Here is a 53,176-nt window from a genome sequence, read left to right as displayed (position 1 = left end):
GTGACGTCGTGCAGCACGGGTGCGCCGCCGTACCCGGTCGTCAGGCCGCGGACGGTGAGCGCGGGGGTCATCGGGCGCCTCCGCCGGCCGGGCGCCCGACGCCGCCCGTCCCACCGGGTGCACGCCGCCCCCGCCGCCGCGCGCGGGCGTCACCGCCGGGTCACCCCTGTCCGGATCCGAAAGCGAGGCCTGACATGCCGCTCCGCACGCGCACGCGCCCCCTCGCCGTCGTGAGCGCCGGTGCGCTCGCGGTGGTGCTCGCGGGGTGCAGCACCCCCGAGCCCAGCCCCGGCGTCACCGACGACACCGTGACCGTCGGCACGCACACGCCGCTGACCGGCCCGGCCGCCGCCGGGTACTCGTCGATCTCGAAGGCCGTCTCGGCCTACTTCGACCACGTCAACGCCCAGGGCGGCATCCACGGGCGGACGATCGAGTACGTCGTCAAGGACGACGGCTACAACCCCGCGACCACGCAGACCGTCGTGCGCGAGCTCGTCCAGGAGGACGAGGTGTTCGCGATCCTCAACGGCCTCGGCACCCCGACGCACGCGTCCGTGCTGGACTACCTCAACGAGAACGAGGTGCCCGACCTGTTCGTCGCGTCGGGCGCGCTGCTGTGGGACGACCCCGAGCAGCACCCGTGGACGTTCGCGTTCAACGTCGACTACACGACCGAGGCGAAGGCGCTCGCGCAGTACGCGCTCGACGAGGGCGGCGACGGCGCCGTGTTCTGCGTGCTCGGCCAGGACGACGACTACGGCACCGACTTCGTCGCCGGGCTCGAGACGGTGCTCGGCGCCGACGCGCTCGCCGTGAACGAGACGTACGCCGTGTCCGACCAGGACGTCACGGCGCAGATCGGGGCCATGCAGGCCGCGGGGTGCACGCACAACTTCCTCGCGACCGTGAACGGCTTCACCGCCCGGGCGGTCGGGACCGCCGCGAAGATGCGCTACCCGGCGCAGTGGCTCGCGTCGTCGTCGGGCGGCGACTACCCGACGCTCGCCGGGTACCTCGGCGAGGACGTCGCCCCCGCGGTGCTCCAGGGCTTCGTCAGCGCCAACTACCTGCCGTTCAGCCCCGACAGCGACTGGGTCGCGCTCTTCCGGGAGATCAACGACGAGTACAACGACGGCGAGCCGTTCACCGGCAACACCGTCTACGGCATGTCGGTCGCCTACACGTTCGCGCAGGCCCTCGCCGCAGCGGGCGAGGACCCGACGCGCGAGAGCCTCGTCGAGGCGCTCGAGAGCGGCGACGTCACCGGCAACGGGATCCTGCCGCTCGCGTTCTCGGCCGACAGCCACCGGTCGTTCGGCGGCGTCGGCATCACCGTCGTGGACGACGGGGTGCAGGACTACGTCGGGACCGCGTTCACCACCGACGCCGGCGACGGGCCGGTCGAGCCGTACGACGGCGAGGCCCCGGCGCCGGAGAACCAGGGCGTCCCGACCACCTGACGCGACGCGCGCACGACGGAGGGCGGGCGACCCCGACCGGGTCGCCCGCCCTCCGTCGTCGGTCCTCAGGACAGGTCGGCCGGTGCCGGCGCGTACTCCGCCACGAGCTCGCGCTTGAGGATCTTGCCGCTGCCGCCCATCGGCAGGACCTCACGGACGTGCACCACGCGCGGGTACTTGAACGCCGCGATGCGGTCCCGCACGAACGCGACGAGCTCGTCGGGCGTCGCGCTCGCACCCGGCTCGAGGACGACGGCCGCGTGCACCTCCTGCCCGCGCACCTCGTCGGGCACGCCGAACACGGCGGCGAGCGCGACGGCGGGGTGCCGCACCAGCACGGACTCGACCTCGCTCGGGTACACGTTGTAGCCCGAGCGCACGATCATGTCCTTCGTCCGGTCGACGATCGTGAGGACGCCGTCCTCGTCGAGCGTGCCGAGGTCGCCGGTCCGGAACCAGCCGTCGACGACGGCCTCCGCCGACGCGTCGGGGTTGCCGAGGTAGCCCTTGAACAGGTTGTGGCCGCGCACGACGACCTCGCCGAGCTGCCCCGTCCCGAGCAGCTCGATCCGGTCGGCCACCCACGGGTCCGCGATCTCCACGTCGACGCCCCACAGCGGACGCCCGACGGTGCCGGGCCGCGGTCGCTCGCCGACATAGTTGAACGACACGGTCGGCGCGGTCTCCGTCAGCCCGTAGCCCTCGTGCACGGGTGCGCCGAACGTCGCCTCGAACGCCTCCAGCAGCGCGACCGGCAGCGCGGCACCCCCCGAGACGGCGAACCGCAGCGGCGGCCGGTCGGGCGTGCGCGCCGCCGCCTGGACCAGGCCGACGTACATCGTCGGGACGGCCGTGAAGATCGTCGCGCCGTGCCGGGTCATCGCGGCGAGCGCCTCGTCCGGGTCGAACCGCGGGAGCAGCACGACGGCCGCGGCGCGGCGGAACGCGGTGTTGAGCACCGACGACTGACCGAACGTGTGGAAGAACGGCAGGCCGCCGAAGATGACGTCGTCGGCGCGGATGTCGCACGTGTCGATCAGCGTCACGTGCACCTGCTCGATCAGCGCGAGGTGGCTCGACACCGCACCCTTCGGGCGGCCCGTCGTCCCGCTCGTGTAGAGGATGGTCGCCGGGTGCAGCGGGTTGACCGACGCGTACGTGCGCAGCGGCGTCGCTGCGGCGGCCTCGTCCTCGAGCCGCGGTGCCGGCACGTCGACGCCGTCGGGCACGAGGACCGTGACCGTCGGGACGCCCGCAGCGGCGGCCGCGGGCAGCGACTCGCCCAGCAGCGGTGCGGCCGCGACCAGCAGGCGGGCGCCGCTGTCCCGCAGGACGAACTCGATCTCACCCGCCTTGAACAGCAGGTGGACCGGCACGACGACGGCCCCGAGCGACAGCACCGCGTAGTAGACGCGCGCGAAGTCGGGGACGTTCGGCACGTGCACCGCGACCCGGTCGCCGGGTCCGACGCCGCGGTCCCGGAGCGCGCCCGCGTACGCGAGGGTCTGCTGCCACAGCGGCCCGTACGCGACGGTCCGGTCGCCGATGTGGAACGCGGTGCGGTCGGGGTGGCGGCGCGCGGTCTCGGCGAGGATCGCCGCGACGGACATGGTGCCGTAGCCCTCTCCGTCGAGGGCGGGGTCGGTCGTCATCGGTGGCTCCCTTCGTGGTGTGCGGAGGTGCTCGGGTCGGTGCCGGTGGTCGGCGAGGTGCGGGGGCGGAGCTCGGCGCGGCCGAGTGCCGCGAGGTGCACCTCGTCGGGGCCGTCGGCCAGGCGCAGGGCACGCGCGGCGGCGAACATCCCGGCGAGGGGGGTGTCGGCCGAGAGCCCGGCCGCCCCGAACAGCTGGATCGCGCGGTCGAGGATGCGCTCGACCGTCGACGGCACGGCGACCTTGATCGCCTGGATCTCCCGCATCGCCGCGCGGTTGCCGACCGAGTCCATGAGCCAGGCCGTCTTGAGCACGAGCAGCCGCAGCGCCTCGACGTCGACCCGGGACCGCGCGACCCACTCGCGCACGACGCCGCGCTCGGCCAGCGGACCGGCCGACGTGCGACGCGTCGTGGCGCGGTCGCGCACGAGGTCGAGCGCACGCTCCGCCATGCCGAGGGCACGCATGCAGTGGTGCACGCGGCCGGGACCGAGCCGTGCCTGGGCGATCGCGAACCCGTCGCCGGGACCGCCCAGCAGCGCGTCGGCGGGGACGCGCACGTCGTCGAGCTCGACCTCTGCGTGCCCGCCGTGGTCCCGGTCGTCGTAGCCGAGCACCGTCAGCGGCCGCACGACGCGCACGCCCGGGGCGTCGCGGGGGACCAGGACCATGCTCTGCTGCCGGTGCCGCGGCCCGTCGGGGTCGGTGCGGCCCATGACGACGAGCAGCGCCGCCTCGGGGTTCATCGCGCCCGTCGACCACCACTTGCGGCCGCTCACCACCCAGTCCGGGCCGTCGCGGCGGATGCGCGTGCGGATCGTCGTGGCGTCCGACGACGCGACGTCGGGCTCGGTCATGCAGAACGCCGACCGGATCTCGGCGCGCAGCAGGGGGCGCAGCCAGCGGTCCCGCTGCGCGTCGGTGCCGAACTCGGCGAGCAGCTCCATGTTGCCGGTGTCGGGGGCCGCGCAGTTCATCGCGACGGGGGCGAGCCGCGGGCTGCGGCCGGTGAGCTCGGCGACGGGCGCGTACTGGAGCGTCGTGAGGCCGCCGCCGTGCGGGCCGGGCAGGAACAGGTTCCACAGGCCCTGCGCGCGGGCCTCGGCCTGGAGGTCGCGCACGACCGGGCGGGTACCCCAGTCGTCGGGGGTCGCGGCGACCTGCGCGTCGAGGACGGGCTCCGCGGGCAGCACGTGGTCGTCGAGGAACGCCTGCGCGCGCGCGGTCACGTCGCGCGTGCGGGCGTCGGGGGCGAAGTCCATCAGGCCTCCCCGGCGCGGGAGGGGACCGACGTCCTCGAGGCCGTGCGGGCGCGGCCGGCGAGCCGGTCGAGGCCCTCGTGGGCCAGCGGCGCCACGAGGTCGCCGACGCGCTCGAACCCGTCGCCGACCGTCCCACCGTCGCGGAAGCGGAGGTGCACGCCCTCGAGGATCACGGCGAGCTTGTAGGCGGCGAACGCGCGGTACCAGGCGAGGTCGGGCGGCGGCGCGCCGAGCCGGGCGGCGTAGGCGTCGACGAGCTCGGCGAAGTCCGGGTACCCGGCGGCCGGGTCGACCGCGGTGACGGTGTGGTCGTCGTCCGCGACGCGCGCGAGCTCCCAGTAGAGGCCGAGCATGCCGAGGTCGACCGCCGCGTCGCCGAGCGTGGCCATCTCCCAGTCGAGGATCGCGGCGACGTGCGGCGGCCCGGCCGCCCCACCCGCGTCCGACGCCGACGGCCGCGCGACGAGCGCGTTGTCGAGCCGGTAGTCGCCGTGCACGACCGCGGGCCGCCACGTCGTCGGCACGTCCGCGCGCAGCCGCTCCTGCAGGTCGTCGAGCGCGGGGACGTCGCGCGAGCGGGAGCCGTCGAGCTGCACGCCCCACCGGTGGACCTGACGGTCGAGGAACCCGTCGGGCCGGCCGAGGTCGCCGAGCCCGACGTCGTGCGGGTCGACCGCGTGCAGCTCGGCGAGCAGCGCGGCGAGCTCCAGGCTCACGGTGCGCAGGTCGTCGGGGGACCAGCGCGCGTTCTGCGCGGGCGTCGCGAGCGCCTCGCCGTCGACGCGGGCCATGAGGAAGAACGGCGTCCCGGTGCCCGCGGCGCCGTCGGTGTCGTCGACGAGCGCGTACGTCGTCGGGACGGGGACGCGCGTGGGCCCGAGCGCGGACAGGACGCGGTGCTCGCGCGCCATGTCGTGCGCGGTCGCCTGCACGTGGCGCAGCGGCGGCCGCCGCAGGACCAGGGGCAGGCGTGCGCCGTCGACCCGGTAGGTGAGGTTGCTCCGGCCGCCGGCGAGGAGCGACGCGGTGAGCGGGCCGTCGCCGGCGAGATCGGGGCGGTGGCCGTGCAGCCAGCCCTCGAGCCGGGCGACGTCCAGCCCGGGCAGCGTCCGGTGGTCCACGGGCGGCCTCCGCAGGGTGTGCCCGGGCGGCGGTGCCCGGTGCGTCGTGCGGTGAGCATACCGCGCGGTCGGTATGTGGCGTCGACCCGTCGTCGGTGCCCGGCCCTACGCTGCCGTCATGTCGATGGACCACACCGGCGCGGTGCACTTCGAGAGCGGCGCCGCGTTCGAGGCCTGGCTCGAGGAGAACGGCTCGACCGCGACCCACGTCTGGGTGCGGATGGCGAAGAAGGGCAGCGGTGTCGCGTCCGTCGACTGGGACGCGGCCGTCGACGTCGCGCTCTGCTTCGGCTGGATCGACGGCATCGCGCGGCGGCTCGACGACGACTGGTACGTGCAGCGGTTCACCCCGCGCCGCGCGAGGAGCGTCTGGTCGAAGATCAACCGCGACCGTGTCGAGCGGCTCACGGCCGAGGGCCGCATGCGCCCCGCAGGCGTGGCCGAGGTGGACCGGGCCAAGGCGGACGGCCGCTGGGACGCCGCGTACGACGGGCCGGCCACGGCCGTCGTCCCTGACGACCTCGCCGCGGCCCTCGCCGCGCGTGGACTGACCGACGTGTTCGCCGCCCTGGACGGCCGCAACCGGTTCGCTCTCCTCCACCGCGTGCAGACCGCGGTGCGACCCGAGGCCCGCACACGGCGGATCGAGCGACTCACCGACGACCTCGCGCAGGGCAGGACGCCCTACCCGCCCGCGAAGGCGCCGCGCAGCTAGTCGGCCGTGCCGCCCTGCCTCGCGGCGTCGGGCGCGTCCCCAGCGGCGCCGAAGACGAGGTCGCGCTCGATCGCCGCGCGCAGGTCGTCCGGCACGGGCGCGGGCCGACGCGTCACGCGGTCGACCCACACGTGCACGAACCGCCCGGTCGCGAGCGGCTCGTCGGCCCCCGGGCGCAGGATGCCGAGCTCCCACGTCACACTCGTCGTGCCGAGGCGTCCCGCCCGCAGGCCGACCTCCCAGGGCTCGGGGAACGACGACGACGCGCGGAACTCGCACGACGACGACACGCACACGGCGATGCGCTCGCCGGCCAGCGGGTCGAGCCCGGCCCCGAGTAGCCAGACGTTGATCGTCGTGTCCATCGCCTCGTAGTAGACGGCGTTGTTGACGTGCCCGTACTGGTCGTTGTCGTTCCAGCGGGTCGGGAACGGCGCGCGGTGCGGGTACGTCACGACGACGGCCCGGGTCGCAGCACGACGTCGAACGCGGCGCGGGCGCGCGCGGCGCTCGGGGTGTCGCCCGAGATGAGGTCGGCGTAGGTGAACGACTCGCTCACGCGCACGAGCACGAACGCGAGGTCGGTCGCGTCGATGGCCCGGTCGAACGGGTGCTCGCCGAGCTCGGCGAGCACGAGCACGCGCACCGTCGCGACGTAGCGCCGGTGGATCTCGCTCTCGTTGGTCGTGAGCAGCCGCAGCGCGCGGGCGGGCTCGCGACGCAGGAACGCCCGGAAGTAGGGCGCGCGGATGAGGTCGGAGGCGAAGCTCGTCAGCACCGCGGCGACGCGGTCGGGGCCCGTGCGGCCCGCAGCGGCGTCCTCGGCCTGCTGGAGGGTCGGGACGGCGAGCGACCACAGCACCTCGGACAGCAGCGCGTCGCGGTTGCCGACCCAGCGGAACAGCGAGGTGCGGTCGATGCCGAGCCGGCCGGCCAGGCGCCCCATGTCGATGCGCTCGCCCTCGATGAACTGCTCGCGGGCCAGGCGGAACGCGCGCACCGCGTCGGGGTGCTCGCCCGACTCCAGGCGCTCGGAGAGCCAGGACGGCGCGGCGGTCGTGCCGACGGCGGCCAGGGAGCCGGGGCGCGGCGGGCGGTACGACGCCGCGGCGGCGCCCGTGCCCGAGGCGGGGGACGGGTCGGTCGGATCCGGCATGCGCTGACTCTAGACCCGGGCGCTCGTCGTGGTGCAACATTCTCGAAGATGTTGCACGCACCGGTCGACGACGATCAGGGAGACGCACCATGACGACCACCGACACCCCCGTCCACGCCCCGCTCGCCGCCGACTTCTACGGCTTCCAGGAGGCGCTCACGCCCGTCGAGCACGACGCGTCCGCGCGCCTGCGCGACTTCATGGAGCGCGAGGTCCGGCCCATCGCCCTCGACTACTGGGACCGCGCCGAGTTCCCGCACCAGATCGTCCCCGGGCTCGCCGAGTGCGGGATGTTCGGCGCGATGTGGCCCGAGACGGCACGGTTCGAGAACTCCGCCGTGTGGCGCGGCTGGGCGGCGCTCGAGCTCGGTCGCGTCGACCCGTCGACCGCGACGTTCGTCGGCGTGCAGAGCGGGCTCACGATGAGCTCGATCGCCCTCGGCGGGTCGTCCGAGCAGCGCGCGCAGTGGCTCCCGCCGATGGGCCGCGGGGAGCTCCTGGGCGCGTTCGGGCTCACCGAGCCGCTGTCCGGGTCCGACGCGTCGAAGGGCCTGCGCACGACCGCCGAGCGCCGCGGCGACACGTGGGTGCTGAACGGCGCCAAGCGGTGGATCGGCAACGCCACCTTCGCCGACGTCGTCGTGATCTGGGCCCGCGACACCGCCGACGGGCAGGTCAAGGGCTTCCTCGTCCGCCGCGGCACACCCGGGTTCACGACGAGCAAGATCGAGCGCAAGCAGGCGCTGCGCATCGTGCAGAACGCCGACATCACGCTCGACGGCGTCGTCGTCGACGAGGCGGACCGGCTGCCGCACATCCACTCGTTCCGCGACGTCGCCGTCGTGCTGCGGCTCACCCGGGCCGAGGTCGCCTGGCAGGCCGTCGGGGTCGCCGTCGGCGCGTTCGAGGCCACCGTCGCCTACGTCGGCCAGCGCGAGCAGTTCGGCCGCCCGCTCGCGTCGTTCCAGCTCGTCCAGGACCGGCTCGCGCAGTGCCTCGGCAACATCACCGCGTCGATCGCGCTGTGCCTGCAGGCCTCGCGGATGCAGGACGCCGACCGACTCGGCGACGAGCACGCCGCGCTCGCCAAGGGGTTCGCGACGTCCCGGATGCGCGAGACCGTCGCGTGGTGCCGCGAGCTGCTCGGCGGCAACGGCATCCAGCTCGACCACGGCGTCGCCAAGTTCTTCGCCGACGCCGAGGCCGTGTACTCGTTCGAGGGCACGCGCGACATGAACAACCTCATCGTCGGCCGTGCGATCACGGGCGTCTCGGCGTTCGTCTGAGCCGCCCGCGACGCCCTGGCCGCGTCCCGTCCGGCGTCCCCGCGCACCGTCCCGATCCGCTCACCGCACCAGGAGGTCCGCCGTGCCCGAGGCATTCGTCGTCGCCGCCGCCCGCTCGCCGATCGGCCGCGCGTTCAAGGGGTCGCTCACCGGGCTGCGGGCCGACGACCTCACCGCCCAGGTCGTCCGCGCCGCGCTCGCGCAGGTGCCGACGCTCGACCCCGGGCTCGTCGAGGACCTCCTCCTCGGCTGCGGGCTGCCGGGCGGCGAGCAGGGCATGAACATGGCCCGCGTCGTCGCCGTGCTGTCCGGGCTCGACGAGACCGCCGGCACGACCGTCAACCGGTACTGCGCCTCGTCGCTGCAGACGACGCGGGCCGCGTTCCACGCGATCACGGCGGGCGAGGGCGACGTGTTCGTGTCCGCCGGGGTCGAGGTCGTCAGCCGCACCGCGCGCGGCTCGTCCGACCACATCCCCGGTGAGGACGTCACCAACCCGCGGTTCGCCGACGCGGTCGCGCGCACCGAGCGGGCGGCCGCCGGCGGCACCACGTGGCACGACCCGCGCGACGACGGCGGCCTCCCCGACGTCTACGTCGCGATGGGCCAGACCGCCGAGAACGTCGCACAGCTCACGGGCACCGGCCGGCGCGAGCAGGACGAGTACGCCGCGCTGTCGCAGAACCGCGCCGAGGCCGCGATCGCGTCCGGGTTCTGGGCGAGCGACATCACGCCGGTCACGCTGCCCGACGGGACCGTGGTGTCGGCCGACGACGGCCCGCGTCGCGGCGTCACGGTGGAGGCGCTCGCGGCGCTGCCGCCCGTGTTCCGGCCCGACGGGACCGTCACGGCGGGCAACTGCTGCCCGCTCAACGACGGCGCCGCGGCACTCGTGGTCGTGAGCGACCGGGTCGTCGACCGTCTCGGCCTGACGCCGCTCGGGCGCATCGTCTCGACCGGTGTGAGCGCCCTGTCGCCCGAGATCATGGGCCTCGGACCCGTCGAGGCCAGCCGGCGCGCGCTCGACCACGCCGGGCTGACCGTCGACCAGATGGACCTCGTCGAGCTCAACGAGGCGTTCGCCGCGCAGGTGCTGCCGTCCGCGAAGGCGATCGGCGTCGACCTCGAGCGGCTCAACGTGCACGGCGGCGCGATCGCCGTCGGCCACCCGTTCGGCATGACGGGCGCCCGGATCACCACGACGCTCCTGCACGGGCTCGCCGCGACCGACGGGCGCTACGGGTTGGAGACGATGTGCGTCGGCGGCGGCCAGGGCATGGCGATGGTCGTGGAGCGCGTCTCCTGACGCTCGAGCGCACGGACTGACGGCGCCCGTCGCGCGGTCGTCGAGCGATCGGCGGGGCGCAGCGAGCCGTCGGCGTGCGCGCCGCGTCAGGACGGGACGTAGAGCGCGATGGCGGCCGCGACGAGGGCCGGCCGCTCCGCACCCTCGATCTCGACGACGACCTCGCTGCCCACGCGGACGCCCTGCGGCGTGACCTCGGCGGACCGGATCGTCGTCGTCGCACGGACGCGCGACCCCGCGGTGACCGGCGTGAGGAAGCGGACGCGGTCCAGCCCGTAGTTGACGACCGCAGAGGTGCCGCCCACGTCGAGCAGCCCGTCGGTCAGCGCCGGCAGGAGCGCGAGCGTCAGGAAGCCGTGCGCGACGGTCGCCCCGAACGGCCCGTCGGCCGCCCGCTGCGGGTCGACGTGGATCCACTGGTGGTCGTCGGTCGCGTCGGCGAACAGGTCGATGCGCCGCTGGTCGACGGTCCGCCACGGCCCGGTGGCGGTCGTCCCGACGACGGACGCGAGGTCGGCGGGGGAGTCCACGGTGATGGTCATCCGCGCGGCCCTCCGGCGACGTAGAGCACCTGCCCGGACACGAAACCGGCCTCCTCGGACGCGAAGAACGACACCGCTGCGGCGATGTCCTCGGGCTGCCCGACGCGCCGCACGGGCACGGCCTTGGCCTCGGCGGCGAGCAGGTCCTCGAACGGGACGCCGACCCGCTCCGCCACGGCCCGCGTCATCTCGGTCTCGACGAACCCCGGGGCGACTGCGTTGACGGTGACGCCGAACGGCCCGAGCTCGATCGCGAGCGTCTTGGTGAACCCCTGCATGCCGGCCTTCGCGGCCGCGTAGTTCGCCTGCCCCCGGTTGCCGAGGGCCGACGTGCTCGACAGGTTGACGACCCGTCCCCACCGCGCCTCGACCTGGTGCGCCTGCACGGCGCGGCTGACGAGGAACGCGCCCCGCAGGTGCACGCGCAGCACGTCGTCGAAGTCGGCGGTCGACATCTTGAACAGCAGGTTGTCGCGCAGGATCCCCGCGTTGTTCACGAGGACCGTCGGCGGACCCAGGGTCCGGGCGACGTGCGCGACGGCCTGCACGACGGCGTCCTCGTCGCCCACGTCGGCGCCCACGGCCAGCGCGTCGCCCCCGTCGGCGCGGATCGCGGCGGCGGTCGTCTCGGCGTCCTCCTCGCGCAGGTCGAGGGCCGCGACCCGGTAGCCGTCGCGGGCGAGCCGTCGGGCGGTCGCGGCGCCGATGCCGCGCGCGGCGCCGGTGACGAGGGCGGTTCTGGCGTCGGTCACGTGGGTGTCCTCTCGTCGAACGTGATGAGCTGGCGGAGCTCGCTGCCGGCGGCGAGCCGGTCCATGGCGAGGTCGAGGTCCGTGAGGGCGATGCGCGACGACACCAGCTCCTCGAGCGGGAGCCGGCCGGCGCGCCACAGGTCGACGTACAGGGGCACGTCGCGCGCGGGCACGGAGGAGCCGAGGTAGGAGCCGACGACGGTGCGCGCCTCGGCGGTGAGCGTGAGCGGGCTGACGGATGCGCGGGCGGTCGGGGCGGGCAGCCCGACGGTGACCGTCGTGCCGCCGGGTGCGGTCGCGGCGAGGGCGGTCTCGAACGCGCGCGCCGAGCCCGCGGCCTCGACGACGACGGGTGCCCGGACGCCGGTCGTCGCCAGGTCGCCGGGCTCGACCGCGAGCGTGGCACCGAGGCGGCGTGCCGTCGCGAGCTTCTCCGGGCGCGTGTCGACCGCCACGACCTCGTGCCCGAGCGCGACGGCGACGAGCAGCGCGGCCGTCCCGACACCGCCCAGCCCGACCACGGCGACGGCCTCGCCCGGTCGCGGGCGCCCGGCGTTGACGACGGCGCCGCCGCCCGTGAGCACCGCGCACCCCAGCAGCGCCGCGACCTCGGGCGGCACGTCGGGGTCGACGCGGACGACCGACGTGCGGTCGACGACGGCGTGCGTCGCGAACGCGGACACGCCGAGGTGGTGGTGCACGTCCAGCGCGCCGCGGTGCAGGCGGGTCCCGCCCCCGACGAGGCTCCCCGCGACGTTCGCCGCGGTGCCGACGCGGCACGGCAGCCGGCCGTCGGTCGCGCACTCGGGGCACGTGCCGCACCGGGGGAGGAACGTGAGCACCACGCGATCACCCTCCCGCAGGTCGTCCACGCCGTCGCCCCGGGCCTCGACGACGCCCGCCGCCTCGTGGCCGAGGAGCATCGGGGTGGGCCGCACGCGGCTGCCGTCGACCACGGACAGGTCGGAGTGGCACAGGCCGGCGGCCTCGATGCGGACGAGGACCTCGCCTTGACCCGGCGGGTCCAGGTCGAGGGGCCCGACGGCGAACGGGCGGGACGACGCGAAGGGCGCGGGAGCCCCCGACCGCTCCACGACCGCGCCGACGATCTGCACGGGCACCCTCCGTCGTCCGGGCCGCGACGATGCGGAAAACCGACTGGACGGTATGTACCGTACCGGATCCCGCGGAGAGGGCGGAGCAGGACCGGCGACCAGATTTCACGTGGAAGCCCTTTCGCTGGGGCGTCACCTGTGGTGATGCTGGCCACGTCATTCCGGACGAATCGGGGGAGGCACTCGGATGGGCACGATCACCACGACCGACGGCGTCGAGATCTTCTACAAGGACTGGGGCTCGGGGCAGCCGATCGTGTTCAGCCACGGCTGGCCGCTGTCGGCCGACGACTGGGACACGCAGCTCCTCTTCTTCCTGCAGCACGGCTACCGGGTCATCGCGCACGACCGCCGGGGACACGGCCGGTCCTCGCAGGTCGCCGACGGCCACGACATGGACCACTACGCCGACGACCTCGCGGCGCTCACGTCGCACCTCGACCTGCACGACGCGGTGCACATCGGGCACTCCACGGGCGGCGGTGAGGTGGTCCGCTACCTCGCCCGGCACGGCGAGAGCCGTGTCGCGAAGGCCGTGCTCATCGCGGCCGTCCCGCCGCTCATGGTGCAGACGGATGCCAACCCCGGCGGGCTGCCGAAGAGCGTCTTCGACGGGCTCCAGGCCGAGGTGGCCGCGCACCGCTCCGACTTCTACCGCGCGCTGCCGTCGGGGCCGTTCTACGGCTACAACCGCCCGGGCGCGGAGCCGTCCGAGGCGGTCATCGCGAACTGGTGGCGGCAGGGCATGCAGGGCAGCGCGAAGGCGCACTACGACGGGATCGTCGCGTTCTCGCAGACCGACTTCACCGACGACCTCAAGACGATCACCGTGCCCGTCCTCGTCCAGCACGGTGACGACGACCAGATCGTCCCCTACGCGAACTCGGGACCGCTGAGCGCGCAGCTCGTGCAGAACGGCACCCTCAAGACCTACGAGGGCTTCCCGCACGGCATGCCGACGACGCACGCCGACGTCATCAACGCGGACATCCTGGAGTTCCTCCGCTCCTGAGCGGGCGCCGTGCGCGGGTGGTCCGCGTCAGCCGGACCACCCGCGCACGTGGTCGACGACCAGCTCCGGGACGGTGTCGTCACCGGGCGTCGCGCGGTCGGGGAAGTCGAACACGCCGATCATCAGCTGCAGCGGGTAGGTCGGCGGGCCGTCGCAGCGGCGCACCACCGTGCCGTCGACGCTGAACGTCGCGTGCTCGTCCGTCCAGCGGACCGCGTAGGTGTGGGGCTGCGCGACGTCGATCGGCAGCCGCGGGGAGGCGAAGTCCTCGCGGACCGCCGGGTCGCGGAACGCGTGCAGCCCCATACCCACCGCCGCGGACTCACCGGGGACGACCGCGTCGCCGAACACCTCCATGACGCAGATCTCGGCGCACCGCTCGGGCACGTCCTCGAGCCCGACCATCCAGAGCGACACCATCGACCGCGGCGACAGGACGGCCCGCGCGCGCATCTCGACGTACCCGGGACCGGGCGTCCATCCGAGCAGCGTGTCCTGCTGCTCGCGCACGACGAGGCCCTCGCGGTACGGCTGCTGCCCGTCGGTGCTCCCGACGGGGCCCGAGCGGTTCGCGGACTGCACGGCGGAGACGCGCAGCGGCGGCTCGTGGTCGCCCGCGCACCACAGCGGCTGGTCGCGCGGGATGCTCAGCCGGAGGCACGAGTCCCGGACCTCGTACGTCGCGGCGCTCTGCGCGCGCGAGCTCCACGCCGGCAGGTAGTACGGCGACCAGACCGTGGGGTCGAGGTCGGGGCCGTCGAAGTCGTCGTCCAGCGTCGTCCGTTCGGGCGCCATGGCACGAGTGTGGCGCTCCGCCGCCGGGAGGTGGTGCGGCGCGGGCAGGCATCGGTGGTCGCCTGCGTGCGCCCGGGCGTCGCGGTTCGGCTGTGGACGGACCGCACGGCGACGCGACGCCGTGCCCTACCTTCTGACCCGGTCGAGAACGGACGAATCGGGCAGGGGTGCGGCATGGACGGTGTGGCGATCCTCGAGCGGGAGGTGCGCGAGCTCGTGCGGCGGCGCGGGATCGACCCCGTGCGCGACCCGGGCGGCGTCGCCACGCTGGTGGCCGACGTCATCGCGGACTACGACGAGCGGTCGCTGCGCGGCGCGGTCCCACCGCTCGTCGACGCCGCCGCCGCGCACAAGGCCGTGGTCGACGCGGTCGCCGGGCTGGGCCCGCTGCAGAAGTACCTCGACGACCCGGAGGTCGAGGAGATCTGGGTCAACTCCCCGACGCAGGTGTTCGTCGCGCGCCGCGGCGAGCCCGAGCTCACCACGACGATCCTCACCGACGCCCAGGTCCGCGACCTCGTCGAGCAGATGCTCAAGGTGTCGGGCCGCCGCCTCGATCTGTCCAGCCCGTTCGTCGACGCGTCGCTGCCCGGCGGCGAGCGGCTGCACGCCGTGATCCCCGATGTCACCCGTCGGCACTGGGCCGTGAACATCCGCAAGCACGTCGTGCGCGCAGGCTCGCTCGACGACCTCGTGGGGCTCGGCTCCCTGACGCCGCACGCGGCCGCGTTCCTGCACGCGTCGGTGCGGGCGGGGCTCAACGTGCTGGTCTCGGGGGCGACGCAGGCGGGCAAGACGACGATGCTCAACGCGCTGGCCGGCGCGATCCCCGCGCGCGAGCGGGTCGTCACGTGCGAGGAGGTGTTCGAGCTGCGCCTGTCGGCGCGCGACTGGGTCGCCATGCAGTGCCGGCAGCCGAGCCTCGAGGGCACGGGCGAGATCCCGCTGCGCCGGCTCGTCAAGGAGGCGCTGCGCATGCGCCCGAGCCGCCTGATCGTGGGGGAGGTGCGCGAGGCCGAGGCGCTCGACCTGCTCATCGCGCTCAACGCCGGCGTGCCGGGACTTGATAGTGACACATCCATATCGGGAGCGCCGAGCGTCGTGCCGCGGCGCTCTGCGCTGTCGCTCTATGTCTCAGACGCGGGACGCGCGTCGGTGCGCGCGGGTAGTTTTCGAGCAGGTCACCGGCGACGTACGGTGAGAATGAGAGAGGGTGCGGTACTCCATGCCGAAGCAACTTCCGACGATTTGGTACGTCTCGTTTCCGGATCGCGTCGTCACCACAGACGACATCGTGCGCGTTGTGCCTGACGGCTCTATGGTCGCGCGGGCCTTCACTGTCAAGACAAAGCGCCGCGCGTACGACTTTGTCTCCGTGATCGCTGACGGCGAGACTGCGACGGACGCAGCCCGTCGTTGGGTCGGAACGACGCCGCTGTCGGGGGCGTTCGTCGCGGCGGCGTGGCGAGAGGGAGCAGACCGGGATGCGGAAGAGCCCGGGAGTGTCCACACGTTCGCGGCGGGCTTCTGGCTCTCAGTGCTGGGCGGCGGTGTGGACGAGGACTTCGCCGAGCCGTCGGACGAGCCCGCGGTCGACCGGCCGGGCACGCCCGTTGAGCCGAACGAGTAACCATGAACGCTACCCAGACCACCGCCGCCGTTTGCGCCTGAGGATGCGCCGAGACGATCCGAGTTCACTCAGACGGCTCCTACGGCCGCCCGGCGTGCGGAACGCTCCGTCCCTTCCGCTGGCGCGTGCGGCCGTGTAAACGACGAAGACCCCCGCTGCATTGTTCGCAGCGGGGGTCTTGGGCATCCGAAGACGCGCTCTGTGGTGTCGCGGAACTGAAGACTTGTGCGGCCTTTCTCGCGTCCACAGGCGCTCACGCTCAGGATGGCCCTGCTGAACCCAATACCCACAGAGCCGTCCTCAGGTTGTCCACAGGATGCGGGCGATCGTCCACAGGCCTGTCCACCCCGTTGTCCACAGGTCTCCTTGGATGTGTTAGTCCCGGCTTCTACTATCGAGACAACCGCAGACGGAAGGGCCCCCACCTGGAGGCGCTTGCGCTCCCGGATGAAGGCCCTTCGCAGCACGCAACTTCCACGCCACGTGTTGCGACAGGTTAACCCGACCCCAGGGGGCACCGTAAGGCGGTCTCGTGAAGTGGAGACTGTCATGCCTGAGTCCCAGGCGCGTATCACCCGAATCTGGCATGAACTGATCCAGACGCCGGAAGGTCCGAAGGTAGTCCGACGGGTCGAGCGCCGTCGGGTTCGAGACCTCGACTGAGTAGTAGACGCTTGGGCGGCCTCTGGCCGGGTCGCCACGGGGCCCTTGACCGTCGCAAGTCGGTTGAGGGCCCCTCCGGCGTTCGTGGATGGGGGCGTACCGGCCGTGGGTGGCGAGGACTACGCTCGCGAGCCATGACATCGCCTCGCTTGCCCCAGGTCACGAGTCTCGCGCATGAGATCAACGACGTTCCGCACCGGCTGGCGGTCGTCTTCGTCGCCAGCGACGCGACGGAGTCCTCCGATGACCCCGGGGTGGAGTTCTTCGCGGGTTGGGCCGTCGCGATCGTGGTCGTGGAGACGGGCGATGTGCTCGCGTGGGACGGGTGGTACGCGCTCGGGCCCGATGACGGGCCGCTGCCGCTCGCTCCGCTTCGCGACGTCGACTGGGGTGACTGGGACGACATGCCCTCGAAGATGCTCGTCAACAAGACGAGGCCGTGGCTTGCCGGGCCGGTGGCGGACTGGCTGCTGCCGACGTTCTCGGTCGCTCGGGAGGCCGCGGACCTCTTCCGTACCCACTTCGACAGCGAGGACTCGCGTGAGAGCAACCGGTCGTTTCGCGACTCGTCCGTGGTTGCTTATCTGCCGCTCGTCGATGAGGACGTCATGACGACCGAGGTTGCCCGTCTGGCCTCCCGGTCGCGCTTCGGGGACGGCGGCGCTCTTGCGACGCTGGAGGCGGCGCTTCGTGGCCTGGACACGCGCGGCGGTGAGGGCTAGGGGGCGGGACCGCATCACCAGCGCACCCGGCCCTGCGCGCTCAGGGTGCGAGGGCCGGGTGCCGCTCCGGGTGAACGGTGCGTGACGTTAGCGCGTGTCGCGCCGTAGTCGTCGGAGGCGCGCTGCATCATGGCAGCCGGGACCGGACAATCCGTCCAACGGACAGTCGGCCCCTCGCTGCGTCTCCGGGGGTGGCACTTCGGACGTTAGTCGCCACGAGGGTCCGCGCGCGAGATATCGAGTCTCGCGTGTCGCTGGCTGAGACTCGGCCCCAGAGAGGGCAGCCATGCCCGCGATTCTCATCTCGTACGACCTCAATACGCCGGGCCAGAAGTACGACCGGCTCTACGAGGCAATCAAGAAGCAGGGAGCCTGGCTCCACCTGCTTGACTCAGCCTGGATCGTCTCGGGTCCGACGCTGACCGCGCAGCGCGTCTACGACGCCCTGCGTCCCATGATCGACACGAACGACCACATCTTCTGCGTGAACATCTCGGGTGCCTCCCGTCAGGGTTGGCTGCCGAAGACGTCGTGGAACTGGATCAACCAGAACGTCTGATGACGTGCGGCGGCCGCACTTCCTCGCGAGGTGCGGCCGCTCCGCGACGGCCGCACGGGGGCGTGCATTGTTGGCCACCTTCAAACCCGCGCGCATAGCGAGGCGCTATGCCGCTTCGGTGGGGAAGAGGGTGGGGGAGGGGGAGTCGCCCCCCACCCCTGGCCTGCTGAGTCTTCGCCTGCCTCAGAGAAACCGGAGACAAATCCCTGAAGGCCGAACGGCGGGCAGCCCGTGTGCGGGTAGGCGGGCCGTCGGCCCGGGCCTCGTGCGGCGGTCCTCGGCCTAGGCGCTCAGCCCGGACTGCGCCGAGGCGGGGCGTCTCTCCGGGCCGAGGGACGCCCGAGGCGAGACGCTCACGTGCGGATCACATCGACCGGACCGCCGATGATCTGCGGCGCGAGGTGAGCCAGTGCGACGACGGCCAGGGCGGTGAACTCGGCACGCGGAGCACCGAACTCGGACGCAACCGTGGCGGCGTCGCCGACGGCTTCCCGGTCGCCGGGTGCCACCGCGACGAGGGCAACGAGCGCGGCACCCGCGCGGACAATCTGCTCCTCGGTGGCGGCAGAGCAGAAGGTGGGGGCTGCCTGGCGAGCGGCGTGCACATAGCGCCGGACTGCGGCCTTCGCGGCGCGAGATTCGGTGCGGCGGGTGAGTCGCGGGTGGCGGGTCATGTCGGTTCCTTCGGTGCGGATGGGGTCGTGGCGGTAGTGCGGACGAGGCGACCATCTGCGGTCAGGCGCGAGCCCCGCGGGGTCTGGCTCATGCGGATGCCGTGGGCGTGAGCGTCGCCGGAGCGGGCAGGACCGCGCCGGGAGAGACGCGCCGAACGATTGTCGACTTGCGATCGAGCACCCTCGGAAGAAGGCCGTGGCCGACCGGCATCATGAGGCGGGTCGGGATGCCCGCGTCGTCGAGCATGCTCACCTCGACGTGCTCGGCTGGAAGCGGCGCGCGCGGCGCCGGGAGCGGACGGTCGAAGATCGGGTCGTGGGTGGTCGTCGCTTGAGCTCCTTATTGCCGCGTGGTGGCGGGTCGACGGGACACGTGAGGAGTCGTGCGTCGCTGGCCGGTCCGTTGCCGGCGTCGGACTTCACCGCCACGGCGCGCGACCGCTGAGCCCCGGGGCGCGGGCGGGACGTCTTCTTCCGGCGCCTGCGAGTCGGCTCATGGGCGGCGGGGGGCGTGTGGGGCGCGAAGAGACGCCCCCCGCTGTAGTTGCTCAAGAGAGAGGACTCCTTGAAGAACAACTAGAGGGGGCGTCCTTTCACGCCCCTCGCGCCCCCCGCGGCGTTGCCCGCGGCTCGCCGTGCCACTCGGCGAGGGCGTCGGCTAGGCGCAGGTCTGCTGCCGCGACGACCGCGTGCGCCAGGTCGCGGGCGCGTTCGGCCTCGGCTACCGCGCCGCGGACGCCGAGGCGGCTCTCGTCGAGGGCGACTGCGACCGTCGGGTCTGAGCGTTCGCCGCTCCCGTGTCGACCGAGCGCGGCGTCCTCGCGGGACATTCGCGGGCGGAGCGCGCCGAGCCATTCCACTTCGCGCGCGTCGTCGAGGCGGTGGGACAGGTCGCGGGCGGCTAGCACGACGCCTCCGAGAGCGGTGCGAGCGGTGTCGGCGGTCGTCATGGTGGGCCTCTCTGGTGGGTGTGTGTTCGCGCGGAAACGACGGAAAGGCCCGGTCTCCGGGAGCCGTGTGGGACTGCCGGAGGCCGGGCCTCAGGGTGTGCTCGGCCTTCGCTCGACGGCGGCCAGGAGACGACGCGGAGCGAGGCGGGCGGGATGCGTCGACGCAGGTTGACCCAGGCCCCAGGCGGACGCGCTCACGCGAGGTCTCGCAGGCCTCGGGTGAGGATGCCGTCACGGCCGGGCTACCAATCCGGCCTACGGACTCACCGGTCCGCGGAAGGAACGCGGTTGGCCGGTGCACCGACGGGCGCGCTCCACGGCACGCGTCGGGGTCTATCAGGTCATGCGAGGGTGAAGCGGATGGCTGCGCCTCCCTCGACGAGGTTGGCCGTGCCGGTCGCCGCGTCGTAGACCGGCAGGGGGAGCGCTGCTGCGCCGACGAAGGCCGACACCAGTGCGGTCGTGGCCGCGATCGTCGAGTCGAAGGTTTCGAGGTAGCGCAGCGCGAAGCCGCCCTTGTCGTCCTTGACGCTCGCACCGTACGGCGCGCCGTCCGGGACCTGCGGTGCCTTGACCGCGAGGGCGAAGGCGCGCTTCGGGGCCGCGACGACGATGTCGTCGGGGTTGACCATCCGGTCGGTTTCGACAACCCGGACCTTGCGGATCGCGTCGCTGTCCTCCAGGAGGCCGGAGTCCAGAGCCTTCGCGTACGCGGCGGTGCCGAGGAAGGCCACGATTTCGTCGCTCGTCGCGACTCCATTTCCGCGCAGGACGGAGCGGGCTGCGGTGATCGCGGACGGCAGGGTCGCGCTGGTGTAGGTGATCGCCGATGAGAGCGCGACGCCGTTCACGAGCGAGGCGACCTGCGCTTCGCACGCCTCGGCGACTGCGCCGGTCAGAGGCAGGAGGACCGAGCGGGCGAAATCTGTGATGCCGAGCGAACGCTCTGCCTCGCCGATGACGGCGCGGGCGTGGGCCTCCTGGAGGGTGACCGGGACGCTCTGCTCCTGAAGGTCGCTCGCTGGGATCGCGGTGCCGTAGGCGTCCGCGGCTCGAAGGGTTGCCTTCGCGGCGGCGGGGATGACGACCTGAGCGGTGTGGCCGGTGCCGCGGCTGTACTCGGCCTCGATGTCTCGGTAGACCTCGTTCGAGAGGACGAAGCCCTTCGTAGCGAGACTGACGGCGACGGCGGCGACGTCAGTCGCCTTGAAAGTGTTGCTCATGGTTGGGGCTCCTAGCCCTAGAGGGATGAGTGGGGAGCCGCTACTAGCGGGGCTGACCGCGCTCGCGCGCCTGGCGCGGCGAGGGTTGCCGGGTCGTGCTGGGCCCGCCAACGCACTACGCGGCGGGGGTCATGCGGCCGCGAACGGCGCTCGGGCGGCACTACCGCTCTGGACGCTCGCAGGCGAGGGGCGCTGCTGGTCGGCGAGCCCCCTGGAAGAGGAGTCGGGTGTGAAGAGAGCAGATGTTGCCGCCGACAATGGATTCGATCGCGTCGGTTGCCCGCGCACGCCGGTTGGGGGCGGAAGGGGCGTGAAGTCACGCCCCTCCTAGTTCTCTCTCAAGAGCGCGCGCTCTCGTACAAGGAACAGGTAGGGGCGTGTTCTTACGCCCCTTCCGCCCCTAGGTGGCCCCGTCGGTTGCCCACCGGCTACGACGTCTGCCCGGCAAGGTAGTCAGGCGTTCCGTCGGCGTCGGTGCGCCAGCGAATAGTCGCGCGTTCCGGGTCGAGGCGACCGGTTCGGCCGCGGACGCCTGGCGAGACGATTACCGCGTCGAGGGCATTCATGAGGTGCGTTCTGCGCGCCGCGACGTCCTCGTCGAGTCGCCTCCAGACGTCCCCGTACGTCTCACCTGTTTCCTCGAAGGTGACCTCCATCGGCGCCGCCGCCGCCTCCGCCTTGAGCGCACGGACACGGGTTCGCAGGAGCCGTAGACGAGCGCTGAGCGCATCCGCGGCATCGTCAGTGAGCGAGTCGTCGGCGAGGAGCGCACTCGTGTGCCGAAGGGCCTCCTCGGACTCGACCAGCGCAACGGCGACAGGCTCGCGCTCGACGGTCCGAACGACAGGGAAGCGACCGACGACCGAGAGGAAGCGATCTGCGACGAACTCCTCCAGTCGTTCGGCCGTCACCGATGCGGCCGCGGCGCACGGACGGCCGTTCGACCTCGACGAGCAGCGATAGGCGGGCTTGCCGTTTTGCTGTTGGCGCACGTAGAGCGCCGACCCGCACCCGGCGCAGAGGGCGATTCCGGACAAGAGCCGGGAGCGCGCCCCTCGCGCTCTCGTCATGGCTGGCTTTCGCGCGGCGGTGCGCTCGTCGAGCGCAGCGCGCGTCGCGTGCCAGAGGTCGAGAGGGATCGCGGGCGGGTAGACCTGGCGCGGCACGCCTTCGGGATCGCGGAGCACCTCACCGCCGACGGAGACGCGACCCACGATCGCCGAACCGGTGAGCACCTGGCGGACGGCCTGGAGTGACCACGACTTCGCGCGCCGGGGGCGGCAAGTCGTCGAGTTGAGCCACGCGACAACGGCATAGATGGACTCGCCGCCCACGACGCGCTCGGCCGCCTCGACCATGAACGGAGCCTCCGACGGCGCGGGAACGAGCGCACGCCCGGGGCCGTGGGGATTCGGCGCGCTCTCGTAGCCGAACGGGGCCGGGCCGCCCGTCCATCGACCGGCAGCGCGGTTGGAGGCGATCGCGGATCGCACGCGAGCGGCCGTGTTGTTCGACTCGATGCGCGCGAACGTCGCGAGGATCGGGGCGAGAACCTCCCACGCCGTCGTGCCGGATCGAAGGCCGTCCTGGAGGGCGACGAAGGTAGCGCCAGGACGGGCATCGAGGACGTCGAGAAGTGGGACGAGGCCGCGGATGCCCTCGCGGGAGAAGCGGTCGAACTTCCAGACCGCGAGAACATCCACGTCCCCGGCGCCGAGTGCGTCGACGGCTGCGGCGGCGTTGGCCCTCGCCGTGCGGCCGGAGACTCCGTCATCTACATAGATGGTCGCGATGTCCCACTCCTCGCGCTCGGCAAGAGCGCGAAGGTCCCGCTCCTGACGCTCGATCGACGTCGACTCTTCGTCGCCCGCCACGGACAGGCGGAGGTACAGCGCTGCGCGCGGTCGGGCGGTGCGTGTGGGTGCGGGCATGGCGTGCTCCTGCGGTCGTTGGGTACGACTACGGAGTAGGGCGTAGCCGCCCCGGCTGTTGCCCCTCGTGTGCCAATAGCCGATGCGGGCGTGCCCGCCATGTGCACGCTCCACGCCAACTCGGCTCGCGAGGCGCTCGTGAAGCTGTGCACGCTGCCGCTGCTCGCGGGCGAGAACGTGTCGGACCGGTTCGTCGTGCCGACGGTCGCGTCCGCGGTCGACCTCGTCGTGCACCTCGACCTCGACTCGGCCGGTCGGCGGGGTGTCCGCGAGGTCGTCGCCGTGCCCGGGCGCGTCGAGCAGGGTGTCGTCGAGACCGCGGACGTCTTCACGTCGCGCGGTGGCCACCTGGTGCGCGCCGACGGCTTCCCGCCGCACCCCGAGCGGTTCGCCCGGCTCGGCGTCGACCTGGCCGCGCTGCTGCGCGCCCGCGGCTGAGGCGTCTGGACTGTGGACGGGTGCGGCGACACGGCACGGGCCTCCTCTAGGTTCGCCGTGAATCGGACGAATCGGGCAGGGGGTCGAGTGGCGACGGGACGCAGGACGTCGGCCGCTCCCGCACCGGTCCGGACGCCGGGCCCCGGGGTCGGGTGACGCGCGATGGGTGTGGTGGTCGGGCTCCTGCTGGGGGCGGGTCTGGCGTGCATCTGGTGGTCGTGCTGGGCACCCACCCCGGGCGCCGCGTCGCGCGCGGACGGCTGGAGCACCCGGACGCAGGACGCGCTGGTCCAGGCGGGCATGCCGGGCGTGACGCCCGCGGGACTCGTGGTCACGAGCGGTGCGGTCGGCCTCGTCGGCCTCGTCCTCGGGCTCGCGCTCACGCGCGTGCCGTCGATGGCGCTGTGCCTCGGCGTGTTCCTCGCGCTCGCACCGTCCGCCGTGGTCCGGGGGCGTGCGCGTCGCCGACGGGCGCGCCTGCGGGCGCTGTGGCCCGAGGTCGTCGACCACCTCGCGTCGGGCATCCGCGCGGGACTCGCGCTCCCGGAGGCCGTCGCCCAGCTCGGCGAGCGCGGCCCGGTCGAGCTGCGCGCACCGTTCGCCGCGTTCGCGGAGGACTACCGTGCGACCGGGCGGTTCGGTGACAGCCTCGACGCGCTCAAGGCGCGGCTCGCCGACCCCGTCGCGGACAGGATCGTCGAGGCGCTGCGCATGACGCGCGACGTCGGCGGGACGGACCTCGGTCGCCTCCTGCGCACGCTGTCGACGTTCCTGCGCGAGGACGTGCGCACGCGGGGCGAGCTCGAGGCGCGGCAGAGCTGGACGATCAACGCCGCCCGGCTCGCCGCCGCAGCACCCTGGCTCGTGCTCGGCCTCCTCGCCACGCGCACCGAGGCGGCGCAGGCGTACGACTCGACCGCGGGGCTGCTCGTGCTCGCCGCCGGTGCGGTGAGCACGGTCGTCGCGTACGGGCTCATGCTGCGCATCGCCCGGCTGCCTGACGACCCCCGGGTGCTGCGGTGAACCCCGTGACCGCGGGCGGCCTGGCCGGGCTGCTCGGGAGCCTCGGCATCCTGCTCGTCGTCGCGCGGCTGCGCGCCCGCCGGATCCGGCTCGACCAGCGACTGGCGCCGTACCTGCGCCCGCAGCGGGCCTCCTCCGCGCTGCTGCTGCGGACGCCCACGCCGGGTGGTGCGGTCGCGACGCTCGAACGGATGGCCGCACCGCTCATGCACGACGCGGTGCGGATCGTCGAGCGCGTCGGCTCACCGGCGGCCGACCTCCGACGCCGCCTCGCGCGCGCGGGACGCGACGAGACCGTCGAGCAGTTCCGCGCCGGCCAGGTCGTGTGGGGTGTGCTCGCCGTCGCGGGCGGGCTTGCCTTCGCCCTCGCGCTCGCGGCGACGCGGGGCACGTCCGTCGTCGTCCTCGTCGTGCTCGTCACCCTGTGCGGCGCGACCGGTGTGCTCGGCCGCGACTGGTTCCTGAGCCGTCAGGTCGCGCAGCGCGAGAGCCGGATGCTGCAGGAGATGCCCACGATCGCGGAGCTGCTCGCGCTCGCGGTCGGCGCGGGCGAGGGCGCGACGGGCGCGCTCGAGCGGGTCGTCCGCAGCACGCACGGCGAGCTGAGCGTCGAGCTCGAGCGCACGCTGGCCGACGCGCGCGCGGGAGCGCCCCTCACGAGCGCGCTCGACGGTCTCGCCGACCGCACCGGCCTGGCTGCGCTCGCCCGCTTCGCCGAGGGCGTCGCCGTCGCGGTCGAGCGCGGCACACCGCTCGCCGAGGTGCTGCGCGCGCAGGCCCACGCGCGACCGGTGTGAGGTCTCGTGACGTGCACGAATGGACCGGGGGTCAGCCTCCGCACGCCGGAGGCACGCCGGGTGCATAGGGCTCGGCATGGCGACCTCGACCGAGTTTGACGCGACGCTCCTCTGGCACGCGCGGCGGGTGGCCGCGATCCTGCCCGTCCCGTCCGAGCATCAGGCGCGCGCCACCGTCGCCCGACACATGTCCTACGCTCGCGCAATAGAGCAGGACGCCCGTGACACCGGCGATGCAGAGCGAGCCGCCGCGTAACGGAGGACCCCATGACGACTGACCTCGACGGGCGAGGCGAGGTGCCGGTCGTCATCTACGCCCGGGCCTCGCAGGACAGGGCCCTGCGTGGACGCTCGACCGCGTCGCAGATTAAGCGCGGCGAGGACGAGATCGACTACCGAAACGAACGCGGGGAGAGGTGGAGGCTGATCGCCCCGCCGTTCGTGGACGACAACCTGCCCGCGAGCGAGTACAGCAGCAAGACGCGCCCCGGCTGGCAGGCGGTCCTGTCTCTCATCGACTCGGGTCAGGTCCGCGTTCTCATCATCAACGAGGCATCCCGCGCCTCGCGGTCCGACGCAGAGCAGGCCGAACTCATCGCGTCGGTCCGCGCCAGGCGCGTGCACTTGTGTGTGGGCGGCGAGGTCTACGACCTGAACGACGCCAATGACCGCATCAAGATGCGCGGCGCGATGACTGCCGCGGCCGACGAGGTGGATCGGCTGAGCGCTCGCGTCACGCGTGGCAAGAAGGCCGAAGCCAGCGACGGCAGGCCGGGCGGCGAGATCCCTTTCGGGTACGTCCGCGCGTACTCCGACCAGGATGGCACCCCGCTCAACGTGATCGACGAGAAGGGGACCGCTGAGGTAGTCCGTCGGATGGTCGCGCTGGTGCTGAACGAGGGGCTGAGCGCAGGGCAGGTGGCCCGTCGGCTCAACGCGGACGGCGTCCCACTACCGAAGGCGGCCAGGGTCGCGAAGAAGGCTGAGAAGGCCGCGGCGGAGGGCCGACCAATCCCCACCTCACGCGGCTGGTCGCCTCAGGCCGTGCGCCGGGTACTTCAAGGTCCGGCGCAGCGCGGACTGCGAAAGCACCAGCGGGAACCTGGTGGCCCGGTGACCCTCTATGACGCTCAGTGGGACGCGATCATCGACGCCGAGACAGCGGAGCGCATCGACGTCGCGATCGCGGTCCAGAAGGCAACGCACAACGGAAACACCCGCGAGGCGAGATTTCTGTTGTCCTTCGTCGCGCAGTGCGGTTCGTGCGGGCGGCACGTCGGACACCGCACGTACCACGGCGACAAGCACGCCTACCACTGCCTCGTCAACGGCGGTGCGAGCACGGCCGGGCACGTCTTCATCTCCCCGATGGAGACGGTGGACCGCTACGTCGGCTCGATCGTCGCCGAGCACTACGCCCGTCCCGAGGTGCGAGCCGTCCACGAGCGCCAGCGCGCAGCGGTGGAGGAGTCGGAGCGAGTAAGCCCCCAGGCACTGCGCGAGCAGATCCGCGAGGCAGAGGCCAACCTCGCGACGTTTGCCGAGCGCGCGGCTGCCGATCCGGAACTCCTCGTTGGGTACTCCGCGCTGGCACGGGCTACGGACAAGCAGATGTCGCAGTGGCGAGCGCAAATCGCTCGCGCCGAGGCCGACCGGGCGACACCGCCGCCGACGGAGTACCAGCTCGCGCTCGCCGACGATCCGCACGCGGCGTGGGACGCCATGAGCCTCGCGCAGCAGCGTGCCGAACTGCGCGCGAGTTGGCGCATCACGCTCCATCCCGCGGGAGCTGACGGGCGCAAGAGGTCCCGCGGCGGCGTCTTCGACTTCTCGCGAGTAACCGTCGAACGGACCGGTCTGTAGCCCCGAGGGCGCAGGAGGCCCGTAGAGCGCCTGAATGCGCGTGGACGGGTGATTGGGCGTGTGAGGCGTCGAACGGCGCGCAGGGGCCCAGGACGTGTGCGAGACAGGCCGAATCAAAGGGGCGCTCTGCCGCTGTGGCGCTCAGAAGGGCCGCTCTGGAGCCTCGTGGGCAAGGAATATGTCGGCGAACCGAGGGGCGTCCGGCTGGAGCCGTCGGAGTTCCCGCAAGAGGGGCTGAGCCTCTAGCCAGCCGAGCACGATCGCAGGATGGTCGAGCACGCTGTCTCGGCCACCGCTGCGGCGGATCTGCTCGCGACGTTCCGCGGAACTGCGCCGATAGAGCTCCGTCGCGTGCTCGATGAGGTGGCGGACGACAGCCCGACGTTGCCGCGGCGTCATCGCGCGCAGCAGCCGTACCCGCCCTTGGGAGTCCTCCCAGACCCGGTCTTGTCCAAGCAGGTCGAGCGTGTCCACCGTCAGATCCTCCTGCGCGGGCCGAAGGGGCGAAGCGTGAGAAGCACGAGGCCGTGCTCACCCATCACGAACGTGCCGTCGACGGTCAAGTCTTGATGCCCAGACTGCGACGAGCGCGGCGTTACCGACTGCCGCGGGTTCGACGGAGCCTGCGTCCCAGCGCGAGGCGAGCGCGCTTCGCTACGCCGTTGGCGGATCAGTGCTGCGAGCCGCTCTGCCTCAGCCCGAGCCGCTTCCTCCGCAGCGAGCCGGTCGCGCTCCGCTTGCGCCGCCGCGTGCGACTCCGCGACCGCCTGAACGGCGGGCGGAAGTGAGCCACGGGCAGTGCGAAGTGCCATGACGGAGACCCCGGCGCCGAGCTGTGATGCCGCGGTCTCAACTGCGCTCACAGCGGAGGTCAACGTCTCCCGCACTGCATCGTCGGCGAGCGGAGCTGCGTCGAGCGCAGCCCGTGCCGCGGTGGTCTGCGAGAGGGCGTCGACTCTCGCAGCCTCGTGGGCGGACGCAGTCGCGTGGACGGCTACGACGGCTCGCACGCTGGCGTAGATGGCGGCGTCTGCCTCGGCCGCCGCGACCGCGGCGAGGACCGCGCCGCGATCGGGCTCGTTGACGGGCGTCTCGTAGCACGCGGCGACGAGCGCCAGCGCGACGCCACTGGCGACGCAGGCTGCGCGGATCGCGACTCGACGGGTGCTCACGCCAGTCGGTGGGCGCACAGTGGGGCTCGGGCACCGTGGCGTCAGGCCGGTGTGAGGGCCACGAGGCGCATGCGTCCGCCGGTCGGGTAGCAGGTCTGGACGAGCACCAACCCGTCCAAACCTGCGGCGGCTTCGTACGAGTCGCCCTTGCGGACGTCGCGCGCGTCGGTGACGACGTACGTCGCTCCGTCGACGAGGACACGATCGCCGAGCTGGAGGTCGAGGATCGGGAGCCCGCCGCACTCGCGATGGACCGGGAGGTACGTCTTGCCGTCCACCGGCTCGAACCAGCGCGTCAGGCCGCCCGTGCAGGCATCCACGGCGTCCTGACCGCCGGAGTTGGCGACCCACGTCGTCCACTCGACGGCGCTGGCAGCACCGCGCGTCGCCTCCGGGTGGGCGGCGATGCGGGCGGCCTCAACAGCAGCGGCCTCCCCGGCGGCCTGCTCGGCGGCGACGCGCGCCGCCTCGATGTGGGCGAGGCGCTCAGCCTCCTGGCGCTCGGCTTTGGTTCGGGCGGACTCGACGGAGGGCGAGTCGATCGTGACCTTGATCGACTCCCGGGACGGGACCGCGAGCGAGTCGGCGATGGTCGGGGCAAGTGCGACTCCGGTCGCCAGAGCGACGACGACGGCGAGGCGGCCCATGCGAGCGGAGGTGGTGGTCATGCCGGTTGGTCGGCCCCGCGCCCGTCTTTCGCACCGCGCGAGAAACAGCGAGAGGCCCCCACCGCGGGCTGCGATAGGGGCCTCTCGCTGGAGCGGCTGCGGTCAGGAGGAGGCGCGACCCGTCGCGATCCGTCGGAGCGCGATGCCGCTCGCGCCGAACAGCAGGGCGAGGAGCGCGAGGGAACCGGCGTCCGTGCCGGTCTCGGCGGCGCTGATGGGCAGCGCCACCTCGACCTGATCCTCACCGGTCCGGACGAGCGGACCTGACGTGATCGGGACGACCGGCTCGCCCACCTCGATGATCGGACGGGGCACCGTGTGCTCGGTCGGCTCAGGCTCGATGACCGGCGGCTCCGGCTCGGGCTCCGGCTCGACGGGCGGGTCCACCGGGTCCACCGGGGGCTCGACGGGGACACGCACGTAGAAGAACGTGACCTCGGTGCGAGTCCCGGCGAGGAGCTCGCCCACGAGGTTGCCCTCGACGCGGCTGAGCGCGTAGTCGTCGAACTCGAACGCCTGGTCCGTCAGGTCGTACGGCGCGGGCGCGTACTCACGCCAGACCGTGTCCGGTTCGATCAGGTCCAGTCCCGTCTCCTCGTCGACCCACCGAACGACGACCTCGGCGGACTGCGAGGGCTCCTCCCCGGTCGCGTGGTAGTAGAAGACGACGCGAACCGTGGACCCGGCCGGGCCGAACTCCGTCGAATCCCAGTCGTCGGCGAACGCGATGTACCCCTTGAAGGTGGGCGGGGTGGCGGTGATCGTCTCGCCGGGCTCGCCGGTCAGGGTCTGCGGCGGCGCGATCTCCTCTCCGGTCTCCGCGTCGCGGAACTCGACGACGGCGGCCGGGGCCGGGGCCGCGGCGGGCCGCACGTACTCCAGAGCGAACGAACTGGTGCCGAACCTACTGAGCGCGCCCTCGACCGGGCAGACGTTGGCGGGGTCGGCATCGTCCTGCGAACCATGTCCTCGCACACACCACGTGCCCTCCAGGTCAGGCCGGATCACCCACCCCTCGATCTCCGGAGGCTCGAACGTCCACCACGTTCCGTAAGTTACGTACTGCTCGATGACCCCGAGATCGTGGGACCCGCCAGCGTCGATGCCGAACAGGTACACGGTCACGTACCACGGCGGCAGCTCGACGAACACGTCGTACGCCTGGCCGTCGTCGATCACCGAGAGGCTCTCGGTGAGGGTGGCGTTGCCGTAGCTGCTGAGGGTGCCCCCCTCACTGTTCGCGCCCTTCCGGAACACGCCCATCCGGACGAGGTTCTCGTCCTCGTTCGAGGCGCGGGCAAGCTGACCGGCGATGTCGTACCAGGAATCCTCGCCCGCACGAACACCGGGGACGGTGAACGTGCGGCCGTCCTCGAAGTGGAACGACAGGTCGACGACGTCCGTCGCGTACACGAACTCGAACACCTGAGGAGCCGACGCGTCGGCGACGAACTCGATCGGCTCGGCGTCGGCGGGGTTGGCGAGGTGCCAGCCCTCGATATCCTCCGGCGCCGCCCAGGACGTCTCGCCGTCGAGCGGGTACGTCTGCCAAGACCGGATCAGAGCGCCGGTCGTGGACACGGCTCGGAACTCGACGACGACCTCCTCCGCGCTGAACGGCGCGGCAGTGGCCCCCACCGCTGCGGGCACGGGGGTCGAGTCGGTCTGGCCCGCCGTGACGGCGGACGCGGCGACCGGCTCAGGCTCAGGCGCGGGCTCGACCGGAGCGGGCACCGGCTCGGGAGCCACCTCCGGCTCGATGACCTCGGGCAGCGGCTCTGGTGCGGGCTCGGCGACTGCCTCCGTCGCCGGTGCGGCGGGCTCGACGTCCTCGGCGAACGCCGGGATGCCCCCGCCGACGATCAGCGCCGCGGCGACCGCCGCGCTGGTTGCGAGCCGCCGGATTGGGCGGCGCGTGATGGGCGTGTGCAAGGTGTGGGCTCCTCGGTCTCGATGTGTCAGACGTCGCCGCGGCGCGCCTGGCGGGCCATTCGGAGGTCGCGGTGGCACCGGGTGCGGTGGCGCGCGTGGGGCGCGTTGCGCGTCTTGGGCTGCTGTGCCGACGCTGCGGGGTGGTTGTGGCGGGCCATGAGGGACTCCTCGCGATCGGGGCCGCTCGGTGGTACGGCCCGGACGCCCGCAAGTGGGCCGGTGGCGGGGCGTACGGCACCGGGCGAGCGAACGGGCCGCCCCCTTGCGAGAGAGCGGCCCGTTGGCGAAGCGTCACCGGCGTCGCCGTGGCGCAGCGTCGAACTCCGCGGGCGCGTACCGATCGATGACGACGACCCCGTGCGTATCGGGAGCGCCGAGCGTCCGGACACGGACGACGAACTCCCGCTCGATCCGGTCCTCACCCAGCGTCACAGTGAACCGCGCGCACGGCTGCTGGTTCCTCTTCGCGACCTTCGCCGCCGCGCGCATGACCTGACCGGCGCGGCCCGAGAGCCCATCCGTCCACTGCTCGCGAGACATCGAATCCGGGGCCAGTTCGAGCACGGCCTCGGCCGTGAGCATGACGCGGCGCCGCGGCGAGATCGGCCAACCGCAGGCCCGGGCCTGCCTGGTGCGGTCGACGAGCGCACCGCTCAGCAGCTCGGCGGCAACCGTCGCTGGCTCGACGATCGCGGCGAAGAGCTCGTCGTCGTGCTCCGGGTCGTGATCGTGCTCAGGTGCGGCGGCCATCAGCGCACCTGCCGTGACGCGGCGTTGGCGTTGCTGAGCGCGACGGTCCACCAGCCGAGCCACGGCAGGCCCAGCGGCAGCATGACGAACATCGCCCACGAGAAGGCGATCGGGTCGGTGGCCCGGTGCCAGACGATCCAGAGCGCGCCCCAGACGATCGGGTAGGACAGGGCCGCGACCCAGAACCGCCTCCACATCGCCCGCGCTGTGGCACTGGCCGCGTCGTAGCGAGCGGCTGCGTCATCGAGCCGGAAGTCCTTCTCGACCGCGTGCACCGCGTTGTAGAGCTTGATCGACTCGGGGTCGACGAGGTTGTCGAACTCCCGGGGCATGTCGTCGTAGGGGTTGCGGCGGGACATCATCAATCCTCCTCGGAGTCGGTGGGGAACCGCAGTGTGAAGAACGCGGGAGCCCGGCCCTCGCGGAGCACGAGACGGTTGACAACGCGCAGACGCAGCGAGGCGGGCAAGACGGCGGTGTCCGGTCGCGCGCCTGGGAAGGCCGCGTACTCGTCGAGGATCAGCGGTTCGTTCGTGACGGTCTCGGGCATAGCGCTGGCTCCTAACTCGCGGGGGTGGGGGCGTCGCGCTCGGCGAGGGCGGCGTAGAGCGTCGAGCGGCCCACGTGGAGGTGGTCGCGAGCGATGACCGAGACGGGCACGCCCTCCACGTCTCGCAGGTGGACGGCGGCGGCGACCTGGGCGGCAGTCAGGGCCTTCTTGCGCCCGATGCTGCGTCCCTGAGCTTTCGCAACCGCCCGCGCGTGGGCGGTGCGCTCCATCGTGTAGGTGCGCTCCATCTGCGCGAACATCGCCACCATGAGGACGGCCATCTCGTTCATAGGCGAGTCGTCCGCGGTGTCGATGGGGATGGCGTCGGCGATCGTCCGGAGGTTGATGCCCCGCTCGCGAAGGTGAGCCACCGCGTTGAGCGTGTCGCGAACGGAGCGGCCGACACGGTCGAGCGTGTAGGCGACGATCGTGTCGCCCTCCCGCGCGTACGCCAGTGCGGCGTCCCAGCCGGGACGGCTCGCCTTCGCGCCGCTCATCTTGTCGCTGTAGGTGTACGCCTCGTCGATCCCGGCGGCCTTGAGGGCGTCGAGCTGTCGGGTCAGATCCTGGGCGGTGGTCGAGACGCGCGCGTAGCCGAGCAGGGCCATCTTGGTTCTCCGTAGCGGTAGAGGGAGTCGGGCGGTGAACCCTCATACCGGCAGTGGGCCGTGGTCCAACAATCGGCACCTGCCTGCGTTTTCGGATCGCGCGTTCTCGGACAGATTCCTGGACGACTTGCCCCGGCGTGTCGGGCCTCCGACGCTCACTCGTCGCACCGTCCACATTTGAACGAACTCGGACGGCGCGGCTTCTACGCGGAAGTCAGGTCACACTCGCTAGCCTCTGCGCGGAGGTGGGATCGTGACGAGCACCCGGCGGGAGGCCGCCCTGGCGTTGGCGGACGAGCTGATGACGGACCTCGAACTGTCCCGGGTACCGGCACCAGCGCTAGTCCGAAAGGTGAGCCGACTCGCGCGGCTGCTCGACGACGTCGAGGCGATGGAGTGGCTTTCGCACGAGCTATCCGGATTTCTTGCCGAGGACGGCACGCTCCAAGGGGCTGCGGCCGTCGCTGCCCGCCGTTCGAAGCGCGGTTTCTTCCACGCAGAATCCGGGACGACGCGGTACTACGCGAGCCCGATCGGGACGCTCCAGGCGAACGTAGACGCAGCGCGAGCGAGGATCGCGGCGGCGGGGGATGCGCCAGTGAGCGTCACATCAGCGAATCCGAACCAGTTCGTCGCGGCGCCGTCGGGGAACTCGCGCGAACGCGGCTCATCGATGGAGGTGATAGCGCGCGATCAAGCGTTGATTGAGACCATCCTCGGCGCTGTTCACGGCTACGTGGCTGAGAAGGAGGTCGAACTGCGCTTCGGCGCGGCTGTCGAAACGGCGTTCGAGTCCGTCCGCGCCGTCGTCGATTCGAAAATCGCCGAACTTGTGCCCGGCGCGGCCGTCAAGCTTTCCGCCGCGTTCGAGAACGCTGCATCGACGAACGCAGAGAACTGGGCTGCCGCCGCGTCCACGTGTCGACGGCTGGTCAAGGACTTGGCCGATGCGCTGAGGCCCGTCGGTCCGCCGGTCAACGGCCGCGCTATGGGGCCTGAGAACTACATCAACCGGCTCGTTGACTGGATCGTTGGCACAGGCGCAGCAGGGGGGACGGCGAAGGATGTCGTAGAGCGCGACTTGGAGTACCTCGGCATGCGCCTCGACGCGATCGTGGACGCCGGGAACAAGGGGGCGCACGCGGATGTGACGCGTTACGAGGCGTCGCGCTACATCACGGGGACTTACCTGCTGCTCGGCGACCTGCTCCAGATGATGCCAAGCGCAGAACAAGGGCACTACGGCTCTGCTATCGAAGACGAGACGCCGCCGGAGGGCGCTTTCGAGTAGCGCGAGTCGACCGCATTCAAGAGTCGGTCGAACACGCCGCAGACTCCTCAGGGGGTACGCCCGGCGGTCGCAGTCTGATCACATGCACGAGTCGCCGCGATGGGATGGCAGCGCGCGACGCGCTCACCGCCCTCCAGCTCATTCTTGACGCTGATCGATAGGTTGCCGTCCGTGGACAGTGCTGACGTGAGCGACATCGTCGACTCGATCCTTCCCGCACCGGTTGCCCCGGCCGCACCCGCCGAGGCACTACTTGCCCGTGCACGGTTGGACTTCCACGCCGCGCTGCTCTCGAAAGGCATCCTCTCGATCGACTCCAACGGGGTCGTAAGCAACGCGGACAAGAGTCAGCCAGCCAGTCGTGCGTACGCGGCGCACATCCTGAACGCCTTGAGCAGCGAGACGAAGGTCGCCGAGAAGATGGCGGGCCAGCGCGCTGGGAGCAACTTCGAGACGGAGGTCACGGCGTTCCTGGCTGCTGCCTTCCCGCTCCTGTCTCATCTGAGACCCGCGACGTGGACGATCCAGAAGGTCGGAGGGCGAGGCAAGTCGAGCTCCGTCTCCAAGTTCGAGCAGTACGCCCACCTCGTCGACCTGAGCGTCGCTGTAAGCGAGAACCCCTCGCTCCAGGCCGTGCTGGGCAACGCGTACTCGATCGCGCCGGACATCGTGATGCACCGTGCTCCACTGACTGACGCCGAGATCAACGGACCGCAGGTCATCGTGGATGAGACTGTCGCCCAGCTCGCGTCGCTGCGCGCGTCCGTCAGCGACCGGCCGCTCCTGCATGCCGTCATCTCGTGCAAGTGGACGATGCGCTCCGACCGCTCGCAGAACGCCCGTTCGGAAGCGCTCAACCTCATCCGCAACCGCAAGGGCCGCGTGCCCCACATCGCCGTGGTGACCGGCGAGCCGACTCCCACTCGCATCAGTTCGCTCGCGCTCGGGACCGGCGACCTGGACTGCGTCTACCACTTCGCGCTGCCCGAGTTGATCGCGGCGGTTGAGGCAGAGGCGAGCGGTGACGTCGTGGAGTTGCTTGCGATGATGGTCGAGGGCAAACGGCTCAAGGACATCGCGGACCTGCCTCTGGACCTGGCGATCTAGTGCCGGGCATCGACGGGAAGGTCGCGCTCGCTGAGGAGCTCGACCGGCTCAGTGCTCACTCCGACCTCGCGCGCAGAGCCCCGCGAGGGACCGGAATCGCGCGCTATCTGGCTGACGGAATCAACGCCGAGACAAGCAATGGCGTCCCCGACGGCGAGTTCTGGGACATGGCCGTGCACCTGATCCAGCGATTGAGCATCTGGTGGCCGGTCTCGGCCTACGCCGTCCTGCCTGTGTTGACGCCCTGGTGCATCCGGGATCGTTCCGCGCGCTGGCAGCACGGTCCCGAGTCGTGGGGCGCGCCGCGCGCTGACGGGTACCTCCGCGACGACAACTCGATCATCAAGAAGCTGCCCTTGCCGCTGTTGGTCGATGCGCCTGGGTCAAGTCCGTACCGGGGCCAGAAGCCGTGGCGAGGATTCACCGCGTGTCACATCTGGCGCGACCTGGAGGACGGCACGGTCGGCGGCGTCGACCAGTGGGTCTACAGCTTTATGCCTAACCTCGTGTGGCTGCCGTCGCCGCTCTCGCCGCTGACCGACCACCATCCCCGCGTACAGGCGCTGTTGCAGCGAACCAGCCAGCAGATGTTCCACGGCCGGGAGCTGATCCAGGCCCCTGTGAGCCGCTACAGCGACTACGTCTGGTCGAAGCTCGTTCCGCGCAGCGCCGAGCCCAGCAGCGGTCCCATGCTCGACCTCGGGGAACTGGCGTTCTTCGACGTCGATGCGGCGTTCGTGAAGCGACGGCTCATCTATGTCGACACGTTCGTCGACGGCGTCGACCGGGTGTTGGCCGGACAGTCGCTGCGCAAGAAGATCATCTGCTCCCGCTACACCGCGCAGATGCCGTTGCTGGAGCACGATGCCCTCGCCAAGTTCCGCACGGATCTGGACGACTACCGCGCTGCTGTCCGGGCAGGGCTCTAGGGACCGGCCGCGACGTTACCGCTGGCCGCGCTCGGCGTCGGCAGTCTCGAACGCCCTCACGATTGACGCACCGACGGCCTTCGCGACTGGCGGCGGGAAGGCGTTGCCGACCTGGCGGTACGCAGCCGTCTTCCGACCCTGGAACTGCCACGTGGCGGGGAAACCCTGGATCAGCGCAGTCATCTCGACTGTGAGCTTCGGACGTCCTTCGAAACCAGGCAGGGGCGCTTCGTTAGCGACACCGAGGCCGTCAACCCCGAGCCGTGCCCACGCCTCACGAGCGCGGGTCGGGCCCAAGTCAGGGCCACCATGCTTCTTGCTGCCGCCGACCAGCGCGGGGCCTTGGCCGGTAGCGCCCTTGACCCACGCGGCTGCGCCCTCCCAGCCGTTCGCAGCCATCAGCTTGCCGACCGCAGCACCGACCGTCTTGCGCCGCGCTGCTGGTTCCGGCCAGCGGTAGTGGATGGCGTCCTCGGAGCGCATCAGGACGAGGATCGCTCGCTGGCGAAGTTGGGGCACTCCGTAGTCAGCGGCATTGAGCAGCTCCCAGCCCACCGACTCGTACCCCAGTTCCTTGAACTCTCGGAGGATCTCGTCGCGGTAGCCGGAGAAGCGCTGGCTCATGAGGTTGCGAACGTTCTCGATCATGACCGCGCGAGGGCGCAGCTCGTCAGCTAGACGGAGCATCTCCGGGAAGAGGTCGCGCTCATCGTCGCGTCCGAGCTGCTTGCCCGCGACCGAGAAGGGCGGGCAAGGCACGCCGCCCGCGAGCAGATCCGTGCCGATCAGAGCGGCATCGGGTTCCCAGGCGCGGAGGTCGCCCTCAATGACGTTCCACTTCGGCCGGTTGTAGCGAAGCGTTGCGCAGGCGGCGTTGTCGATCTCGACGCAAGCGATGTGATCGAACCCGGCTTGCTCCAGCCCGAGGGCCTGTCCGCCAGCGCCAGCGCACACCTCGACGCTCGTGTACTTCAACTCGGGTTCCCCTGTCGGATCGTTCTGGAGGCAGGATGCACAAGCATGACACCACGCGGCGCCCACATGGAGCGGGAGGCTGCTCGGAGCGCCCGAGAAGTCCGACTTGAACTCGCTCGGCAACGAGCACACGAGCGCGGTATACATCCCGCACCGACCACGGCGGGGCGGTCACGGAACATGCGCGCGATCCGGCGCTCGAACACCAAGCCGGAGCTCGCAGTGCGCCGACTCCTGCACGCGGCCGGGTACCGCTACCGGGTCGATCTTCGACTCGACCTGCCCGGCGCCAGAGTTCGCCCGGACATCGTCTTCACCCGTCGCAAGGTCGCCGTCTTCATCGACTCGTGCTTCTTCCACTGCTGTCCGATCCACGGGCGCGTCCCAGCGGCAAACACGGGCTACTGGCAGCCCAAGCTAGGGCGGAACGTCGAGCGGGACCGGCTCGCTGACGAGGCCCTTCGCGCCGCTGGATGGACTGTCGTCCGGGCGTGGAGTCACGAGTTGCCCGACGACGTCGTCGAGCGCGTCGTGGCCGTGCTCGCTACGTAGTGTCGCGGAGCCGCTCCGCGCGCACCCGCTCGATTGCTGCCGTCCGCCCGGCCTGGCTGATGACGCCCTTGAACGGCGAGACCTGGCGCAGGTCGCACGCCTCCTCACCAGGGTCGAGGCAGACCCCGATGAGTTCGTCGAGGGTGCCGTCCAGCAGCGCCGCCCACCGGTCGAGATAGCGGGTGCCGGACTGGCCCCAGCCGTCGCGTTCGTACTGCTCGCGCATGACTTGGAGGTTCCGGCGTCCGGCCGCGCGCACAGCCGCCTCGTCCCGGCGCAGGTGCTCGACCACGATGCGGTGGTACTCGATCTTGATGCGCGCGGAGCGGTCCACGGGCGAGCCTCCTCTCGACCGGTTCGTGGGTCGCGACGGACGGAACGGCGTCATCCCGAGGGGCACCAGCAGTGAGCGCACAGAGTCGCTGCGTGGGTGCCGCGGCTCCGCCAGCAGCAGCGGTCAGATGACCATTGTCGGGGAGGCGCTGTCTCCTGTGCTGTCGTCCGCCTCGCCTTCTTCAGCTCCCGCACCCGCCGTCGCAGCAGCGAGCTCGGCGGGCACCTCGAAGAGGTTCCGCAGAAACAGCGTCGTGAAGCGCAGGGCGCGCTCGACCGTCTCCTGCGTAACGTGCTCGTCGCTCGCGTGTGCTCCCACGTTGCCCACCTGCCGGATCAGCGTGAGCGCCTCGCCGAACTGCCTAGTTACCAGACCCGCCTCGATGAGCGCTTCAATGCGCTTGACCAGGACTCGATCCGTGGCGCCGTGATGTGCGGCTGCGGCCTCCAGCGTCTTGCGCAGTTGCACGGCGGCAGCATCAGGTACCCCGGCGTCGAGGACTCGGCGCGCGTCGCCGTAGTACCGGGCGACGTCCTCGGGGAGGTGGGCGACGTCGAGGCCGTCCTGGTCCGGCGACGGCGTGATGCTGATGATCCGCCCAGGCGCCTGCGGATCGTTGTGCTCTATGAGCGTCACGCCGCCGCACCGGGGGCATGCGAGCGCTACGTAGAACCTGACCGGGGCGGCTCGCTGGCTTAGCGGCTTCGCTCTCAGTGGCTCCGGGGTCAGAACCCTCATGTGTGCGTCCCGGAGCCCGCAGTGGCCGCAGTCGCGGAAGGTCCATCGGTCATCCCAGGTCACGACGCGACGATAGTGGCTCGTCGCCCACTGGCTGGAGGAATTCTCTGCGCAGCCCGTCGTCCTCCCGGGTCGGGCTCGGTGCGTCAGACGGGGCTGTAGGGCGCCGTGCGCTGGATCGGCTCGCAGCGAGGCCGTGGCGTCGCCGTGCGCGGTGCGGGCTGGCTGCCGTCTTTGAGCAGTGGGACGAGCGCGGCGACGATCGCCGGATCGGCGGGCTCCGGGTTGAGCTCCTCGACGTTGGCCGCGAAGTCGTCACCGGTGATGGCGAGCGCGCGGGAGATGCGCAGCCGGGCGACACTGAGCGCGCCGGGGTGGCTCGGCCAGACAACGACGAGCGGCATGGCGATGAGCGAGTCGACTCCCCGCTGGTCGAGGTAGGCGACGAACTTGTCGACCGCCATGTCGAGCGTGCGCGGACGCCGGTGCGCCGTCGGCCGCAGACCGGCGAACTCGAACCGGCCGAGCGACCAGTAGCGGGCGGGCAGCCACGCCTTCGAGTCGATCAGGATGATGCGACCAGGCGCGCCTCCGGTGCCGCCCGTCACGACAACGTGGTCGACGTTCGCGCCGCGAGAGCCGGGCACCGTCACGTCGTGGAGTGCCGTCCAGCCGCCCTCGCGGAGCGCGAGCGGGTCGAGCACGGCAGCGGTGAGCCGCTCGCCCCGAGCACCGTTCTGGATGCGCCCGGCGTCGGTCGTCACGTCACCGATGGTGCCGCCCGGGGTGCCGAGCACCTGGCCGATGGGTTTCGTCATGAAGCGCCTCCTCAGTCGTCGAACAGGTCGTCGTCGTCGAAGTAGTCGCGCGCCGGTGCCTTGCCGCGAGCGGGACGCTTGCCGCTGGCAGGCTTCCCGCCACCCCAAGGCGGAGGTGAAGTGCGCGCGGGCGCCTCGTCGCTCTCGAACGGAGTCGACCCGGCGATGGGGCCGAACGGCCGACCGTCAGGCACCCCGAGTGCCCGGAGCGCGGCCTTGTAGCCGGGGGTGTCAGGGGTGCCGGAGCCGTCCGGGTTCGGGTCGAACGGCACACGGATCGCCACGGCCTTGCCGCCGTCGCCACCGACGATCGCGAGGCCGGGGCGGCCGTCGCGGGTGTACTGGTCGATGAGGTCCGCGGCCTGGTCGGCCTGCTGGCCCGCGAAGTTCATGATGAGCGTCTCGCGTGCCGGGCGGCTCTTGGCCGTCGCGCACTGGAGCCTGTTCGTCACGTTCATGCGCAGGATGCCGCCGACGATCCCGGCGTCGAAGCGCTGACCACCCAGGACGAGGTAGATGCCCGCGGCGCGGGAGAGCATCGCGATCGACTCAGTGCGGTTGAGCCCCAACAGCTTCCAGTCCTGCAACGCCTCTGCCTCGACCTTGAGGTGGTAGTGCGGGCTGTCCTCGGCGAAGTTGGGGATCTTGCCGATGGTCACGAAGTTCACGAATTCATCAAGGATTGCCAAGATGGGCCTGATGTTTTCCCGCTCGCGCACCCCGCGGGGCAGGGCGTACCAGGCGGCAACGCCGTTCGCGGTGTTGATGTTGATCCGGCGAGTCATCTCCTTGTGGAGCTTGACGATGAGCGCGCCCTCGGTCTCGTAGTCCTGCGCGAAGCCGCTCAGGAACTCGACCAGGTCGAGCCAGTCGTTCGCCTTCTTGTCGGCATCGGCGACGACGACGTCGAAGCCGCGCGCGAGACCCTGGCACGTGAGCGCCAGCATCGCCTGGCCCTTGCCCGCGCCGGTGTCGCCCGACGCCAGCGTGTGCGGCTGCGTCTTGACGTTGATCGCGAACACCCGGTCGGCCGCGTCGATCCCGACCGGCAGGTTGGGCCAGGCTTCCGGGTCGAGTCGATCGGGCAGCATCGCCAACAGGCTGACCGGGAACGGCAGCCGAAGCTTCGGCGGGGGCGAGTACGAGAACACGACCTTGCTGCGCCCCTCGCCGTCGGCGATCTCCTCCCACGTGAAGCCGCGCGAGCCCGGGATGGCTCCGGAGTGGACGAGCCGGTCCCAGGTGCGGGCGCGACGGTCAGCGTCGAGTTCGCGCGGGTAGCGTGCGACGACAACAGTCGCGAGGTGCGGGTCGTCCGCGTCGGCGTCGTACGTCCACGTCGTGTAGAGACCGACCCGGTGGCGGGGCCACCGCTCACCATCGGCGAGGGCGTTGCGCAGGTCACGCTCGACGTTCGGCAGCTCGGCGCCGTACGCGATGTGCGCCTTCGGGTCGAAGCCCACGAGGTCGAGCCCGAGGTCTGCCAGTACGTCCTCGATCTGCTCCGCGTCCCGCTCCGTCAGGGCAGGGTTGACCTTGACCTGCTTGACGAAGCCGGGTCGGCGCGGCGCGGGCGTGCCGTCGGTGACACGCGCGACGTCGCCCGTCGCCTGCTTCTCGATCGCCTCGACGTTCAGCGGAAGGCCCTGCTTCGCGAGCTTGCGCACGAGGTCGGCCCGCGCCTGCCACCCGTCGACGTAGCCGACGGGCAGCGGGACGCGGACCACGCGCTCGGTTGACTGCTCAGTCATCGTCAGGCCAGCGCCTCGAAGTCGTCGTCGAGCAGCGCGACGGTCTCGATCTCCTGGTCGTCCGGCACGCCGTCGTGGTCCTCGTCAAGCGTGACGGTCTCGATGTCCGGCAGGCCGTCGCCGTCGGCGTCGACGAGCACTGAACCGGCGAGCACACCGCCGGAGGCGGCAGCCGCCGCGCGGGCCGCACGCGTCTCGTCCGAGACGTGGCGCATGACGATGCCGTGGACGGGGTCGAAGGTGACCGTCTCGAACTCGCGCATGTAGGTCGCGACGCGCTTCTCCCACTCCTCGGCGCCGCCGTCGGCGATCCGCACCGGGATGAACGCGAGACTGATCGTGCCGTCGCCGTTGTCGTGGAGACCGTTGAGCACCTTGTCGAAGCCTGCCGCGGTCGCGTCGTCGAAGCCGAACGCCCGCGGCAGGCCGTGGCTCACGATGAGCCTTCGCAGGTTGACGCGGAAGACGTGGGCGGCGACGACGGCCTTGAACTGGGGGCGCATCCACCACACGACGACGAGCGCGGAAGCCCCCGCGATGACCCCGGCGATCGTCGGGTTGATCGGGGCGATGCCGTTGAGGACCGTCACGACGACCGGCGCGCTCACGGCGAGCACCGCGGCGATCGTGCGCGTCGCCGCCGCCCGAGCTGCCGCTGGGATCTGTGCCTCGCTCGACACCTTCGGCAGCGCGCGCAGGCGGTGCCAGGCGTTGGCCGCGAAACTCCCGACGGCGACCGGCACGTTCTTGGCCGAGGTGATCCGGCGGGCGGCGAGGTACGCGCACGTGATGGTGCCCACCGGACCGAGGAGCGGCTGGAGGACGCCGACGATGCCGTCGCTGCCGACGAACGAGAAGCCGACCGAGCCGCTCGCGGTCGCCAGGAGCACCGGCAGGAGAACGGCACAGGCGAGCAGGAGCCAGCCGCCGAAGGCGGCGAACGCTCGACCGAACGCCGGGACCGACGCGCCGGTCTCCGCGCGCTGGGCGACGCGGCTAGGGGAGTCGGTGCGAAGGACTGCGATGAGGCCGACGGCGCCAAGGATGAAGAGCGGGTTGAGGATCGCGAGCACGACGGCGGCGATGACGACGACCCACCAGGGGACGGCACGGTTGCGGGTGTTCATGGCGGGGACTCCTAAGCAGGGAAGGCGGCCGAGAGGCGCCGGGTAGCGGATGCGGTGAGCGCGCGGTGGGCGGCGACGGTGCCGACGCCGACGGCTCCGAGGCCGATGGCCCAGACGAGGGGCGCGGGGATGCCGCGGGACTCGTGCGACGCCGAGCTGGAGTGGCTCGGCTCGTCGTCGGAGGCGTCCGGTGGCAGCGTCTGCTCCGGTTCGGGGGTCGGCTCGGGCGCGGGCTCCGGCGTCGGGGTGGACTCGGCGGCGGGAGCGGTCGTGACGACGACGTCGGCCACGTAGACGTAGAGCGGCTCGTCGCTCGTGGCAACCGACCAGGCCGAGCCGCCGACGATCTCGAACGGCTTCGGCAGAACGAGGAACGGCTCCGGGCCAGCGTCGAGCCGCGGCAGTCCGTCGTCGCCACGGAACGTGACGCCGACGGCGTCCGCGGCCTTGACCCAGATCGGCTCGGCGGCGGAGGGCTGTGAGCCCGCCTCGACGACGTCGTCGGCACGCACGAACAGGCTGCTGCCGTGCTCGGCGGTGCCGGGCAGTCGGTAGAACGCGCCGTGCAGGTGGACCTCGGCCGGGACGACAACGTCCAGCGGCGCGGACAGCTCCTCGATGAAGAACATGACGTCGAACCGGTCAGGACGGAAGACGTCGACCGTCGGGCCGCCGTTGCTGGCGACGACGCGCATGGTCCGCTCGCCGTCGGCGGCACGAGCTGGCCCGCCGCACATCGCGAAGATGGCGAGAGTCAGAGCGCCCGCCGTGAGAAGCGCCAGGCCCTGCATGGCACGGGAGAAGAGACGGATCACTGCTGCGACCTCCGTAGCGGTAGAGGTAGGAGCCGCTTGGTGGACGGCCCGCGAGCTAGGCGCAGGTGCGCTCTCGCTCGCACCGCAGGAGTGGGTGCGGGGCCGGGGAAGCGCATCGGTGGCCGCTGGTGGGAGTCGGAGCGTCACCCCTCGGTGTGACGTCGGTGTGGCAGCGTTTATGCAGGTCAGGGAATGCTTGTCACCCGTCACACCTGTCACACCTCAGGCGGATCTCTCGTGCGGGAGATCAACTGACCGGGTAGGTCGTTACGCCTCTATCGGCACGATCGAGCCGGTCAGTCGATGTGTCTGAGTAGAGACATCCATCCGCGGTGTGACGGGTGTGACGTGTGACAAGTCGCCCCTGACCTGGGCGAATGGCGTCACACCAGTGGCACACCGGCGTGTGACGTCGAGCTGCTGAGACGCGAAAGACCCCCGGTACGTCGCAGCGGACGCCGGGGGCTTTCTGGAACGGCTTGTGACTAGAAGTCGTCAGTCGACGGCACGTCTGGGTCGTCGTCAGGTGCAGCGATGCACCAGACGGACTCAGGAACGCAGAGAGCACGGACTCGGCCCGCAGCGGGCATTCGGACGACGCGGGTGGGCTTCCCATCGCTGTCGGGGATGGCAACTTCTCGCAGAGTCGCGATCACGGTGTCGTGGTCCGTGTGGAGGAGCTCCGCGACCGTGTCGGGCAGCAGTGCGACGCACGGGACACCAGCCACCTTCGTAGTACCTCCCACACAGACACCTTCGCCGACCCCGACGTAAGCCTTGCCGGAAGCGATCCGCTCGCGGACGCGGCCGAGCATCTGCTCCGGACCCGTGGCGTCATCGCCCATCTCGACCGTTGCGTGCCGCGTGATGGCCCTCATGCAGCCGTCAGCAACAGCGAACCGCAGGGCCTTCAGCTCCCGAACCAGGTCGTCGTCCGCGAGCATTCCGGTTGCGTCCTCGATCGACTTGAGGAGCCAGTGCAGGCCCACGATCGGTGGCGCTGTCACTTCGGCCTGCCGCGGAGTCAGGGCGAGGGGCATGCTGCCGTCGTTCGGCTCAGCGGCCCACATGGTCACGTCCGCCTCGTACTCGGTGCGCTGACGGTGTGCCTCCGCGCCCACACCTGCGATGTCTCCGCCGTGGTCCCGCTCCGCCATTCGTGCGAGGTGGCGAACGTACCGTGCACCGATCCGGTTGAAGAGTCCGCTCTTCGCGGCGTCCCGCCACTCGTCGGCCTGCCCCTTGACCATCCACAATGCGGTTGCCGTGATCCAGAACGACAGGATGCGGTCGACGGTGCTGCCGACGACGGAGGCTGGAGGCAAGACCTCGGCGGTGATGATGGAGTACGGCCAGGACTTGTCGGTGGGAGCCACGCTGAACCCGTCGGCGCTCAGTTCGTCGCGAACCATCCGGCTCCGCGCAGCTCCGGGGCCGTCGTACGACGTCCGGATGATCTGCTCCAGCGCCTCGGCCTGCTGCACCTGCTGCGCGATGTGCTCGCGCTTGCGCGCGTCATCGACGGTGAGCGGGGCGTTGTGGCATCCGTTGCGGGCACCACCGACCGCGTTGCCGGTGCTGTTGAACGACACCATCGGTGTGCCGAACAGCGCGACTCCCACGAGAGTCCCGAGGCACTCGGTCAGGGTCGTCTTGCCGTTTCCCCTGGGACCGGTGATGGCGAGGACCGCGTGCGGTTCGGCACCCGTGAGCGAGTACGCCTCGGCTCCGAGGACTGCGAGGGCCGAGGAAGCGTCCCTAAGCATCGCCAGGAGTCGGATGAACTCGCGGGCGTCCGCCAGCGCCTGCTCGGGCGTGTCGTCGGCGAGGCTCGGGAAGCTGATCTTTCCAGCCGGTCCGGACGAGTTTGTGCGCACGTCCGTGATCCCTCCATCAGCGCCCAACGCGCCATCGGCGTGCGAGTAGACCGGGCGGTTGTCGTGCTTGGTCCACCCGCTCCGAGCAAGGTGGCGCAGGTTGTGTGCCGCCCCCTGGACCCGGATTGCGGTGCCGATGATGTCGGTGGAGCGGCGGTCAGGCTGGATGCCCGCATGGGTTCCAGCGCCGTCGGGAATCCGGCGCAGCCACACGCGAGGGTTCTCGATGTCTGCGTCGGCGACCCGCGTGATCAGCGCCTCCACTCGACCGGGCTCACCTTCCTTGCCAATCGCGACCGCGAGGGTGTGGAAGATGATCTGGTCGCGCCCCGGGTTGAGATCGTCGACGACACAGATGGTCTCGACGATCCGCGCAGCGAAGCCCGCCACCAGCGACCCGGGGGTCACGACGCCGTCCTCAGAGACCGTTCCCGGGGCCCGGATCGTGCCCTCCTCCCAGTTGGATGTCGGCCACTGACGCCCAGCAACCTTGTACTTGGCTGCCGGAGCCTTGCCGAGGCTCTCGACGGCGTCCCGGATCAGCCCGAGCATCGCGAGAGCGCGGTCCTTGCGCTCGGCGAGGTACTCGTCGAGCCCGATCTTGCCTCCAGCGGGCAGGCGCACGTAGCGGACCTTCCCTGCACCAATCGTGCGCAGGTGCGAGCCGAGCCTGGTCGCGGCGTCGTGGACGCTGCGGTTGGTCGCGTGGTCGGCGTCGAAGCAGACGATCGCTTCCGGACCGGTACCCGCGGCCTTCTTCGCAGCGACCAGCGCCCGGCGTGCCTTGTCGGCGGCAGCGATCGCCTTGAAAGTGCCCTTCTCGGCAGCCGTGGCCTCAGCAGCCTCAACGGCAGCCTCCGCGGCCTCCACGACGACCTCGTCGTCGGCGGCCTTGGCCTCCCGGACGATTTCGATGAACTCGTCGAGCACTGGGAGCGGGTTGCCTTCCTTGCTCCAGCTCGTGCAGCCCTGGACCCCGACGATGAGGGTGTCATCCGGAGCATTCGCGACTGCGGCGAGGTACTGCTTAGTACCTTCGACGATCACGAGGCTCCGCGCACGGCCACTCTCGATCAGCGCGAGCATCCGCGGATGCACTGAGACGATCGACCCGACGCCGCCCTCCTGGATGTACTTCTGGTCCGGGTCGACCCGGACCTCCTTGTCAGGGTTGTACTGGTAGATGACGTCGCCGTTGAGGGTGTGGTGCGCGTACACGATCCCGGAAATACGGGTCTGGTCGGCGACGTACCGCAGTGTCGGAGGAAGGTGCTCACGATCGGTCGCCGTGTACGTCCCCGCTTCGAGCGCGAGGGCGACTGGTACGGCGTTCTCCTCCAGGTACGCGCGGTGCTGGTCAGACAGTCCGCTGACCGGCGGCGTCCAGTTCTCACGCTCGGCAGCCGTCTCCGCGCGCTTCTGCGCGACCCACGCGTCGCGCGCCGCCTTCTTCTCAGCCTCGATCTCTCGCGCGGGCCTGCCGGTGAACCGCTCGGCAGCCTCGATGACCGCGGCCACCTGGTGGTCGGTCGCGACGTCGTCGGGTGCCCCTTGGCGAACGGGCTCGTCCGCCGTGAGCGGCTCGTCGTCGTTCCGCTCGGCCGAGTACGGGTCGATCTCGTCGAAGTACAACGACGCAGGCTCGTTGTTCTGCACGGCGTGCAGGGCGGGCCGTGCCCTCCCGTGTCCAATCCCGGCGGACTCGTCGTAACCGGCAGGCACGTCCAGCGGGTGCTCGAAGTCTCCGCAGTCAGCCTCCGCCGCTGTTCCGCCGCACTCGGGGCAGTGCTCGACGGCGGTGGTCCGGACGACGTCGGCGTCGTCTGCGTTCATGCGCGGCTTGCGCGCCTCGTTGGCGGTCATCTCAGGCCACCGCCTTCACGACGCGCCACTCACCGGCGGCGAGCTTGGCGTCGAGCATGTCGAGCGCACGAGTGCGGATCTGCTGAGCGTGCTTCCGGCTCGTCGCGCCGCGGTGGCCCTCGTCCTCGATCATGTCGACCAGCTCGACGCCGTCGACGAACCGGTCGCGGATCGTACGACCCTTCGGAGCGTGCCCCGCCGGGTAGCGACGCGTCTCGCGTGCGCTCGGAGGCGTTCCGGCCTCCGCGAGGGCATGCTCGAACTGGAACAGGCTCGGGGGCGTGAGCGTCCGGCAGGTACGGCGCAGGTGACGGCAGTACGCGCCGTGGAGTTCGTACAGGGTCGGCGCTGCCGCGCCCTGGTCCTCCGCGGTGTACGTGAGGTTCCGCTCGTGCCACGCGTCGAAGTCGTGGCGATCGAGGCCGCCGTTCTGTCGGGCGGGTGCAGTACGCTTGTGCATGTCAGGGACCCTCCGAGTTCCTGTCCACCGCCCCGGGCCGCGCCAACGGCTGCGGGGCTTTCTCTTGGTCCCCGCGGTCTGCGAGGCTGAAATCTACTGTGCGAGCCGCTCATGACATGGCGACCAGTGCGGCGCGAGTGCGCGTAGGCCGTAAGTCCCAGGCCGGCGATGGTGCCGACCAAGGGTTGTGCTGCGTCGGATTCCGACCACTACGGGTTGTGTTCCGAGCACATGCACGATCCGTGGCTCGATGACGAAGTCGTCCTTCGCCTAGCGGCGGATGGGCCGGTACCGCCGCGGCGCCACCGCACTCTCGACGGTCCGGCCGACCGGCAGACGCCAGAGGTCCGGGTGCGGCTCGACCCCGTCGCGCAGCCAGTGCGGGGTGCCAAGGAGCCACGGAGCGTTGCGCAGCACGGCGGTCGCGTCGTGGCGCTCGTACGGCTCGAACGGGACGTCGAAGATGTCGAGGAGCCCGACCCGCTGCCAGCGGTCGCCGTCATCACCGGTGGGTCGCTCGACGGTCAGGTCGAGGAACCCCCGCGACACCGTGCCCTCCGCCGGGAACCACGTCCGCCAGTCGACCAGCCCCATGCGCTCGGGAATCCAGTCCTGCGCCGAGCCCGGGTAGAGCCTGATCGCCTCGCTGATCTCCTGCCGAGTGCTGGCCATCGGGGCGCTGTGCGAACCAGCCGGGGGAGCGATGACGAACACGACCATGAGGCCGGACAGGTCCCACGGCGTCTCGGCGAGGATCTTGGCCCAGCGGGTCACCTTCTTGGCGAAGTTGGCCCCGGTGCTCGCGGTCATCTCGATGGCGATGCGCATGCCGTCGGCGCGCACGATGCAGGCGTCGGCCGCCTTGCCCAGACCGTCCTGAACACCAGGTCCCACGCTCGATGCGGTGAGCAGCCCGACCGACGAGTGGATCTCCCCGAGCACGGTGCCGACCTCGCAGAACTCGGCGACCCTCAGCGCGAGCTCGGACACGAGCAGATCGTGCCGGTCGTAGGTGCCGCCGGACTTCCAACCGACCCCACCGGTGACCTGCACGAGCTCGGGGAGCGTCAGGTTCGGCGCGACCTTCTTCGCGAACGCGTCGGTGCGAGACGGCTTGACCATCCGGACGGACGCGTCGACCGGCCCGAGGGCGATCGGGTCAACCATGCCGCCGGAGTCGATAAGGCCAGCCGCGAAGAGGCTGCGCAGGGCTGCGCCGTCCGGCTTCGCGAGAGCCGGGCTGCCGGTCACGCACGCGAGCTGCTGCACGGTGAGGTTGCGCCACTCGTTGACGGCCGCCAGGAACGAGAGCCAGCTCCCGCGCGGCGGCTGACCCCGCCTGGGGTTCAAGAGGTGGTCGAGCGCCTCGGCCGCGTCATCGAGCATCCACTTCGGTGGTCGGCGCAGGCCGGAGCGCGCCCGCGTCCGTGCGCCGTCGTGGTCCGTCCACGCCGAGCGGAGGCCCTGGTTCCAGAGCCCACCCCAGTACGGGTCGAGACGCTCACGCGCCCCGAAGTGACCGTCAGGGACGGCGGAGGGCAGGCCGGTGATCGGGATGATCTCGGAGGCGCTCACGGTCGCACCGTTCCCTCGGTCGGCATCGGCGTGAACGGGTAACCCGCCCACGGGACCACGTCGACCTCTCCGCCGCGCGCAACGGCAGCGCGACCCTCGTCGAGGAGGTCGCAGAACGCGACCAACCGCCGCCCCGAGACCCGCGGGTCGATCAGCCACCGGATGCTGAGCCGCCGCGGCGGCTCGGTGATCTCGCAGAACGCGTGCAGACGGCGGATCAGTTCATCGGTGCGCGCCTCGCCCCAACCGGGCTGCGCGAGCAGCAACTGCCGGAGGCTGATCCGACGCAACGGCTCGCCCTCCGGCGTCATCGCGTCCCGCGCGACGTCGATGGGGTCGATCAAGCCGTCAGCGATGGTGAACAGCGCCTCGCCCCGCATCTCGCGAGCCGCCCGGAGGGCCGACGTCGCGACGGCCGGGTGGGTCGGATTAGCGACGGTCGTGGTCATCGCAGGCCCCAGGTGTGCTGTGTGTCGGCAGTTGCGACGAGGCCGGTCACCTTGTGGAACGCACGGTGGCGATCTGCGTCCTCGGCGTCGAGCAGCGCCTGTGCGAGCGGCGCGGCGTCGGCGAGCAGCACCGCCGTCGCGTCGGCGTCGAACCCGTCTGGCAGCGGCCAGGTGGGCCCATCGGAGTCAAGCCGGTCGTCCAGGTACTCGCTCGTGTCCGGGTCGTACACCCGGACGATGACGCCGAGGACACCCGTGGCGGAGTCGAGCGCCAGGAAGCGGTCAGCCCTCCGCTGGGGGGCGCGGTACGTGTGGTCGATCTGGACGGTAGTCATGGCGGTCAGCTCCTTGCACAGGTGGCTGCGATGTTGGACAGGCGCTTGTTGGCCTCGTGGCGCATGGACTGCGCTGCGGCCGTCTTGCCGTCGTCGACGAGTTGAGTGGCTTGGACGCGAAGGCTCGCGACGCTGCACAGCCGCCGAACGACACGCTCGGCTTGGTCGGCGGTCAGGGGCGGGCAGGCGATCGACCAGCCGGGCGCCTGGTCCGACTTCTTGCGTGCCGTGACGGCGACGACGCGGTGCTCGGGGTCGGCGACGAGGTATTGCCGCTGACCGGGACCAGCGAGCCGCTCCTGTGCGACGGGGGTGATGCTGACGGTCGGCATGTCAGAGCTCCCCACGCTCGGCGTAGGCGATGAGCCGATGCACGGCCGCCCACGCGGCCCGGTGCTTGTCGACGGCCTCGGGGACCAGACCGTGCGCGACGATCGCAGCCGCGGTTCGCTTGAGCGGCAGGACGTACGGCGTGATCAGCGGCAGGAGCTTCTGTGCCTGCTCCAGCGTGAGCGGCTTGCACCAGACGTTGCCGAAGCCCGTCGGGCCCGGCAGTGCGGTCTGCGGCCGCCGGACGCGCTCGACGGCGACGTACGGACGGTGGACCGAGTCCCGGCTGTAGTGGCCGCGGAACCCGACACGTACGACCTGCCGGTACTTGCCGCACGGCGTCGCAAGGGAGTCCGGCGTGACCGGCATGGTCTCGACACCGTCATCCGAGATGTCGAGCCAGAGCCCGTGCTCGGGGCCGTACCTCGCGACGACAGCCTCGTTGATGAGTGTGAGCGTCATCGGACCGAACCCCCAGCCCATGCGCGAACGGTCGACTCCGTCGTGTCGAGCGAGCGAGAGATCATCGCGAGGGTCGCGCCCAGCGCGACTGCCGTGCCGATGAGCTCAGCGCGACGAGCCTTGAGCCGGTCGAGCCGACGAGCGAGACGGCGAAGCAGGGCGAGGCTGTCTTCGAGCGGCTCGATCACGTCGTTGTACGGCCCCCACTCGACATCCTTGAGCCAGCGCCCGACTGTGCGGGCGCTGATGCCGCTGGCCCGCTCGATCGCTCGTGCACTGCCGCCGGTCCTGTGAGCGTCCATAGCGACGGCGCGCATGTGTCCGCGGACCTCGTCGATCTGGGCAGCGACGTGGCGCGCCTTGACGAGGGTCGCCCTGACGCGCCTCGCAGTGATGAGCGTTGCGGTCGGTGTGGTCGTCACTGGCATGAGGGCCTCCCTGGGCCTCGGAGGACTGACTCTCTGTTGGTCGGTCCCTATGCCAGTACCTATGCGGCGAGCCGTGCGGCGTTCCCTGCGGCGAGCCGTGCGGCACAAGCGGTCGGTCCCGAGTGCGCAACGCGCTGACGCTGACCGCGGCGAGCGAGCCGCTGACCTGCGCTTTTGCAGCCTGCGGGGTCCGTTGGAGAGCGACCCCGTGCCTGCATGTCACAGCCCGCGTCCAAGGGGGCACCCTCCAACGCCAGGTCAGAGCGTGTTCCGAACGCTGCGATGCCCCGTCAGGCGGTTCCGACGGGGCATCAGCAGATGGGGGCGGTGCTCTACGCGGAGCGCTTCGCCTTCTCGGCGTTCGCGACGCGCCAGAGCCCGCGCAGGCGGGCGTCCTTCATGCCGTCACCAGCGGGCGGCAGGGATGCGACCTCCGAGGCGAGCTCGGCGTCGGTCATGGTGGCAAGCACCGTCCGGTACTCGAACGGCATGATGGGGCGCGTCCGCCACGGCGTCTCGGGGATGGGCGTCTCGCGAGTCCACGCGGCGTTGCTCTTCTGGGCGGCCTTCGCGTTGGCGATCTGGCGACGACGGCGCTCCCTCTTGATGAGGTCGCGGTAGACGGACGCCTGCTCGCGTCCGAGTGCCTCGGCGTCCAAAGTGTCGCGCTCGTGCGCGAGCTCATCGGAGTCCATCTCGCGCAGACGCTGCCGGTACGCCGTCGGGTCGTCGGTCGACCAAGCAGGAGCCGGGCCTGTCGCGTCCGGGCGGCGCTTCGCACCTCCGCGTGCGGCGTAGCGGGCAGCGTTGCGGCGCTGGGCGCGGACCGCAGGGGAGCAGCAGGAGCAGGAGCAGCGGGCGTGGCTCTCGTGCACGGCGGGGCCTCCACATGACGGGGGAGGGGTATCGGTCTCCCGTCAGTGGGGCGCGCCCGAGGCACCCGGACCGGCAGTGGTCAGCGGCGCCGGACCGCGCTCGCCCACAGCCAGGCGTTGCCGACCCGACCGGCCGGGTCCTGGTACTCCACGAACGCCTGGCGGGCCGTCCACCGCAGCGCGCGGGCTCTCGCCTCGAAGCTCTTCCCGCTGGCGGTGGAGATCCACGCCCATACCGGGATCGGCGCGCTCGCCTCGACGACCGGCTCGTCCTGGCGGGCAGCGGGCGGTGCCTCCACGGCGGCGTTACGCAGCGGCACCCGCTCCAGCGCCTCACGCTGAGCGCGGGGACGGCTGTGTCCAGGGGTCACGGGAATTGCTCCAGTCGATCGAACGTCTGTTCGAACGTTACCGCGCCCGGGTCGACTTGCCTGCTTCGTGGTCATACCTGTAGGTCGGGCCTGGACCGGGTAACCGCACCGGCACGCGCGACGATCAGCGACCGAGGAGCCGCCCGAACCCGCGGCGCAGACGCTGGGCGGCCTCCATCGCGAAGTCGCGCACGATCTCGCTCGTGGTGGTTGAAGGGCGGTAGCCGAAGCGACTGCGCATGGCGGTCGAGAGCCGAGAGCGGTACTGGCCGTTCGGCTTGATCCAGCGGCCGTTGGCCGGGTCGATCAGCGAGGCGTCAGCGAGGTCGTGCGCCGCTTCCTGCTTGGCCTTCTGCTTCGCCGTGAGCGGGCGCGGTGCCTTGCTCTGGGGCTCGTCCATCGGGCGCACTGACGGCTCCTTCTTCTCGCGTGTCGGCTGCGGCGCGGGCTTGGACGTCCCGTCGCCTTCCCCGGCAGCGACCGAGGCGGCGATCTCTCGCGCGACCTCAGCGACCGGGTCGATGTCCTCCTGAGCGAGCACCTGGTCCCACGTCGACGCGGGCGTCAGGTAGAGCGTGACGTCGTCCCCGTCGTCGGTGGTGCGCTTCTTCCACAGACGCGCGTACCAGAGCTGGCGCGTGTACTCCGTGCTCGCGTAGTGCAGCGCGCGCCCGCCCACGCGGTGGACGGTGCCGTCCGGCTCGATGCGGAACGTCCCCGAAACGAGTCGTGCGCCGATCTCGTCGCACACGCGGTCGAGCACGACAGTGGCAGCCGTCTCGTCACTCGTCTCCTGGCCGTCAAGCGTGCGGTGCTGCCCCTCCTTGAGAGCGGGGAACTGACCGATGACCTCGCCGACCGTCGGCAGGCTCCACGCGCGCTGCGGCTTGAGGTCGTCGTAGCGGATCAGCGTCTGCCCGCCGAGCATCTCCTGTGCCCGCCGGTTCTGGCGGCGCCGCGCGTTGCGGTCGATCCGGCCGCCGCCAAGCCACGACGCCGAGATGACCTCCCCGCGCGCAGCGGCAGCCATCGAGTCACCGACGGCGGCCTCGTGGGCGGACTTCGCCGCCAGCGCAGCAGCAGCCGCAGCAGCAGCCTCGGCACCGGCGGCCAGCGCCCGCTCGTGCTCGCGGAGGACGCGCTCAGCGGCGCGCTTGTCTCGGGCGAACTTCCGGCCAGCAGCAGCAGCCCGGCGCAGGCGTGCAGCGCGCAGCCGGTCCCGCCTGCCCCGCCAGCTCGCCGCCTTCCGACGCTCAGCGGCGCGACGCTTCCTGGCCGCGAGGTCGGAGCGGGCGAGTACCTTCTGCGCGCGCGACAGGCTGATGCCGTGCGCAGCGGCGTACCGCTTGATCCGCTCCTCGGCCTGCCACGACCGCTCGTTCGC

The 53,176-nt window shown here is 71.5% G+C and carries 56 protein-coding genes and 1 pseudogene (1 of these 57 running past the window's edge); 17 read left to right on the top strand and 40 right to left on the bottom strand.

The genetic code is table 11. The annotated features are described in order from the left end of the window. Positions 1 to 194 precede the first annotated feature (194 nt). Positions 195 to 1,463 carry an ABC transporter substrate-binding protein gene (locus OMK64_RS01985; RefSeq protein ID WP_272726283.1) on the top strand — a complete coding sequence of 423 codons (1,269 nt, stop codon included), beginning with the start codon at positions 195 to 197 and terminating at the stop codon, positions 1,461 to 1,463. A 65-nt stretch (positions 1,464 to 1,528) separates the two neighbouring features. Here the strand turns inward: OMK64_RS01985 and OMK64_RS01980 are convergent, their stop codons facing one another. Genes OMK64_RS01980 through OMK64_RS01970 form a run of 3 tightly spaced genes read right to left on the bottom strand, consistent with a single transcriptional unit; the run spans position 1,529 to position 5,498 of the window. After that, positions 1,529 to 3,115 carry a long-chain-fatty-acid--CoA ligase gene (locus OMK64_RS01980; protein WP_272726282.1) on the bottom strand — a complete coding sequence of 529 codons (1,587 nt, stop codon included), beginning with the start codon at positions 3,113 to 3,115 and terminating at the stop codon, positions 1,529 to 1,531. After that, positions 3,112 to 4,377: an acyl-CoA dehydrogenase family protein gene (locus OMK64_RS01975; protein ID WP_272726281.1), complete on the bottom strand. Its 1,266-nt coding sequence runs from the start codon at positions 4,375 to 4,377 to the stop codon at positions 3,112 to 3,114. Before OMK64_RS01975 ends, OMK64_RS01980 begins: the two co-directional genes overlap by 4 nt. Next, positions 4,377 to 5,498 (bottom strand): phosphotransferase family protein, encoded by a 1,122-nt coding sequence (locus OMK64_RS01970; RefSeq protein ID WP_272726280.1) that lies wholly within the window; start codon positions 5,496 to 5,498, stop codon positions 4,377 to 4,379. Before OMK64_RS01970 ends, OMK64_RS01975 begins: the two co-directional genes overlap by 1 nt. A 118-nt stretch (positions 5,499 to 5,616) precedes the next feature. Between OMK64_RS01970 and OMK64_RS01965 the strand changes: the two genes are divergently transcribed. After that, positions 5,617 to 6,213 carry a YdeI/OmpD-associated family protein gene (locus OMK64_RS01965; protein ID WP_272726279.1) on the top strand — a complete coding sequence of 199 codons (597 nt, stop codon included), beginning with the start codon at positions 5,617 to 5,619 and terminating at the stop codon, positions 6,211 to 6,213. On the opposite strand, the gene OMK64_RS01960 is transcribed toward OMK64_RS01965, so the two are convergent. Then, on the bottom strand, positions 6,210 to 6,668 hold the full coding sequence (locus OMK64_RS01960) for an acyl-CoA thioesterase (RefSeq protein ID WP_272726278.1): 459 nt from the start codon (positions 6,666 to 6,668) through the stop codon (positions 6,210 to 6,212). The two genes, OMK64_RS01965 and OMK64_RS01960, sit on opposite strands and share 4 nt — an antisense overlap. Then, positions 6,665 to 7,369: a QsdR family transcriptional regulator gene (locus tag OMK64_RS01955; RefSeq protein WP_272726277.1), complete on the bottom strand. Its 705-nt coding sequence runs from the start codon at positions 7,367 to 7,369 to the stop codon at positions 6,665 to 6,667. Before OMK64_RS01955 ends, OMK64_RS01960 begins: the two co-directional genes overlap by 4 nt. An 89-nt stretch (positions 7,370 to 7,458) precedes the next feature. Here OMK64_RS01955 and OMK64_RS01950 point away from each other — a divergent pair, with 89 nt between their 5' ends. Both OMK64_RS01950 and OMK64_RS01945 read left to right on the top strand, forming a co-directional pair. Then, positions 7,459 to 8,655 (top strand): acyl-CoA dehydrogenase family protein, encoded by a 1,197-nt coding sequence (locus OMK64_RS01950; protein WP_272726276.1) that lies wholly within the window; start codon positions 7,459 to 7,461, stop codon positions 8,653 to 8,655. Between the two features lie 82 nt (positions 8,656 to 8,737). After that, positions 8,738 to 9,961, top strand: a complete 1,224-nt coding sequence (locus OMK64_RS01945) for an acetyl-CoA C-acetyltransferase (RefSeq protein WP_272726275.1) — start codon at positions 8,738 to 8,740, stop codon at positions 9,959 to 9,961. 86 nt (positions 9,962 to 10,047) lie between these two features. On the opposite strand, the gene OMK64_RS01940 is transcribed toward OMK64_RS01945, so the two are convergent. Genes OMK64_RS01940 through OMK64_RS01930 form a run of 3 tightly spaced genes read right to left on the bottom strand, consistent with a single transcriptional unit; the run spans position 10,048 to position 12,370 of the window. After that, the gene (locus tag OMK64_RS01940; RefSeq protein WP_272726274.1) at positions 10,048 to 10,503 is read right to left on the bottom strand and encodes a MaoC family dehydratase; all 456 of its coding nucleotides are present in this window, start codon (positions 10,501 to 10,503) and stop codon (positions 10,048 to 10,050) included. Then, on the bottom strand, positions 10,500 to 11,255 hold the full coding sequence (gene fabG / locus OMK64_RS01935) for a 3-oxoacyl-ACP reductase FabG (RefSeq protein WP_272726273.1): 756 nt from the start codon (positions 11,253 to 11,255) through the stop codon (positions 10,500 to 10,502). The genes OMK64_RS01940 and fabG overlap by 4 nt, the downstream gene beginning before the upstream one ends. Then, positions 11,252 to 12,370 carry an alcohol dehydrogenase catalytic domain-containing protein gene (locus OMK64_RS01930; RefSeq protein ID WP_272726293.1) on the bottom strand — a complete coding sequence of 373 codons (1,119 nt, stop codon included), beginning with the start codon at positions 12,368 to 12,370 and terminating at the stop codon, positions 11,252 to 11,254. The genes fabG and OMK64_RS01930 overlap by 4 nt, the downstream gene beginning before the upstream one ends. Positions 12,371 to 12,557: 187 nt before the next feature. Here OMK64_RS01930 and OMK64_RS01925 point away from each other — a divergent pair, with 187 nt between their 5' ends. Beyond that, entirely contained in the window at positions 12,558 to 13,382 is an 825-nt protein-coding gene (locus tag OMK64_RS01925) for an alpha/beta fold hydrolase (RefSeq protein ID WP_272726272.1), read from the top strand. Between the two features lie 27 nt (positions 13,383 to 13,409). Here OMK64_RS01925 and OMK64_RS01920 read toward each other — a convergent pair whose 3' ends face one another. Next, positions 13,410 to 14,177 carry a glycoside hydrolase family 16 protein gene (locus tag OMK64_RS01920; RefSeq protein ID WP_272726271.1) on the bottom strand — a complete coding sequence of 256 codons (768 nt, stop codon included), beginning with the start codon at positions 14,175 to 14,177 and terminating at the stop codon, positions 13,410 to 13,412. A 174-nt stretch (positions 14,178 to 14,351) separates the two neighbouring features. On the opposite strand from OMK64_RS01920, the gene OMK64_RS01915 reads away from it, so the two are divergent. From OMK64_RS01915 to OMK64_RS01900, 4 genes are all read left to right on the top strand, one after another. After that, positions 14,352 to 15,488: a TadA family conjugal transfer-associated ATPase gene (locus OMK64_RS01915; protein ID WP_272726269.1), complete on the top strand. Its 1,137-nt coding sequence runs from the start codon at positions 14,352 to 14,354 to the stop codon at positions 15,486 to 15,488. After that, positions 15,481 to 15,807, top strand: a complete 327-nt coding sequence (locus OMK64_RS01910; protein ID WP_272726268.1) for a hypothetical protein — start codon at positions 15,481 to 15,483, stop codon at positions 15,805 to 15,807. The genes OMK64_RS01915 and OMK64_RS01910 overlap by 8 nt, the downstream gene beginning before the upstream one ends. 797 nt (positions 15,808 to 16,604) lie before the next feature. Next, complete coding sequence (locus OMK64_RS01905) at positions 16,605 to 17,192, top strand: hypothetical protein (protein ID WP_272726267.1); 588 nt, start codon at positions 16,605 to 16,607, stop codon at positions 17,190 to 17,192. Positions 17,193 to 17,478: 286 nt separating this feature from the next. Further along, a complete protein-coding gene (locus tag OMK64_RS01900) occupies positions 17,479 to 17,751 on the top strand; it encodes a hypothetical protein (RefSeq protein ID WP_272726266.1) in 273 nt (90 codons plus the stop codon). A 353-nt stretch (positions 17,752 to 18,104) separates the two neighbouring features. On the opposite strand, the gene OMK64_RS01895 is transcribed toward OMK64_RS01900, so the two are convergent. From OMK64_RS01895 to OMK64_RS01875, 5 genes are all read right to left on the bottom strand, one after another. Continuing rightward, on the bottom strand, positions 18,105 to 18,425 hold the full coding sequence (locus tag OMK64_RS01895; protein ID WP_272726265.1) for a hypothetical protein: 321 nt from the start codon (positions 18,423 to 18,425) through the stop codon (positions 18,105 to 18,107). 88 nt (positions 18,426 to 18,513) lie between these two features. Beyond that, entirely contained in the window at positions 18,514 to 18,678 is a 165-nt protein-coding gene (locus OMK64_RS01890) for a hypothetical protein (RefSeq protein WP_272726264.1), read from the bottom strand. Positions 18,679 to 19,018: 340 nt separating this feature from the next. Continuing rightward, positions 19,019 to 19,375, bottom strand: a complete 357-nt coding sequence (locus tag OMK64_RS01885; RefSeq protein ID WP_272726263.1) for a DUF7169 domain-containing protein — start codon at positions 19,373 to 19,375, stop codon at positions 19,019 to 19,021. A gap of 341 nt (positions 19,376 to 19,716) precedes the next feature. Further along, entirely contained in the window at positions 19,717 to 20,598 is an 882-nt protein-coding gene (locus tag OMK64_RS01880) for a hypothetical protein (RefSeq protein WP_272726262.1), read from the bottom strand. A gap of 428 nt (positions 20,599 to 21,026) precedes the next feature. Further along, positions 21,027 to 22,529: a recombinase family protein gene (locus tag OMK64_RS01875; RefSeq protein WP_272726261.1), complete on the bottom strand. Its 1,503-nt coding sequence runs from the start codon at positions 22,527 to 22,529 to the stop codon at positions 21,027 to 21,029. Between the two features lie 81 nt (positions 22,530 to 22,610). Here OMK64_RS01875 and OMK64_RS01870 point away from each other — a divergent pair. From OMK64_RS01870 to OMK64_RS01855, 4 genes and pseudogenes are all read left to right on the top strand, one after another. Next, positions 22,611 to 22,967: pseudogene (locus OMK64_RS01870) on the top strand (P-loop NTPase family protein); the annotation flags it as partial. Between the two features lie 162 nt (positions 22,968 to 23,129). Beyond that, positions 23,130 to 23,990 (top strand): type II secretion system F family protein, encoded by an 861-nt coding sequence (locus OMK64_RS01865; RefSeq protein WP_272726260.1) that lies wholly within the window; start codon positions 23,130 to 23,132, stop codon positions 23,988 to 23,990. Continuing rightward, positions 23,987 to 24,787, top strand: a complete 801-nt coding sequence (locus OMK64_RS01860) for a type II secretion system F family protein (protein ID WP_272726259.1) — start codon at positions 23,987 to 23,989, stop codon at positions 24,785 to 24,787. Before OMK64_RS01865 ends, OMK64_RS01860 begins: the two co-directional genes overlap by 4 nt. A gap of 267 nt (positions 24,788 to 25,054) precedes the next feature. After that, entirely contained in the window at positions 25,055 to 26,650 is a 1,596-nt protein-coding gene (locus tag OMK64_RS01855) for a recombinase family protein (RefSeq protein ID WP_272726258.1), read from the top strand. A 141-nt stretch (positions 26,651 to 26,791) separates the two neighbouring features. Here the strand turns inward: OMK64_RS01855 and OMK64_RS01850 are convergent, their stop codons facing one another. The 8 genes from OMK64_RS01850 to OMK64_RS01815 form a co-directional block, all read right to left on the bottom strand. Further along, entirely contained in the window at positions 26,792 to 27,124 is a 333-nt protein-coding gene (locus tag OMK64_RS01850) for a hypothetical protein (protein ID WP_272726257.1), read from the bottom strand. Positions 27,125 to 27,126: 2 nt separating this feature from the next. After that, complete coding sequence (locus OMK64_RS01845) at positions 27,127 to 27,822, bottom strand: hypothetical protein (RefSeq protein ID WP_272726255.1); 696 nt, start codon at positions 27,820 to 27,822, stop codon at positions 27,127 to 27,129. Between the two features lie 41 nt (positions 27,823 to 27,863). Further along, a complete protein-coding gene (locus OMK64_RS01840; protein ID WP_272726253.1) occupies positions 27,864 to 28,490 on the bottom strand; it encodes a sortase family protein in 627 nt (208 codons plus the stop codon). Positions 28,491 to 28,592: 102 nt separating this feature from the next. Then, on the bottom strand, positions 28,593 to 30,422 hold the full coding sequence (locus tag OMK64_RS01835) for a MucBP domain-containing protein (protein ID WP_272726252.1): 1,830 nt from the start codon (positions 30,420 to 30,422) through the stop codon (positions 28,593 to 28,595). Between the two features lie 291 nt (positions 30,423 to 30,713). Next, on the bottom strand, positions 30,714 to 31,172 hold the full coding sequence (locus OMK64_RS01830; RefSeq protein ID WP_272726251.1) for a hypothetical protein: 459 nt from the start codon (positions 31,170 to 31,172) through the stop codon (positions 30,714 to 30,716). Next, a complete protein-coding gene (locus OMK64_RS01825; RefSeq protein WP_272726250.1) occupies positions 31,172 to 31,534 on the bottom strand; it encodes a hypothetical protein in 363 nt (120 codons plus the stop codon). Before OMK64_RS01825 ends, OMK64_RS01830 begins: the two co-directional genes overlap by 1 nt. Beyond that, the gene (locus OMK64_RS01820; protein ID WP_272726249.1) at positions 31,534 to 31,722 is read right to left on the bottom strand and encodes a hypothetical protein; all 189 of its coding nucleotides are present in this window, start codon (positions 31,720 to 31,722) and stop codon (positions 31,534 to 31,536) included. The genes OMK64_RS01825 and OMK64_RS01820 overlap by 1 nt, the downstream gene beginning before the upstream one ends. An 11-nt stretch (positions 31,723 to 31,733) precedes the next feature. Beyond that, a complete protein-coding gene (locus OMK64_RS01815) occupies positions 31,734 to 32,330 on the bottom strand; it encodes a recombinase family protein (RefSeq protein WP_272726248.1) in 597 nt (198 codons plus the stop codon). A gap of 253 nt (positions 32,331 to 32,583) precedes the next feature. On the opposite strand from OMK64_RS01815, the gene OMK64_RS01810 reads away from it, so the two are divergent. The 3 genes from OMK64_RS01810 to OMK64_RS01800 all read left to right on the top strand — a co-directional run bounded on the left by OMK64_RS01810 (position 32,584) and on the right by OMK64_RS01800 (position 35,657). Then, the gene (locus OMK64_RS01810; protein ID WP_272726247.1) at positions 32,584 to 33,621 is read left to right on the top strand and encodes an AbiTii domain-containing protein; all 1,038 of its coding nucleotides are present in this window, start codon (positions 32,584 to 32,586) and stop codon (positions 33,619 to 33,621) included. Positions 33,622 to 33,807: 186 nt separating this feature from the next. Then, positions 33,808 to 34,728, top strand: a complete 921-nt coding sequence (locus OMK64_RS01805) for an NgoMIV family type II restriction endonuclease (RefSeq protein WP_272726246.1) — start codon at positions 33,808 to 33,810, stop codon at positions 34,726 to 34,728. Next, positions 34,728 to 35,657 carry a hypothetical protein gene (locus OMK64_RS01800; RefSeq protein WP_272726245.1) on the top strand — a complete coding sequence of 310 codons (930 nt, stop codon included), beginning with the start codon at positions 34,728 to 34,730 and terminating at the stop codon, positions 35,655 to 35,657. Before OMK64_RS01805 ends, OMK64_RS01800 begins: the two co-directional genes overlap by 1 nt. Before the next feature lie 15 nt (positions 35,658 to 35,672). Here the strand turns inward: OMK64_RS01800 and OMK64_RS01795 are convergent, their stop codons facing one another. Then, complete coding sequence (locus tag OMK64_RS01795) at positions 35,673 to 36,632, bottom strand: DNA cytosine methyltransferase (protein WP_272726244.1); 960 nt, start codon at positions 36,630 to 36,632, stop codon at positions 35,673 to 35,675. A 141-nt stretch (positions 36,633 to 36,773) separates the two neighbouring features. On the opposite strand from OMK64_RS01795, the gene OMK64_RS01790 reads away from it, so the two are divergent. Further along, positions 36,774 to 37,184, top strand: coding sequence for a very short patch repair endonuclease (locus tag OMK64_RS01790; protein WP_272726292.1), 411 nt, complete (start codon positions 36,774 to 36,776; stop codon positions 37,182 to 37,184). On the opposite strand, the gene OMK64_RS01785 is transcribed toward OMK64_RS01790, so the two are convergent. The 17 genes from OMK64_RS01785 to OMK64_RS01705 form a co-directional block, all read right to left on the bottom strand. Beyond that, positions 37,177 to 37,518 (bottom strand): hypothetical protein, encoded by a 342-nt coding sequence (locus OMK64_RS01785; protein ID WP_272726243.1) that lies wholly within the window; start codon positions 37,516 to 37,518, stop codon positions 37,177 to 37,179. The two genes, OMK64_RS01790 and OMK64_RS01785, sit on opposite strands and share 8 nt — an antisense overlap. A gap of 123 nt (positions 37,519 to 37,641) precedes the next feature. Continuing rightward, a complete protein-coding gene (locus tag OMK64_RS01780) occupies positions 37,642 to 38,319 on the bottom strand; it encodes a DUF4145 domain-containing protein (RefSeq protein ID WP_272726242.1) in 678 nt (225 codons plus the stop codon). An 83-nt stretch (positions 38,320 to 38,402) separates the two neighbouring features. Beyond that, complete coding sequence (locus OMK64_RS01775; protein WP_272726241.1) at positions 38,403 to 39,074, bottom strand: nuclease-related domain-containing protein; 672 nt, start codon at positions 39,072 to 39,074, stop codon at positions 38,403 to 38,405. A gap of 11 nt (positions 39,075 to 39,085) precedes the next feature. Then, entirely contained in the window at positions 39,086 to 40,741 is a 1,656-nt protein-coding gene (locus OMK64_RS01770) for a type IV secretory system conjugative DNA transfer family protein (RefSeq protein WP_272726240.1), read from the bottom strand. A gap of 86 nt (positions 40,742 to 40,827) precedes the next feature. Beyond that, on the bottom strand, positions 40,828 to 41,952 hold the full coding sequence (locus tag OMK64_RS01765; RefSeq protein ID WP_272726239.1) for a hypothetical protein: 1,125 nt from the start codon (positions 41,950 to 41,952) through the stop codon (positions 40,828 to 40,830). Positions 41,953 to 41,963: 11 nt separating this feature from the next. After that, the gene (locus tag OMK64_RS01760; RefSeq protein WP_272726238.1) at positions 41,964 to 42,767 is read right to left on the bottom strand and encodes a hypothetical protein; all 804 of its coding nucleotides are present in this window, start codon (positions 42,765 to 42,767) and stop codon (positions 41,964 to 41,966) included. Between the two features lie 485 nt (positions 42,768 to 43,252). Beyond that, positions 43,253 to 46,507 carry a DUF3854 domain-containing protein gene (locus tag OMK64_RS01755; protein ID WP_272726237.1) on the bottom strand — a complete coding sequence of 1,085 codons (3,255 nt, stop codon included), beginning with the start codon at positions 46,505 to 46,507 and terminating at the stop codon, positions 43,253 to 43,255. A gap of 1 nt (position 46,508) precedes the next feature. Continuing rightward, positions 46,509 to 46,967 (bottom strand): hypothetical protein, encoded by a 459-nt coding sequence (locus OMK64_RS01750; RefSeq protein ID WP_272726236.1) that lies wholly within the window; start codon positions 46,965 to 46,967, stop codon positions 46,509 to 46,511. Between the two features lie 270 nt (positions 46,968 to 47,237). Further along, positions 47,238 to 48,542 carry a hypothetical protein gene (locus tag OMK64_RS01745; protein WP_272726235.1) on the bottom strand — a complete coding sequence of 435 codons (1,305 nt, stop codon included), beginning with the start codon at positions 48,540 to 48,542 and terminating at the stop codon, positions 47,238 to 47,240. Next, positions 48,539 to 48,991 (bottom strand): hypothetical protein, encoded by a 453-nt coding sequence (locus OMK64_RS01740; protein ID WP_272726234.1) that lies wholly within the window; start codon positions 48,989 to 48,991, stop codon positions 48,539 to 48,541. Before OMK64_RS01740 ends, OMK64_RS01745 begins: the two co-directional genes overlap by 4 nt. Further along, positions 48,988 to 49,326 (bottom strand): hypothetical protein, encoded by a 339-nt coding sequence (locus tag OMK64_RS01735; protein WP_272726233.1) that lies wholly within the window; start codon positions 49,324 to 49,326, stop codon positions 48,988 to 48,990. The genes OMK64_RS01740 and OMK64_RS01735 overlap by 4 nt, the downstream gene beginning before the upstream one ends. A gap of 5 nt (positions 49,327 to 49,331) precedes the next feature. Further along, positions 49,332 to 49,658 carry a hypothetical protein gene (locus tag OMK64_RS01730; RefSeq protein WP_272726232.1) on the bottom strand — a complete coding sequence of 109 codons (327 nt, stop codon included), beginning with the start codon at positions 49,656 to 49,658 and terminating at the stop codon, positions 49,332 to 49,334. Position 49,659: 1 nt separating this feature from the next. Then, positions 49,660 to 50,118 (bottom strand): hypothetical protein, encoded by a 459-nt coding sequence (locus OMK64_RS01725; protein ID WP_272726231.1) that lies wholly within the window; start codon positions 50,116 to 50,118, stop codon positions 49,660 to 49,662. Continuing rightward, on the bottom strand, positions 50,115 to 50,546 hold the full coding sequence (locus OMK64_RS01720; protein WP_272726230.1) for a hypothetical protein: 432 nt from the start codon (positions 50,544 to 50,546) through the stop codon (positions 50,115 to 50,117). Before OMK64_RS01720 ends, OMK64_RS01725 begins: the two co-directional genes overlap by 4 nt. Before the next feature lie 332 nt (positions 50,547 to 50,878). Beyond that, the gene (locus OMK64_RS01715; protein WP_272726229.1) at positions 50,879 to 51,241 is read right to left on the bottom strand and encodes a hypothetical protein; all 363 of its coding nucleotides are present in this window, start codon (positions 51,239 to 51,241) and stop codon (positions 50,879 to 50,881) included. Between the two features lie 260 nt (positions 51,242 to 51,501). Continuing rightward, positions 51,502 to 51,741, bottom strand: coding sequence for a hypothetical protein (locus tag OMK64_RS01710; protein WP_272726228.1), 240 nt, complete (start codon positions 51,739 to 51,741; stop codon positions 51,502 to 51,504). A gap of 175 nt (positions 51,742 to 51,916) precedes the next feature. Continuing rightward, a protein-coding gene (locus OMK64_RS01705) for a hypothetical protein (protein WP_272726227.1) crosses the window boundary here: on the bottom strand, positions 51,917 to 53,176 show its 3' portion. It continues 1,533 nt past the right edge of the window; only the last 1,260 of its 2,793 coding nucleotides appear in the window; its start codon lies beyond the right edge, outside the window — the gene reads right to left on this strand; its stop codon occupies positions 51,917 to 51,919.

Source organism: Cellulomonas fimi, from assembly GCF_028527925.1.
Taxonomy (GTDB): domain Bacteria; phylum Actinomycetota; class Actinomycetes; order Actinomycetales; family Cellulomonadaceae; genus Cellulomonas; species Cellulomonas fimi_C.
The sequence above is the reverse complement of the archived record's forward strand: the minus strand, read 5'-3'. Positions and strand labels throughout refer to the sequence as shown.

Excerpts from the sequence above, each read along its gene's own strand:
- OMK64_RS01755 (WP_272726237.1), bottom strand. The coding sequence starts at position 46,507 with ATGACCGCCAACGAGGCGCGCAAGCCGCGCATGAACGCAGACGACGCC.
- OMK64_RS01820 (WP_272726249.1), bottom strand. The coding sequence starts at position 31,722 with ATGCCCGAGACCGTCACGAACGAACCGCTGATCCTCGACGAGTACGCG.
- OMK64_RS01955 (WP_272726277.1), bottom strand. The coding sequence starts at position 7,369 with ATGCCGGATCCGACCGACCCGTCCCCCGCCTCGGGCACGGGCGCCGCC.
- OMK64_RS01765 (WP_272726239.1), bottom strand. The coding sequence starts at position 41,952 with ATGAACACCCGCAACCGTGCCGTCCCCTGGTGGGTCGTCGTCATCGCC.
- OMK64_RS01980 (WP_272726282.1), bottom strand. The coding sequence starts at position 3,115 with ATGACGACCGACCCCGCCCTCGACGGAGAGGGCTACGGCACCATGTCC.
- OMK64_RS01730 (WP_272726232.1), bottom strand. The coding sequence starts at position 49,658 with ATGCCGACCGTCAGCATCACCCCCGTCGCACAGGAGCGGCTCGCTGGT.
- OMK64_RS01855 (WP_272726258.1), top strand. The coding sequence starts at position 25,055 with ATGACGACTGACCTCGACGGGCGAGGCGAGGTGCCGGTCGTCATCTAC.
- OMK64_RS01900 (WP_272726266.1), top strand. The coding sequence starts at position 17,479 with ATGCCCGCGATTCTCATCTCGTACGACCTCAATACGCCGGGCCAGAAG.
- OMK64_RS01985 (WP_272726283.1), top strand. The coding sequence starts at position 195 with ATGCCGCTCCGCACGCGCACGCGCCCCCTCGCCGTCGTGAGCGCCGGT.
- OMK64_RS01720 (WP_272726230.1), bottom strand. The coding sequence starts at position 50,546 with ATGCCAGTGACGACCACACCGACCGCAACGCTCATCACTGCGAGGCGC.
- OMK64_RS01915 (WP_272726269.1), top strand. The coding sequence starts at position 14,352 with ATGGACGGTGTGGCGATCCTCGAGCGGGAGGTGCGCGAGCTCGTGCGG.
- OMK64_RS01830 (WP_272726251.1), bottom strand. The coding sequence starts at position 31,172 with ATGGCCGCCGCACCTGAGCACGATCACGACCCGGAGCACGACGACGAG.
- OMK64_RS01815 (WP_272726248.1), bottom strand. The coding sequence starts at position 32,330 with ATGGCCCTGCTCGGCTACGCGCGCGTCTCGACCACCGCCCAGGATCTG.
- OMK64_RS01750 (WP_272726236.1), bottom strand. The coding sequence starts at position 46,967 with ATGCACAAGCGTACTGCACCCGCCCGACAGAACGGCGGCCTCGATCGC.
- OMK64_RS01885 (WP_272726263.1), bottom strand. The coding sequence starts at position 19,375 with ATGACGACCGCCGACACCGCTCGCACCGCTCTCGGAGGCGTCGTGCTA.
- OMK64_RS01950 (WP_272726276.1), top strand. The coding sequence starts at position 7,459 with ATGACGACCACCGACACCCCCGTCCACGCCCCGCTCGCCGCCGACTTC.
- OMK64_RS01925 (WP_272726272.1), top strand. The coding sequence starts at position 12,558 with ATGGGCACGATCACCACGACCGACGGCGTCGAGATCTTCTACAAGGAC.
- OMK64_RS01840 (WP_272726253.1), bottom strand. The coding sequence starts at position 28,490 with ATGACCACCACCTCCGCTCGCATGGGCCGCCTCGCCGTCGTCGTCGCT.
- OMK64_RS01965 (WP_272726279.1), top strand. The coding sequence starts at position 5,617 with ATGTCGATGGACCACACCGGCGCGGTGCACTTCGAGAGCGGCGCCGCG.
- OMK64_RS01920 (WP_272726271.1), bottom strand. The coding sequence starts at position 14,177 with ATGGCGCCCGAACGGACGACGCTGGACGACGACTTCGACGGCCCCGAC.
- OMK64_RS01875 (WP_272726261.1), bottom strand. The coding sequence starts at position 22,529 with ATGCCCGCACCCACACGCACCGCCCGACCGCGCGCAGCGCTGTACCTC.
- OMK64_RS01895 (WP_272726265.1), bottom strand. The coding sequence starts at position 18,425 with ATGACCCGCCACCCGCGACTCACCCGCCGCACCGAATCTCGCGCCGCG.
- OMK64_RS01825 (WP_272726250.1), bottom strand. The coding sequence starts at position 31,534 with ATGATGTCCCGCCGCAACCCCTACGACGACATGCCCCGGGAGTTCGAC.
- OMK64_RS01775 (WP_272726241.1), bottom strand. The coding sequence starts at position 39,074 with ATGACGAAACCCATCGGCCAGGTGCTCGGCACCCCGGGCGGCACCATC.
- OMK64_RS01865 (WP_272726260.1), top strand. The coding sequence starts at position 23,130 with ATGGGTGTGGTGGTCGGGCTCCTGCTGGGGGCGGGTCTGGCGTGCATC.
- OMK64_RS01715 (WP_272726229.1), bottom strand. The coding sequence starts at position 51,241 with ATGGACTCCGATGAGCTCGCGCACGAGCGCGACACTTTGGACGCCGAG.
- OMK64_RS01740 (WP_272726234.1), bottom strand. The coding sequence starts at position 48,991 with ATGACCACGACCGTCGCTAATCCGACCCACCCGGCCGTCGCGACGTCG.
- OMK64_RS01940 (WP_272726274.1), bottom strand. The coding sequence starts at position 10,503 with ATGACCATCACCGTGGACTCCCCCGCCGACCTCGCGTCCGTCGTCGGG.
- OMK64_RS01725 (WP_272726231.1), bottom strand. The coding sequence starts at position 50,118 with ATGACGCTCACACTCATCAACGAGGCTGTCGTCGCGAGGTACGGCCCC.
- OMK64_RS01975 (WP_272726281.1), bottom strand. The coding sequence starts at position 4,377 with ATGGACTTCGCCCCCGACGCCCGCACGCGCGACGTGACCGCGCGCGCG.
- OMK64_RS01905 (WP_272726267.1), top strand. The coding sequence starts at position 16,605 with ATGACATCGCCTCGCTTGCCCCAGGTCACGAGTCTCGCGCATGAGATC.
- OMK64_RS01735 (WP_272726233.1), bottom strand. The coding sequence starts at position 49,326 with ATGACTACCGTCCAGATCGACCACACGTACCGCGCCCCCCAGCGGAGG.
- OMK64_RS01880 (WP_272726262.1), bottom strand. The coding sequence starts at position 20,598 with ATGAGCAACACTTTCAAGGCGACTGACGTCGCCGCCGTCGCCGTCAGT.